Source organism: Comamonas sp. FG99 (genome assembly GCF_057808605.1).
Window position 1 is genome coordinate 1 of the sequence record NZ_JBMDII010000041.1, and the last position, 45,939, is coordinate 45,939.

Annotated in this window: 44 protein-coding genes; 36 read left to right on the forward strand and 8 right to left on the reverse strand. The window is 68.6% G+C overall.

Annotation, left to right across the window (positions count from 1 at the left end):
- Window positions 1-179 precede the first annotated feature (179 nt).
- The 23 genes from ACODRX_RS21560 to ACODRX_RS21670 all read left to right on the forward strand — a co-directional run bounded on the left by ACODRX_RS21560 (window position 180) and on the right by ACODRX_RS21670 (window position 24,156).
- Window positions 180-1,262: a CobW family GTP-binding protein gene (locus ACODRX_RS21560; protein ID WP_488873591.1), complete on the forward strand. Its 1,083-nt coding sequence runs from the start codon at window positions 180-182 to the stop codon at window positions 1,260-1,262.
- 354 nt (window positions 1,263-1,616) lie between these two features.
- Entirely contained in the window at window positions 1,617-2,099 is a 483-nt protein-coding gene (gene dksA / locus ACODRX_RS21565) for an RNA polymerase-binding protein DksA (protein ID WP_488873592.1), read from the forward strand.
- 32 nt (window positions 2,100-2,131) lie between these two features.
- The gene (locus tag ACODRX_RS21570) at window positions 2,132-2,488 is read left to right on the forward strand and encodes a hypothetical protein (protein ID WP_488873593.1); all 357 of its coding nucleotides are present in this window, start codon (window positions 2,132-2,134) and stop codon (window positions 2,486-2,488) included.
- 147 nt (window positions 2,489-2,635) lie between these two features.
- Window positions 2,636-3,181 carry an ATP-dependent protease subunit HslV gene (gene hslV / locus ACODRX_RS21575; protein ID WP_488873594.1) on the forward strand — a complete coding sequence of 182 codons (546 nt, stop codon included), beginning with the start codon at window positions 2,636-2,638 and terminating at the stop codon, window positions 3,179-3,181.
- A 20-nt stretch (window positions 3,182-3,201) separates the two neighbouring features.
- Window positions 3,202-4,518: an ATP-dependent protease ATPase subunit HslU gene (hslU, locus tag ACODRX_RS21580; protein WP_488873595.1), complete on the forward strand. Its 1,317-nt coding sequence runs from the start codon at window positions 3,202-3,204 to the stop codon at window positions 4,516-4,518.
- 402 nt (window positions 4,519-4,920) lie between these two features.
- The gene (gene mraZ / locus ACODRX_RS21585) at window positions 4,921-5,346 is read left to right on the forward strand and encodes a division/cell wall cluster transcriptional repressor MraZ (RefSeq protein ID WP_488873596.1); all 426 of its coding nucleotides are present in this window, start codon (window positions 4,921-4,923) and stop codon (window positions 5,344-5,346) included.
- A 7-nt stretch (window positions 5,347-5,353) separates the two neighbouring features.
- The gene (gene rsmH / locus ACODRX_RS21590) at window positions 5,354-6,283 is read left to right on the forward strand and encodes a 16S rRNA (cytosine(1402)-N(4))-methyltransferase RsmH (RefSeq protein ID WP_488873597.1); all 930 of its coding nucleotides are present in this window, start codon (window positions 5,354-5,356) and stop codon (window positions 6,281-6,283) included.
- Between the two features lie 40 nt (window positions 6,284-6,323).
- The gene (gene ftsL / locus ACODRX_RS21595) at window positions 6,324-6,611 is read left to right on the forward strand and encodes a cell division protein FtsL (protein ID WP_488873633.1); all 288 of its coding nucleotides are present in this window, start codon (window positions 6,324-6,326) and stop codon (window positions 6,609-6,611) included.
- On the forward strand, window positions 6,608-8,353 hold the full coding sequence (locus tag ACODRX_RS21600; RefSeq protein WP_488873598.1) for a peptidoglycan D,D-transpeptidase FtsI family protein: 1,746 nt from the start codon (window positions 6,608-6,610) through the stop codon (window positions 8,351-8,353). Before ftsL ends, ACODRX_RS21600 begins: the two co-directional genes overlap by 4 nt.
- The gene (locus ACODRX_RS21605; protein ID WP_488873599.1) at window positions 8,350-9,876 is read left to right on the forward strand and encodes a UDP-N-acetylmuramoyl-L-alanyl-D-glutamate--2,6-diaminopimelate ligase; all 1,527 of its coding nucleotides are present in this window, start codon (window positions 8,350-8,352) and stop codon (window positions 9,874-9,876) included. The genes ACODRX_RS21600 and ACODRX_RS21605 overlap by 4 nt, the downstream gene beginning before the upstream one ends.
- 5 nt (window positions 9,877-9,881) lie before the next feature.
- Window positions 9,882-11,276 (forward strand): UDP-N-acetylmuramoyl-tripeptide--D-alanyl-D-alanine ligase, encoded by a 1,395-nt coding sequence (locus ACODRX_RS21610; RefSeq protein WP_488873634.1) that lies wholly within the window; start codon window positions 9,882-9,884, stop codon window positions 11,274-11,276.
- Entirely contained in the window at window positions 11,270-12,448 is a 1,179-nt protein-coding gene (gene mraY, locus ACODRX_RS21615) for a phospho-N-acetylmuramoyl-pentapeptide-transferase (protein ID WP_488873600.1), read from the forward strand. Before ACODRX_RS21610 ends, mraY begins: the two co-directional genes overlap by 7 nt.
- Entirely contained in the window at window positions 12,445-13,968 is a 1,524-nt protein-coding gene (gene murD, locus ACODRX_RS21620; RefSeq protein WP_488873601.1) for a UDP-N-acetylmuramoyl-L-alanine--D-glutamate ligase, read from the forward strand. The genes mraY and murD overlap by 4 nt, the downstream gene beginning before the upstream one ends.
- Window positions 13,965-15,221: a putative lipid II flippase FtsW gene (gene ftsW / locus ACODRX_RS21625; protein ID WP_488873602.1), complete on the forward strand. Its 1,257-nt coding sequence runs from the start codon at window positions 13,965-13,967 to the stop codon at window positions 15,219-15,221. The genes murD and ftsW overlap by 4 nt, the downstream gene beginning before the upstream one ends.
- Window positions 15,218-16,279: an undecaprenyldiphospho-muramoylpentapeptide beta-N-acetylglucosaminyltransferase gene (gene murG, locus ACODRX_RS21630; protein ID WP_488873603.1), complete on the forward strand. Its 1,062-nt coding sequence runs from the start codon at window positions 15,218-15,220 to the stop codon at window positions 16,277-16,279. Before ftsW ends, murG begins: the two co-directional genes overlap by 4 nt.
- A complete protein-coding gene (gene murC, locus ACODRX_RS21635) occupies window positions 16,276-17,700 on the forward strand; it encodes a UDP-N-acetylmuramate--L-alanine ligase (protein ID WP_488873604.1) in 1,425 nt (474 codons plus the stop codon). Before murG ends, murC begins: the two co-directional genes overlap by 4 nt.
- Before the next feature lie 5 nt (window positions 17,701-17,705).
- Complete coding sequence (locus ACODRX_RS21640; protein WP_488873605.1) at window positions 17,706-18,680, forward strand: D-alanine--D-alanine ligase; 975 nt, start codon at window positions 17,706-17,708, stop codon at window positions 18,678-18,680.
- A 6-nt stretch (window positions 18,681-18,686) separates the two neighbouring features.
- Window positions 18,687-19,484, forward strand: coding sequence for a cell division protein FtsQ/DivIB (locus tag ACODRX_RS21645; RefSeq protein ID WP_488873606.1), 798 nt, complete (start codon window positions 18,687-18,689; stop codon window positions 19,482-19,484).
- A gap of 52 nt (window positions 19,485-19,536) precedes the next feature.
- A complete protein-coding gene (gene ftsA, locus ACODRX_RS21650) occupies window positions 19,537-20,766 on the forward strand; it encodes a cell division protein FtsA (protein WP_488873607.1) in 1,230 nt (409 codons plus the stop codon).
- Between the two features lie 175 nt (window positions 20,767-20,941).
- Window positions 20,942-22,189, forward strand: a complete 1,248-nt coding sequence (gene ftsZ / locus ACODRX_RS21655; RefSeq protein ID WP_488873608.1) for a cell division protein FtsZ — start codon at window positions 20,942-20,944, stop codon at window positions 22,187-22,189.
- A gap of 168 nt (window positions 22,190-22,357) precedes the next feature.
- On the forward strand, window positions 22,358-23,281 hold the full coding sequence (gene lpxC / locus ACODRX_RS21660; protein WP_488873609.1) for a UDP-3-O-acyl-N-acetylglucosamine deacetylase: 924 nt from the start codon (window positions 22,358-22,360) through the stop codon (window positions 23,279-23,281).
- Between the two features lie 10 nt (window positions 23,282-23,291).
- A complete protein-coding gene (locus tag ACODRX_RS21665) occupies window positions 23,292-23,468 on the forward strand; it encodes a hypothetical protein (protein WP_488873610.1) in 177 nt (58 codons plus the stop codon).
- Window positions 23,469-23,742: 274 nt separating this feature from the next.
- The gene (locus ACODRX_RS21670; protein ID WP_488873611.1) at window positions 23,743-24,156 is read left to right on the forward strand and encodes an RcnB family protein; all 414 of its coding nucleotides are present in this window, start codon (window positions 23,743-23,745) and stop codon (window positions 24,154-24,156) included.
- A 149-nt stretch (window positions 24,157-24,305) separates the two neighbouring features.
- On the opposite strand, the gene ACODRX_RS21675 is transcribed toward ACODRX_RS21670, so the two are convergent.
- Window positions 24,306-25,304 (reverse strand): LysR family transcriptional regulator, encoded by a 999-nt coding sequence (locus ACODRX_RS21675; RefSeq protein ID WP_488873612.1) that lies wholly within the window; start codon window positions 25,302-25,304, stop codon window positions 24,306-24,308.
- A 155-nt stretch (window positions 25,305-25,459) separates the two neighbouring features.
- On the opposite strand from ACODRX_RS21675, the gene ACODRX_RS21680 reads away from it, so the two are divergent.
- From ACODRX_RS21680 to ACODRX_RS21690, 3 genes are read left to right on the forward strand one after another with little or no spacing between them, the layout of a single operon-like run.
- Window positions 25,460-26,686: an acyl-CoA dehydrogenase family protein gene (locus tag ACODRX_RS21680; protein WP_488873613.1), complete on the forward strand. Its 1,227-nt coding sequence runs from the start codon at window positions 25,460-25,462 to the stop codon at window positions 26,684-26,686.
- Window positions 26,683-27,777: an NAD(P)H-dependent flavin oxidoreductase gene (locus ACODRX_RS21685; RefSeq protein ID WP_488873614.1), complete on the forward strand. Its 1,095-nt coding sequence runs from the start codon at window positions 26,683-26,685 to the stop codon at window positions 27,775-27,777. The genes ACODRX_RS21680 and ACODRX_RS21685 overlap by 4 nt, the downstream gene beginning before the upstream one ends.
- Window positions 27,778-27,800: 23 nt before the next feature.
- Window positions 27,801-28,799 carry a Bug family tripartite tricarboxylate transporter substrate binding protein gene (locus tag ACODRX_RS21690; RefSeq protein WP_488873615.1) on the forward strand — a complete coding sequence of 333 codons (999 nt, stop codon included), beginning with the start codon at window positions 27,801-27,803 and terminating at the stop codon, window positions 28,797-28,799.
- Window positions 28,800-29,065: 266 nt separating this feature from the next.
- Here ACODRX_RS21690 and ruvC read toward each other — a convergent pair whose 3' ends face one another.
- The 6 genes from ruvC to ACODRX_RS21720 form a co-directional block, all read right to left on the reverse strand.
- A complete protein-coding gene (ruvC, locus tag ACODRX_RS21695; protein WP_488873616.1) occupies window positions 29,066-29,614 on the reverse strand; it encodes a crossover junction endodeoxyribonuclease RuvC in 549 nt (182 codons plus the stop codon).
- Between the two features lie 174 nt (window positions 29,615-29,788).
- Window positions 29,789-30,580: a transglycosylase domain-containing protein gene (locus ACODRX_RS21700; protein ID WP_488873617.1), complete on the reverse strand. Its 792-nt coding sequence runs from the start codon at window positions 30,578-30,580 to the stop codon at window positions 29,789-29,791.
- A 3-nt stretch (window positions 30,581-30,583) separates the two neighbouring features.
- Window positions 30,584-31,432 (reverse strand): shikimate dehydrogenase, encoded by an 849-nt coding sequence (gene aroE, locus ACODRX_RS21705; protein WP_488873618.1) that lies wholly within the window; start codon window positions 31,430-31,432, stop codon window positions 30,584-30,586.
- 100 nt (window positions 31,433-31,532) lie between these two features.
- A complete protein-coding gene (locus ACODRX_RS21710; protein ID WP_488873619.1) occupies window positions 31,533-32,396 on the reverse strand; it encodes an energy transducer TonB in 864 nt (287 codons plus the stop codon).
- A gap of 8 nt (window positions 32,397-32,404) precedes the next feature.
- Entirely contained in the window at window positions 32,405-34,483 is a 2,079-nt protein-coding gene (locus tag ACODRX_RS21715) for a ribonuclease catalytic domain-containing protein (protein ID WP_488873620.1), read from the reverse strand.
- A gap of 39 nt (window positions 34,484-34,522) precedes the next feature.
- Window positions 34,523-35,113, reverse strand: a complete 591-nt coding sequence (locus tag ACODRX_RS21720) for a YqiA/YcfP family alpha/beta fold hydrolase (RefSeq protein WP_488873621.1) — start codon at window positions 35,111-35,113, stop codon at window positions 34,523-34,525.
- A gap of 37 nt (window positions 35,114-35,150) precedes the next feature.
- Here ACODRX_RS21720 and rodA point away from each other — a divergent pair, with 37 nt between their 5' ends.
- From rodA to ACODRX_RS21740, 4 genes are all read left to right on the forward strand, one after another.
- Window positions 35,151-36,323, forward strand: a complete 1,173-nt coding sequence (gene rodA / locus ACODRX_RS21725; protein ID WP_488873622.1) for a rod shape-determining protein RodA — start codon at window positions 35,151-35,153, stop codon at window positions 36,321-36,323.
- Between the two features lie 64 nt (window positions 36,324-36,387).
- Window positions 36,388-37,878 carry a metalloprotease TldD gene (gene tldD / locus ACODRX_RS21730; protein WP_488873623.1) on the forward strand — a complete coding sequence of 497 codons (1,491 nt, stop codon included), beginning with the start codon at window positions 36,388-36,390 and terminating at the stop codon, window positions 37,876-37,878.
- Window positions 37,879-38,229: 351 nt separating this feature from the next.
- Complete coding sequence (locus ACODRX_RS21735; protein WP_488873624.1) at window positions 38,230-39,384, forward strand: 3-deoxy-7-phosphoheptulonate synthase; 1,155 nt, start codon at window positions 38,230-38,232, stop codon at window positions 39,382-39,384.
- Window positions 39,385-39,419: 35 nt separating this feature from the next.
- Window positions 39,420-39,731 carry a hypothetical protein gene (locus ACODRX_RS21740; RefSeq protein WP_488873625.1) on the forward strand — a complete coding sequence of 104 codons (312 nt, stop codon included), beginning with the start codon at window positions 39,420-39,422 and terminating at the stop codon, window positions 39,729-39,731.
- Window positions 39,732-39,866: 135 nt separating this feature from the next.
- Here ACODRX_RS21740 and mpl read toward each other — a convergent pair whose 3' ends face one another.
- Window positions 39,867-41,264 carry a UDP-N-acetylmuramate:L-alanyl-gamma-D-glutamyl-meso-diaminopimelate ligase gene (gene mpl / locus ACODRX_RS21745; RefSeq protein WP_488873626.1) on the reverse strand — a complete coding sequence of 466 codons (1,398 nt, stop codon included), beginning with the start codon at window positions 41,262-41,264 and terminating at the stop codon, window positions 39,867-39,869.
- 53 nt (window positions 41,265-41,317) lie between these two features.
- On the opposite strand from mpl, the gene ACODRX_RS21750 reads away from it, so the two are divergent.
- The 6 genes from ACODRX_RS21750 to ACODRX_RS21775 form a co-directional block, all read left to right on the forward strand.
- Entirely contained in the window at window positions 41,318-41,920 is a 603-nt protein-coding gene (locus tag ACODRX_RS21750) for a hypothetical protein (RefSeq protein WP_488873627.1), read from the forward strand.
- Window positions 41,917-42,465 carry a TlpA disulfide reductase family protein gene (locus ACODRX_RS21755; RefSeq protein ID WP_488873628.1) on the forward strand — a complete coding sequence of 183 codons (549 nt, stop codon included), beginning with the start codon at window positions 41,917-41,919 and terminating at the stop codon, window positions 42,463-42,465. Before ACODRX_RS21750 ends, ACODRX_RS21755 begins: the two co-directional genes overlap by 4 nt.
- 114 nt (window positions 42,466-42,579) lie before the next feature.
- The gene (accB, locus tag ACODRX_RS21760) at window positions 42,580-43,041 is read left to right on the forward strand and encodes an acetyl-CoA carboxylase biotin carboxyl carrier protein (RefSeq protein WP_488873629.1); all 462 of its coding nucleotides are present in this window, start codon (window positions 42,580-42,582) and stop codon (window positions 43,039-43,041) included.
- Between the two features lie 10 nt (window positions 43,042-43,051).
- Window positions 43,052-44,407 (forward strand): acetyl-CoA carboxylase biotin carboxylase subunit, encoded by a 1,356-nt coding sequence (gene accC / locus ACODRX_RS21765; protein ID WP_488873630.1) that lies wholly within the window; start codon window positions 43,052-43,054, stop codon window positions 44,405-44,407.
- Between the two features lie 155 nt (window positions 44,408-44,562).
- Window positions 44,563-45,450, forward strand: a complete 888-nt coding sequence (prmA, locus tag ACODRX_RS21770) for a 50S ribosomal protein L11 methyltransferase (RefSeq protein ID WP_488873631.1) — start codon at window positions 44,563-44,565, stop codon at window positions 45,448-45,450.
- A gap of 30 nt (window positions 45,451-45,480) precedes the next feature.
- A partial coding sequence (locus ACODRX_RS21775; RefSeq protein WP_488873632.1) for an MJ0042-type zinc finger domain-containing protein occupies window positions 45,481-45,939 on the forward strand: 459 nt, incomplete at its 3' end.

The window sequence follows — 45,939 nt, forward strand, 5'->3', positions numbered from 1 at the left end:
TCCCGGCCTCTGCCTTCAAACCTGCGCACTGGCTGGCAGCAGTTTCGGCTTGCCTAAGTGAACGGCATTAGCGCAAGGGGGCCGCTTTTCCCCTTGCGTTCGCACAGGCGGCTACCATTTAGTACGATCATTGGTTGCTTCGGCGGGCTCCAGCCCGCATCATCCCTATCAGAGGTCGTATGTCGCTTATTCCTGTCACCATCCTTACCGGCTTCCTGGGCTCGGGCAAGACCACGCTGCTCAAGCGCGTGCTGCATGAAACCCACGGCATGAAGATCGCCGTGATCGAAAACGAGTTCGGCGAAGAGAACATCGATACCGACATCCTCAAGACCGAATCCCAGGAGCAGATCCTGCAGATGAGCAATGGCTGCATCTGCTGCACCATCCGCGAAGACCTGCGCGAGGCGCTGCAGCTGCTGGCCGCCAAGCGCCGCCAGGGCCTGGTGGAGTTCGACCGCATCGTGATCGAGACCACCGGCCTGGCCGATCCGGGGCCGGTGGCGCAGACCTTCTTCATGGACGACGAGATCGCCGAAACCTACCTGATCGACTCCATCCTCACCCTGGTCGACGCCAAGCATGCCAACCAGCAACTCGACACCCGCCAGGAGGCGCGCCGCCAGGTCGGCTTTGCCGACCAGATCTTCCTGTCCAAGACCGACCTGGTGAGCGAGGCCGAGAAGCACGAGCTGATCCACCGCCTCAAGCACATGAACCCGCGCGCGCCGATCACCGCGGTGCACTTCGGCGAGGTGCCGCTCAAGGACGTGTTCGACCTGCGCGGCTTCAACCTCAACGCCAAGCTGGACATCGACCCGGACTTCCTCAAGGAAGACGAGCACGACCACAGCCATTGCGACCACGACCATGGGCAGTGCGAGCACGAGCACGGCCAGGGCCACCATGACCACGAGCATGGCGAGCACTGCAGCCATCCGCACCACCACCATCACGACGACGATGTGAAGAGCTTCGTCTACCGCGCCGACAAGCCCTTCGATCCGGCCAAGCTCGAGGACTTCCTGGGCGCGGTGGTCAACATCTACGGCCCGCGCATGCTGCGCTACAAGGGCGTGCTCGACATGAAGGGCACCGACCGCAAGGTGATCTTCCAGGGCGTGCACCAGCTCATGGGCAGCGATTTGGGGCCGCAATGGTCGGCCGACGAGCCGCGCGCCAGCCGCATGGTCTTCATCGGCATCGACCTGCCACAGGACATCCTGCGCCAGGGCCTGGACCAGTGCGTGGTGGCGGCCTGACAGCGCCGCTCAGGGTAAATACGTGCCCCGGGGCCTGCGCGCCGCAAGGGTAATCGGTTGTCCTTGGCTCACAATGCCAATTACAATCGCCGCCCGATAGCCCGAGAGAATGATCGGGCGAGGCTGGCAGACGAAGGTGCCGCAAGCGATCACGCAGATCACGCAATGATTTGTTGCAAGCTCGGAAACGCCTTTTGGTCAAGGAGAGCCAATGGAGTGGCATACAGGATATAGTTCTTGATTGCCCGGGGAAGAATGCCGCCGCCCATCGGCAGCGATGGCACTGGCATTCTTGTGTTGTGGAGGCGGCCTGGCCGTCATTGAGAGTACTGCACCAGTCAGTCCATAAAAGCTATGCCTACGAATTTGCAAACTACGCCCAAACGGGACTCCAAGCTCGGCAGCGCCTGGAAGACCAAGCCTGCGGACGAGTTGACGGACGACGAAGTGCTCGCCATGCCCGAGAGCGAGTACATGAACGAAAAGCAGCTGGCGTTCTTCCGCCACAAGCTGGTGCAGCTCAAGCGCGACATGCATATGAATGCGGACGCAACCACCGAGAACCTGCGCGAAGACACGGTGATCGTGCCCGATCCGGCCGACCGCGCCACCATCGAGGAAGAGCACGCGCTGGTGCTGCGCACCCGCGACCGCGAGCGCAAGCTGCTCAAGAAGATCGACCAGTCGATCGCGCGCATCGACGCGGGCGACTACGGCTACTGCGACGAGACCGGCGAGCCCATCGGTGTCGGCCGCCTGCTGGCGCGCCCCACCGCCACGCTGTCGCTGGAAGCGCAGCAGCGCCGCGAGCTCAAGCAGAAAATGTTCGGGGACTGACCCGGCAGCCGCCGGCGCGGCAAGGGAGGCGGATGGGCATTGACCCCCAAGCCGGCGGCGGCATGCTGGCCAGGATGGCCGGCCTTCTTTTGCGCCGTGCCTCCCGCTTGCTCTCCCGGCCGCCAGCGCAGCCTGCCGGGCAGGGCAGCCAGCAGGCCGCAACGCGCAGGCGGCACAACGACCTGGTGCGCAGGCTGGAGTTCGAGCAGCTGCGCAAGATCCGCGCAGCGGGCGTGGCGGCCGCCGGGCACGGCGGCGCAGCCGGGGCGAGCGGCGGTGCGCAAACGGACCGCAGCGGCACGCTGCAAAAGATCAATGCCATCGAGCGGCAGATGGCGGGCCAATGGGCGCCGACCGTGCCCTCGGGGCAGGAATCCAGTAGTCACTAATTGATAGCTGTTAGCGCTGGCCAGTACTAATTTTCAGATACTTTCATATTGGAAAACAAGGCCTGAAGGGCGCTGGCAGCTATTCATCTTGAAGACGCCCGGCGCTCTCTTGCAATCGGCGCTTCAATCCCCATGTGCCGGGATACTATGGAACAGTACCACGGCACCACCATTCTCAGCGTGCGGCGCGAAACGCCGCAGGGCATCCAGGTCGCGATCGGCGGCGACGGGCAGGTCACCCTCGGCAACATTGTCGTCAAGGGCACCGCGCGCAAGGTGCGCAAGCTCTACCACGGCAAGGTGCTGGCCGGCTTTGCCGGCGCCACCGCCGATGCCTTCACGCTGTTCGAGCGCTTCGAGGCCAAGCTGGACAAGCACCAGGGCCACCTGAGCCGCGCCGCCATCGAGCTGACCAAGGACTGGCGCACCGACCGCGTGCTGCGCCGCCTGGAGGCCATGCTCGCGGTGGCCGACCACACCGCCTCGCTGATCATCACCGGCAACGGCGATGTGCTGGAGCCCGAGCAGGGCATCGTGGCCATCGGCTCGGGCGGCGCCTATGCGCATTCCGCGGCCAAGGCCCTGCTGAACAATACCGAACTGTCGGCCGAGGACGTCGTGCGCAAGTCGCTGGCCATCGCGGGCGAGCTGTGCATCTACACCAACATGCACCACACCGTCGAAGTGCTGTGACCTCTCAAGATTTGATACCCATGTCCTCCATGACCCCCCAGGAAATCGTCTCCGAACTCGACAACCACATCGTCGGGCAGGCCAAGGCCAAGCGCGCGGTGGCCATCGCGCTGCGCAACCGCTGGCGGCGCCAGCAGGTGGCCGAGGGGCTGCGCGCGGAGATCACGCCGAAGAACATCCTGATGATCGGCCCCACCGGCGTGGGCAAGACCGAGATCGCGCGCCGCCTGGCCAAGCTGGCCGATGCGCCCTTCATCAAGGTCGAGGCCACCAAGTTCACCGAGGTCGGCTACGTGGGCAAGGACGTGGACGCCATCATCCGCGACCTGGCCGAGATCGCGGTCAAGCAGACCCGGGCCGCGGACATGAAGAAGGTGCGCGCCCGCGCCGAGGATGCGGCCGAGGAGCGCATCCTCGACGTGCTGATCCCGCAGGCGCGCACCGGCGAAGTGGCGGCCGACAGCACCGCGCGCCAGGTGTTCCGCAAGAAGCTGCGCGAAGGCCAGCTCAACGACAAGGAAATCGAGATCGACCTGGCCGAGCCGCGCCCCAACATCGAGATCATGGGCCCGCAGGGCATGGAAGAGATGGCCGAGCAGCTGCGCGGCATGTTCAGCCAGATGGGCCAGGACAAGCGCAAGACCCGCAAGCTGCGGATCGCCGAGGCGCTGCAGCTGATCGCCGACGAAGAGGCGGCCAAGCTGGTCAACGAGGAAGAGATCAAGCAGCGCGCGGTCGAGAATGCCGAGCAGAACGGCATCGTCTTCATCGACGAGATCGACAAGGTGGCCGCGCGCCAGGAAACCAGCGGCGCCGACGTGTCGCGCCAGGGCGTGCAGCGCGACCTGCTGCCGCTGGTCGAGGGCACCACCGTCTCCACCAAGTACGGCATGGTCAAGACCGACCACATCCTGTTCATCGCCTCGGGCGCCTTCCACCTCTCGCGCCCGAGCGACCTGATCCCCGAGCTGCAGGGGCGCTTTCCGATCCGCGTGGAGCTGGAGTCGCTGTCGGTGCAGGACTTCGAGGCCATCCTCACCCAGACCCACGCCTCGCTGGTCAAGCAGTACCAGGCGCTGCTGGCGACCGAGGGCGTGCAGCTCGACTTCCGCGCCGACGGCATCACCCGCCTGGCGCAGATCGCCTTCGATGTGAACGAGCGCACCGAGAACATCGGCGCCCGGCGCCTCGCCACGGTGATGGAGCGGCTGCTGGAAGAGGTCAGCTTCGAGGCCACCAGGCTGGGCGGCCAGAGCGTGGTGGTCGATGCGGCCTATGTGGACTCGCGCCTGCAGATGCTCAGCCAGAACGAGGACCTGTCGCGCTACATTCTCTGACGCAAACCGGGCCGGAGCCGGGCTTCGGGCCCGGTATTCGGCCGTAGAATTCAGGGTTGCGAAGTAAGCGCCTGCCAACTAGTTGGCAGGCGCTTACTTATTATGCGGTGCTTGCATAGGCCCTGCGGCCAAGTGCAACCAAATGCATCTTGTTGGTCTGCGCGGATGGCATATTCAATCTAAGAAGTCGCATCCATAGAGACTCCTAAGTGCTTATCAAATAATGAAATTTTGCTTGAAAAAATCCATCGAAACCTGCCGGTAAGTTGTTGATTTCATTGCAAAAGATTGTGGTGCCGCTTGGTTGGCCTGGTATTTCCTGATACAGTGGGAAAAAGTGCACTTTTGTGGGAAAAAGTGCAATCGCCCCCGCCATCAACCATTACCTCAAGGGCCCGCTTCGTGTTCCAGGGAGCCTCTTCGATCAGCCTCGATGCGAAGGGTCGGTTATCCATACCGACCCGGCACCGCGACGCGCTGCTCAAGAATGGCGGCCAGCTCACGATCACCCGCCACCCCCATGGCTGCCTGATGGTCTTCCCGCGCGAGGAGTGGACCGTGTTCAGCGCCCGCGTGGCGCAGCTGCCCATCAGCGCCCAATGGCACAAGCGCCTGTTCCTGGGCAACGCCATGGACGTGGAGATGGATGCGACCGGGCGCATTCTGGTCTCGCCCGAGCTGCGGGCCGCGGCCCACATCACCAAGGACGCGATGCTCATGGGCATGGGCAGCCACTTCGAGCTGTGGGACAAGGCCACCTACGAGGAAAAAGAAGCCGAGGCTCTCCAGCAGGAGACGCCCGAGGCATTGAAAGACTTTGCATTCTGAGGCGGCCGTGCAAGTAGCGACATACGAACACACCACCGTCCTGCTCCAGGAGGCCGTGGAGGCCCTGGCGCTGGCGGCCATGCCTGCCGGCGCGCTGGTGGTGGACGGCACCTTCGGCCGCGGCGGCCATGCGCGCGCCATCCTGGCCGGGCTGCCGGCCGGCGGCCGCCTGGTGGCCTTCGACAAGGACGAGGAGGCGATCGCCGCCGCCGCGCAGATCGGCGATCCGCGCTTCGGCATCCGCCACCAGGGCTTCCAGCACCTGGGCGAGCTGGAGCCGGGCAGCGTCAGCGGCATCCTGCTCGACCTGGGCGTGAGTTCGCCGCAGATCGACAGCCCGGCACGCGGCTTCAGTTTCCGGTTCGACGGCCCGCTGGACATGCGCATGGATACCTCGGCCGGCCTCAGCGTGGCCGAATGGCTGCAGGAGGCGGATGTCCAGCAGATAGCGGAGGTGATTCGTGACTTTGGTGAAGAACGGTTTGCTGGGCCCATTGCAAAGGCGATTGTTGCTCGGCGCGAGGCGGGATCTGCGCTGTCAACCACCGCCCATCTGGCCGAGCTCGTGGCTGGCACGGTCAAGACACGAGAGGCGGGCCAGCATCCCGCCACGCGCACATTTCAGGCTTTTCGGATTTTCATCAACGCCGAGCTGGAGGAGCTCCAGCAGGCGCTGAAGGCCAGCCTGCGGGTGCTCGCGCCCGGCGCTCGCCTGGTGGTCATCAGCTTTCATTCGCTGGAGGACCGCATCGTCAAGCAGTTCATCGCACAGCATTCCAAGGACGTCTACGACCGCCGCGCGCCGTTTGCGCCGCCCAAGCCCATGCTGCTGAAGGCGCTGGCGCGCGTGCGCCCCGGCGAGCGCGAAGTGCAGGCCAACCCCCGCGCCCGCAGCGCGGTGATGCGGGTGGCCGAGCGTACGGAGACGCCGCTGTGAGCGCCGCCACCCCAACCCTGGCCCAGGAGGTGCGCGCATGCTGCTGCGCCTGAACATTCTCTTGCTGCTGCTGGTGATGCTCAGCGCCATGGCGCTGATCCAGTCGCAATACGACTCGCGCAAGCTGTTCACCGAGCTGGACCGCGCGGTGGCCGAGTCGCGCCAGCTGGAAACCGACCACCAGCGCCTGCAGGTTGAAAAGCGCGCCCAGGCCACGCCGCTGCGCCTGGAGCAGATGGCGCGCGACAAGCTGGGCATGCAATCGGCCACGCCGGCGGTGACGCTCTATGTGCCCGAGCCGGCCGGCACTGGCGGAGGTGCGCAATGAGCCGCGGCCTGCGCTACTCCTCCAGCCCGCTGCTGGCCAGCAAGACGCCGCTGTGGCGCAGCCGCTTCTTCATGATGGCGCTGGCGCTGGGCTTTTTCGCGCTGGTGTCGCGCGCCGCCTACGTGCAGGTGATCGACAACGATTTCTTCCAGCGCCAGGGCGCGGTGCGCTTTGCGCGCACGCTGGAGCTGCCCGCCAACCGCGGCCGCATCCTCGACCGCAACGGCCTCATCCTGGCCTCCAGCGTGCCGGCCGCCAGCATCTGGGCGATCCCCGAGGACGTGGAATCCGACGACCCCGCGGTGCAGGCCAAGCTCAAGGAGATGGCCAAGCTCATGGGCATGCCCTACCAGGCGCTCAGCGCCAAGCTGGCCGACGAGGACAAGAGCTTCGTCTGGGTCAAGCGCCAGCTCGACTGGGACCTGGGCCAGAAGATCAAGGCGCTCGACGTCAAGGGCGTCTACCTGCGCAAGGAATACAAGCGCCAGTACCCCGAGGGCGAGCCGGCCGCGCACGTGGTCGGCTTCACCAATGTGGAAGACCATGGCCAGGAAGGCATGGAGCTGGCGTTCGACAAGGACCTGGCCGGCAAGCCCGGCTCGCGCCGCGTGATCAAGGACCGCCTGGGCCGGGTGGTCGAAGGCGTGGGGGTCGAGGTCCCGCCGGCCGACGGCAAGGACATCCAGCTGTCCATCGACAGCAAGGTGCAGTTCTTCGCCTACCAGAAGCTGCGCGACCAGGTGGCCGCCTTCAAGGCCAAGGCCGGCAGCGTGGTGGTGCTCGACGCCCACACCGGCGAAGTGCTGGCGCTGGCCAACTACCCCAGCTACAACCCCAACAACCGCCTGCACCTGACCGGCGAGCAGCTGCGCAACCGCGCGATCACCGATACCTTCGAGCCCGGCTCGACGATGAAGCCCATCACCATCGGCACCGCACTGGAGCTCGGGCGCGTCAAGCCCGGCACGGTGATCGACACCTCGCCCGGGCGCTTCAACATCGGCGGCTTCACCATCACCGACACGCACAACTACGGCGCGCTCACGGTGGACGGCGTGATCCAGAAGTCCAGCAACATCGGCGCGCTCAAGGTCGCGCAGCGCATGTCGCCGCAGGAGATGTGGACCGTGCACACCGCGCTCGGCTACGGGCAAAAGCCGCAGATCGCATTCCCCGGCGCGGCCGGCGGGCGCCTGCGTCCCTGGAAGAGCTGGAAGCCGGTGGAGCAGGCGACCATCGCCTACGGCTACGGCCTGTCGGCCTCACTGTTCCAGATGGCGCGCTCCTACACCGTGTTCTCCAACAACGGCAAGGTCATCCCCGCCACCATGCTCAAGAGCAGCGAAACCCCGGTGGGCACGCAGATCTTCTCGCAAAAGACCGCCGAAGAGGTGCGCCACATGCTGTGGCTGGCCGCCGGCCCGGGCGGCACCGGCCAGAAGGCGCAGACCGTGGGCTACTCCGTCGGCGGCAAGTCCGGCACGGCGCGCAAGCAGGCCGGCCGGGGCTACGCGGCCGGCAAGTACCGCTCCTGGTTCACCGGCATGGCGCCGATCGAGAATCCGCGCGTCATCGTCGCGGTGATGATCGACGAGCCCACCGCCGGCAGCTACTACGGCGGCACCGTGGCCGGCCCGGTGTTCAGCGAAGTCGTGCAGCAGACGCTGCGCATCCTGGGCGTGCAGCCCGACATGACGGTCAAGCCGCAGATCGTGGCCACCACGGTGGAGGAGCCGCTGTGACCCAGGCGCTCGCTCCCCTCGCGCTGCAGTCGGCCGGCCAGGTGGTCGACTGGCTGCGCGCGCGCGTGCCGGCCGGCGGCAGCCTGCGCACCGACAGCCGGCAAGTGGCGCCGGGCGATGCCTTCATCGCCTGGCCCGGCGGCGTGAGCGACGGCCGGGCCTTCGTGGCCGACGCGGTGGCCCGCGGCGCGGTGGCCTGCGTGGTCGAGCGCGCGGGCGCCGAGGCATTCCAGTGGGACGGCCTGCCAGTGGCGGCGCTGCCCGCGCTCAAGGCCGCCTGCGGCCCCATCGCCGCGCAATGGTTTGCGCAGCCCAGCCGGCAGCTCGACGTGATCGCCATCACCGGCACCAACGGCAAGACCAGCACCAGCTGGTGGCTGGCGCAGGCCATCGGCCATTTGTGCCAGCGCGGCGTGCTGGCGCACCGCGGCAGCGCGCTGGTCGGCACGCTCGGCGTGGGCGTCGCGCCCGACCAGCTGGTGAGCACCGGCATGACCACGCCCGACCCGGTGCTGCTGCAGCAGCAGCTGCGGCAGTTCGCCGACCAGGGGCTGGGCGCCTGCGTGATGGAGGCCTCGTCGATCGGTATCGCGGAGCACCGGCTGGACGGCACGCAGATCCGCGTCGCGGTGTTCACCAATTTCACCCAGGACCACCTCGACTACCACGGCTCCATGCAGGCCTACTGGCAGGCCAAGCGCGCGCTGTTCGACTGGCCGGGGCTCAAGAGCGCCGTCGTCCATCTCGACGATCCCAAGGGCGTGGAGCTGGCCGGCGAGCTGGCCGCCTCGGCGCTTCAGCTGTGGACCACCTCGGCCGCCGGCGCGGCGGCGCGCATCGGCGCCCACCGCATCCGCATGGCCGAGCAGGGCCTGGCCTTCGAGGTGCGCGAGGGCGGGCAGCGGCTGGAGCTGCGCAGCCAGGTGATAGGCCAGTACAACGTGGGCAACCTGCTGCAGGTGATCGCCTCGCTGCGCGCGCTGGGCGTCGGCCTGGCGGACGCGGTCGCCGCCTGCCAGGCGCTGGCGCCGGTGCCGGGGCGCATGGAGCAGGTGGCGGCGCCCGGCGCGCCGCTGGTGGCCATCGACTATTCGCACACTCCCGATGCGCTGGAGAAGGCGCTGGCCGCGCTGCGCCCCATGGCCGGGCAGCGTGGCGGGCAGCTGTGGTGCGTGTTCGGCTGCGGCGGCAACCGCGACGCGGCCAAGCGCCCGCTGATGGGCGGCATCGCGCAGCGGCTGGCCGACCGCGTGATCGTCACCAGCGACAACCCGCGCAACGAAGAGCCGCTGGCCATCATCGCGCAGATCGAGGCCGGCATGTCGGCCAGCAGCGCCTGGCACACGCAGCCGGACCGGGCCGCGGCGATTGCCGAGGCCGTCGCCCAGGCGCAGCCGCAGGACGTGATCCTGCTGGCCGGCAAGGGGCATGAGGACTACCAGGAGATCCGCGGTGCCCGGCACCCGTTTCTCGACAAGGCGCAGGCGCAGGCCGCGCTGCAACGCAGAAAGACCAAGGCATGACGACGATGATGACGCTGCAGCAGGCGCTGGGCTTCATCCAGCCGCGCATACCAGAAGCCAGCTTGGTTGGCGATGGTGCCACGCCGCTGGCGCGGGTGCACAGCGACACGCGCACGCTCGCGGCCGGCGACCTGTTCGTGGCGCTGCGCGGCGAGCGCTTCGACGGCAACCGTTTCCTGGCCGAGGCCAAGGCGGCCGGCGCCACGGCCGCGCTGGCCGAGATCGACCCCGCGGCCGCTGGCCTGCCCGGCATCGTGGTGCCCGATGCGCTGAAGGCCCTGGGTGCGCTGGCCACCGGCTGGCGCGCGCAGTGGAGCCTGCCGCTGATCGCGGTCACCGGCAGCAACGGCAAGACCACGGTGACGCAGATGATCGCCGCCATCCTGCGCGCCGAGGCCGGCGCGGCCGCGCTGGCCACGCAGGGCAACCTGAACAACGAGATCGGCGTGCCGCTGACGCTGCTGCGCCTGGCCGCCGGGCACCGGCTGGCGGTGGTGGAGCTGGGCATGAACCATCCCGGCGAGATCGCGGTGCTGGCGCGCATGGCGCAGCCCACGGTGGCGCTGGTCAACAACGCCCAGCGCGAGCACCAGGAATTCATGCACACGGTGCAAGCCGTGGCGCGCGAGAACGGCGCGGTGATCGAGGCGCTGCCGGCCGGCGGCGTGGCCGTGTTCCCCGCCGGCGATGCCTATATCGCGCTGTGGCAGGACATGGCCGCCGGGCGCCGCGTGTGCACCTTCGGCGACGGCGGCGCGGCCGATGTGCAATGCCGCGATGCCCGCTGGCTGGGCGATGCCTGGCAGTTCACGCTGCGCACGCCGCAGGGCGAGGCCGGCATCCGGCTGCACATCGCCGGGCGGCACAACCTGCGCAATGCCGCCGCCGCGGCGGCCTGCGCGCTGGCCGCGGGCGTGCCGCTGGCATCGGTGGCGCGCGGCCTGTCCGAGTTCGCGCCGGTGCAGGGGCGCTCGCGGGCGCTGAGCGTATCGCTGGGCGGGCGCACCATCACCGTGGTGGACGACAGCTACAACGCCAACCCGGACTCGGTGCAGGCGGCGATCGACGTGCTGTGCGAGCTGCCCGGGCCGCAGCTGCTGGTGCTGGGCGACATGGGCGAGGTGGGCGACCAGGGGCCGCAGTTCCATGCCGAGGCCGGGCGCTATGCGCGCGACAAGCGCATACCGGCGGTGTTCGCGCTGGGCGAGCTGTCGCGCCACGCGGTCGCGGCCTTTGGCGAAGGCGCCCGGGTTTTCGAATCCATGGAGCTGCTGCAGGCAGCGGTTTTGCAAGCGCTGCCGCAGGTGGGCAGCGTGCTGGTGAAGGGGTCGAGGTTCATGAAGATGGAGCGGGTGGTGCAAGGCGTGCTGGCGGCCAGGACGGAGGGCGCGGCATGCTGATGTGGCTCGCCCAATGGCTGCAGGGATTGACGCCCGAGCTGGGTTTTTTGCGCGTCTTCCAGTACCTGACCTTCCGGGCGGTGATGGGCGCGCTGACCGCGCTGGTGATCGGCCTGGTGGCCGGCCCGCGCGTGATCCGCACGCTGTCCGCGCTCAAGATCGGCCAGCCGATCCGCGGCTACGGCATGCAGACGCACTTGTCCAAGAGCGGCACGCCCACCATGGGCGGCGTGCTGATCCTGATGTCGATCGCGATCGCCACGCTGCTGTGGGCCGATCCGTCGAACCGCTTCGTGTGGGTGGTGTTGGCGGTGACGCTGGGCATGGGCGCGATCGGCTGGGTGGACGACTGGCGCAAGGTGGTGCGCAAGGACCCGGAGGGCATGCGCTCGCGCGAGAAGTATTTCTGGCAGTCGGTGATCGGCCTGGGCGCCGCGCTGTACCTGGTGTTCTGCATCTCCGAGAACACCAATGCCGAAGTCTGGGACCTGTTCGTCTCCTGGGCCAAGTCGGGCTTCGCGCTGGACCTGCCGCCCAAGGCCGGGCTGCTGGTGCCCTTCTTCAAGGAGGTGAGCTATCCGCTGGGCGTGCTGGGCTTCGTGATCCTGACCTACCTGGTGATCGTGGGCACCAGCAACGCGGTCAACCTGACCGACGGCCTCGACGGCCTGGCCATCATGCCGGTGGTGATGGTGGGCTCGGTGCTGGGCGTGTTCGCCTACGTGAGCGGCAGCGTCACCTTCTCCAAGTACCTGCTGTTCCCGCACATCGGCGGCGCGGGCGAGCTGATGATCTTCTGCTCGGCCATGGCCGGCGCGGGGCTGGCCTTCCTGTGGTTCAACACCCATCCGGCGCAGGTGTTCATGGGCGACGTGGGCGCGCTGGCGCTGGGCGGCGCGCTGGGCACCATCGCGGTGATCGTGCGCCAGGAGATCGTGCTGGCCATCATGGGCGGCATCTTCGTGGCCGAGGCGGTATCGGTGATGGTGCAGGTGGTCTGGTTCAAGTACACCAAGAAGCGCTATGGCGAAGGCCGGCGCCTGCTGAAGATGGCGCCGCTGCACCATCACTTCGAAAAGAGCGGATGGAAGGAGACGCAGGTGGTCGTGCGTTTCTGGATCATCACCATGCTGCTGTGCCTCATCGGCCTGTCCACCTTGAAGCTGCGATGAACACCATGCACAACCAACCCGTACTGATCCTGGGCCTGGGCGATTCCGGCCTGGCAATGGCGCGCTGGTGCACGCGCCAGGGCGCGCGGGTCTTGGTGGCCGATACCCGCGAGGCACCGCCGCAGCTGGAGCGCCTGCGGGCCGACTGCCCGCAGGCGGTGTTCGTGCCCGGCGCGTTCAGCGCGCAGCTGCTGTGGCGCGACGACGCCGCGATGGCGGCGGTCTACCGCTCGCCGGGCCTGAGCCCGGCCGCGATCGCTCCCGTGCTGCAGGCCGCCGGCGCGGGCGGCATCCGAGTCTCCGGCGAGCTGGACCTGTTTTCGCAGGCCCTGGCCGAACTGGCGGCCGGGCAGCAGTACCAGCCCAAGGTGCTGGCCGTCACCGGCACCAACGGCAAGACCACCGTCACCGCGCTGACCGGGCTGCTGGTGGAGCGCGCCGACAAGACGGTGGCCGTGGCCGGCAACATCGGCCCGACCCTGCTCGACACGTTGGCCGCGCGCCTGGACGCGGGCACGCTGCCCGAGGTCTGGGTGCTGGAGCTGTCGAGCTTCCAGCTCGATGCGGCGAGCGGCTTCGAGCCCACGGCCGCGGTGGTGCTGAACATCACCCAGGACCACCTGGACTGGCACGGCTCCATGCAGGCCTATGCGCAGGCCAAGGCCCGGATTTTCGGCCGCGAGGCCCTGATGGTGCTCAACCGCGACGACGCCGAGGTGATGGCCATGCTGCCGCCGCCGGTGCGCGTCAAGCTGCAGCGGCCGCAGCAGCGCCGGCATGTGACTTTTGGCGCCGGCCTGCCCACGCAGCCCGGCGACTATGGCCTGGAATCGGTGGGTGGCATGACTTGGCTGGTGCGCGCCCAGGACGACGAGGGCGAGCGCCGCCGCCCCGGCGCCGCGGTGGACGATGTGTTCGTGCAGCGCCTGATGCCCGCCGATGCGCTGCGCATCCGCGGCCGCCACAACGCGCTGAACGCGCTCGCCGCGCTGGCGCTGGCCAGCGCCGCGGGCTGCGCGCTCGCGCCCATGCTCTACGGCCTGCGCGAATACCGCGGCGAGCCGCACCGCGTCGAACCCATCGGCGTGGTGGCCGAGGTCGAATACTTCGACGACAGCAAGGGCACCAATGTGGGCGCCACCGTGGCCGCGCTCGAAGGCCTGGGGCCGGAGCGCCGCCTGGTAGTGATCCTGGGCGGCGACGGCAAGGGCCAGGACTTCGCGCCGCTGGCCGCGCCCGTGGCCCGCTATGCGCGGGCCGTGGTGCTGATCGGGCGCGATGCGCCGCAGATCGCCGCAGCCCTGCACGACGTGGCCGTGCCGCAACTGCAGGCGGCATCCATGGAAGAGGCCGTGGCGCTGGCCAGCGAGAAGGCCCATGCGGGCGACGCGGTGCTGATGTCGCCGGCCTGCGCCAGCCTCGACATGTTCCGCAACTACGCGCACCGCTCCGAAGTGTTCTGCGCGGCGGTGGCGGAGCTGGCGGCCGACAAGGGGCAAAGCCTGGAGGTGCTGTCATGAGTTCCACCCAGCGCGCGGGCGTCTTCGGCTGGTTCCGGTCCGGCGGCGAGAAGCCGGTGGACATCCTGCCGGTGCGCGTCGGCGGCAACGAATACCGCCAGGGCCCGGCCAACACCGCCAACATCTTCGGCGCCGACCAGACGCTGATCTGGCTGGTGGTGGGCATTCTGTCCTGGGGCGTGGTGATGGTGTTCTCGGCCTCGATCGCGATGTCGGACAACCCGCGCTTCGGCAACATCTCGCACTACTACTTCTTCCAGCGCCATCTGCTCAGCCTGCTGCTGGGCACGGTGGCCGCGGTGCTGGCCTTTCAGGTGCCGATGGCCGTGTGGGAGCGCTGGGCGCCGTGGATGTTCATCGTCTCCATCGTGCTACTGATCGCGGTGTTGGTGCCGCATGTGGGCACGGTGGTGAACGGCGCGCGGCGCTGGCTGTCGCTGGGCATCATGAACTTCCAGCCCTCCGAGCTGGCCAAGCTGGCGGTGCTGATGTATGCCTGCGACTACATGGTGCGCAAGATGGAGGTCAAGGAGCGCTTCTTTCGCGCGGTGCTGCCGATGGGGCTGGCGGTGGGCATCGTCGGCGCGCTGCTGCTGGCCGAGCCCGACATGGGCGCCTTCATGGTGATCGCTGTGATCGCCATGGGCATCCTGTTCCTCGGCGGCGTGAATGCCCGCATGTTCTTCCTGATCGCCGCGGTGCTGGTGGTGGCGTTCGCCGCGATCGTGATGACCTCGGAATGGCGCCGCGAGCGGATCTTCGCCTACCTCGACCCCTGGAGCGAACAGCATGCGCTGGGCAAGGGCTACCAGCTCTCGCATTCGCTGATCGCCATCGGCCGCGGCGAGATCTTCGGCGTGGGCCTGGGGGGCAGCGTCGAGAAACTGCACTGGCTGCCCGAGGCGCACACCGACTTTCTGCTGGCCGTGATCGGTGAGGAGCTGGGCCTGGTCGGCATCGCGGTGCTGCTGGGCATGTTCTTCTTCATGATCCGGCGCATCGTCGAGATCGGCCGCCACGCGATCCGGCTCGACCGGCTGTTCTCGGGCCTGGTGGCGCAGGGCGTGGCGATCTGGATTGGTTTCCAGACCTTCATCAACGTCGGCGTGAATCTGGGCGCGCTGCCCACCAAGGGGCTGACGCTGCCGCTGATGAGCTTCGGCGGCTCGGCCGTGCTGATGAACCTGGTGGCGATAGCCATCGTGCTGCGCATCGATTGCGAGAACAAGGCGCTGGGAGGGCCGCGGGTATGAGCGGCAAGACGGCACTCATCATGGCGGGCGGCACCGGAGGGCATATCTTCCCGGGGCTGGCGGTCGCGCATGAGCTGCGCCAGCGCGGCTGGCGGGTGCATTGGCTGGGCGCGCCCGGCAGCATGGAAGAGCGCCTGGTGCCGCCGCAGGGCTTCGCGTTCGAGCCGGTGGAATTCTCCGGCGTGCGCGGCAAGGGGCTGGCCTCGCTGGCGGGCCTGCCGGCGCGCCTGTTCAAGGCGCTGCGCCAGGCGCGCGCGGCCATCCGGCGCGTGCGCCCCGACGTGGTCGTGGGCCTGGGCGGCTACATCACCGTGCCCGGCGGCGTGATGGCGCGCCTGAGCGGCACGCCGCTGGTGCTGCACGAGCAGAACTCGGTGGCCGGCATGGCCAACAAGCTGCTGGCGCGCTGGGCGCGCCGGGTGTTCACCGCATTCCCGGATGTGCTGGCCGGCGCCGAATGGGTGGGCAACCCGCTGCGCCCCGAATTCACGCGCCAGGCCGCGCCGGCCGAGCGCTTTGCCGGCCGCAGCGGGCCTTTGAGGCTGCTGGTGGTGGGCGGCAGCCTGGGGGCGAAGGCGCTCAACAGCGTGGTGCCGCAGGCGCTGGCGCTGCTGCCCGAGGGCGCGCGGCCCCAGGTCACGCACCAAAGCGGTGCCAAGCAGATCGACGAGCTGACGCGCAACTACGCCCAGGCCGGCGTGCAGGCGCAGCTCACCCCCTTCATCGACGATGCGGCCCGGGCCTATGCCGATGCCGATGTGATCGTCTGCCGCGCGGGCGCCAGCACGGTGACCGAGCTGGCCGCCGTGGGCGCGGCCGCGGTGTTCGTGCCTTTTCCCTCGGCGGTGGACGACCACCAGACCACGAACGCGCGCTTCCTCGTCGATGCCGGCGCGGGCTGGCTGGTGCAGCAGGCGGATCTGTCGGCGCAGAAACTCGCCGAAATGCTAGAAGAAATGCAGCGTCCAGCACTGATGGACTGCGCGCAAAAGGCCAAGAAGATGCAAAAACTGGACGCCGCCCAACGGGTGGCCGACGCCTGCGAGGTACTGGCATGAAACACGCCATCCAGCGCATCCATTTCGTGGGCATAGGCGGTGCCGGCATGAGTGGCATCGCCGAGGTGCTGCACAACCTGGGCTACCGCGTCTCGGGCTCCGACCTGGCCGACAGCGCCACGCTGCAGCGCCTGCAGGGCCTGGGCATCCGCACCTTCGTGGGCCATGACGGCGCCCACATCGAGGGCGCGCAGGCGGTGGTCACCTCCACCGCGGTGCAGGCCGACAACCCCGAGGTGCTGGCCGCGCGCGCGCTGCACATCCCGGTGGTGCCGCGCGCGCTGATGCTGGCCGAGCTGATGCGGCTGCGCAAGGGCATCGCGATTGCCGGCACGCACGGCAAGACCACCACCACCAGCCTGGTCACCAGCGTGCTGGCCGAGGCCGGGCTGGACCCGACCTTCGTGATCGGCGGCAAGCTCAACAGCGCCGGCGCCAATGCGCGCCTGGGGCAGGGCGAGTACATCGTGGTCGAGGCCGACGAGTCCGACGCCTCGTTCCTGAACCTGCTGCCGGTGATGGCGGTGGTGACCAACATCGACGCCGACCACATGGAGACCTACGGCCACGACTTCGGCCGGCTGCAGACGGCGTTCGTCGACTTCCTCAACCGCATGCCGTTCTACGGCCGCGCGGTGCTGTGCGTGGACAGCCCGGCGGTGGCCGAGATCGTCGAGCGCGTGGCCTGCGGCGTCACCACCTACGGCCTGCACGAGTCGGCCCAGGTGCGCGCGGTCGACGTGCGGGCCCAGGCGGGGCAGATGCGCTTTGCGGTGCGGCGCGCCGGCCGGCCCGATCTGGACGTGGTGCTGAACCTGGCCGGCGAGCACAACGTGCTCAATGCGCTGTCGGCGATCGCGATCGCGATGGAGCTAGGCATAGACGATGCGGCGCTGCTCAAGGCGCTGCAGGGCTTCACCGGCGTGGGGCGGCGCTTCCAGCGCTACGGCGAGGCGCCGACCGCAGGCGGCGGCGCCTGCACCGTGATCGACGACTACGGCCACCATCCGGTGGAGATGGCCGCGACCATCGCCGCCGCGCGTGGCGCCTTCCCCGGGCGCCGGCTGTTGCTGGCCTTCCAGCCGCACCGCTATACCCGCACCCGCGACTGCTTCGAGGATTTCGTCAAGGTCATCGGCGCGGCCGACGTGGCGGTGCTCACCGAGGTCTATGCCGCGGGCGAGGCGCCCATCGTCGCCGCCGATGGCCGCGCGCTGACCCGCGCGCTGCGCGTGGGCGGCCAGGTGGAGCCGGTGTTCGTCGAGCGGGTGGCCGAGCTGCCCCAGGCCCTGGCCGGCATCGCCAGGGATGGCGACGTGGTGCTGTGCATGGGCGCGGGCTCCATCGGCCAGGTGGCCGGCCAGCTCGTTGAATTGCTATCGAACCAAGAGCGTGTTGCGCAGGAAGGGCGCGCACTATGAGTGAAATGAACCAAAACAAAAATATCGATGTGCGCAGCTTCGGCAAGGTGGCGGTGCTGCTGGGCGGCAGCTCGGCCGAGCGCGAGGTGTCGCTGATGTCGGGCAACGGCGTGCTGCAGGCCCTGCGCTCGCAGGGCGTGGATGCGCATGCGTTCGACCCGGCGCTGCAGGAGCTGGGCGAGCTGCGCCAGCAGGGCTTTGCGCGCTGCTTCATCGCGCTGCACGGGCGCCACGGCGAGGACGGCACGGTGCAGGGCGCGCTGGAGCTGCTGGGCATTCCGTACACCGGCCCGGGCGTGATGGCGTCGAGCATCGCGATGGACAAGATCATGACCAAGCGCATCTGGCGCTTCGAGGGCCTGGCCACGCCCGAATGGCGCATGGCGCAAAGCGCGCAGCAGACGCGCGCTGCGCTGGCCGCGCTGGGCGCGCCGATGATCGTCAAGCCCGCGCGCGAGGGCTCGACCATTGGCCTCACCAAGGTCGCCAGCGCCGAGGAATGCGAGCAGGCCTACCTGCTCGCATCGCGCTACGACCCCGAGGTGCTGTGCGAGCAGTTCATCGATGGCATCGAGACCACTTGCGCAGTGCTGGGCCATGGCCAGGGCGCAGGTGCGCTGCCGGTCATCCGCATCGAGGCCGAGAACGGCAACTACGACTTCCAGAACAAGTACTACACCGACACCACCCAATACCACTGCCCGAGCGGCCTGCCCGAGGCGCTGGAGCGCCAGATCCGCGAGCTGTCCGAGGCGGCGTTCCGCACGCTGGGCTGCCGCGGCTGGGCGCGCGCCGACGTGATGGTGCGCGCCGGCGACGACAAGCCCTTCCTGCTGGAGATCAACACCTCGCCGGGCATGACCGGGCATTCGCTGGTGCCGATGGCCGCGCGCGCCACCGGCCTGTCCTACGAGGCGCTGTGCGTGCGCATCCTGTCCATGGCCAGCCTCGACGCCTGGCAAGGCACCGCGAAGGAGTAGCACGACATGGAGCAGACCATGCCTATGCCCCTGGACGTGAAGCTGATGAACGTGCTGGCTTCGGCGCTGTTCCTCGGCTGCGCGGCCCTGGTGCTGGCCGCTGGTGTGCGCTGGGTCGCCAATCTTCCCGCGCTGGGCATCGCGCGCATCATCGTGCAGGGCGAGCTGGAGCACAACAACGCGGTGTCGCTGCAGGCCAATGTGATGCCCATGCTCAAGGGCAACTTCTTCACCATCGACCTGGCCGCCACCAAGCATGCCTTCGAGCAGGCGCCGTGGGTGCGCGAGGCCCGGGTGAAGCGCGAGTTCCCGAACACCTTGTCGGTGGTGCTGCAGGAGCAGGACGCCGCCGCCATCTGGGGCAGCGCCGGCGAGGCGCGGCTGCTCAACAGCGACGGCCAGATCTTCGAGGGCGATTCGAGCGACCCCGATCTGCAGCCGCTGCCGCACCTGCAGGGGCCGGAGGGCCGCTCCAGCGAGGTGCTGGCCATGTACCGCCTGCTGTCGCCCGTGTTCGCCACGCTGAACAGCCCGCTGGTGGCGCTGCGCGAATCCGACAGCGGCAGCTGGCGCGCCAGCTTGCAAAGCGGCGCCACGATCGAGCTGGGGCAGGGCACGCAGGCGGAGATCCGCACCCGCGTGGCCAAGTTCGTGGAGTCGCTGCCCCAGGTCACCAGCAGCTACCGGCGCGGCGTGGCGGCCCTGGAGTCGGCCGACCTGCGCCACACCAGCGGCTATGCGGTGCGTATGCAGGGCGTGACCACCGGCACCGCGCCACCGGCCAAACCAGCAGCAAAAAAATGAGAGAGACCGCAACCATGAACCACATTCACCGACAGAGCGAGGGCAACTGACGATGGCACGAGATTACAAAGACGTAGTGGTGGGCCTCGACATCGGCACGGCCAAGGTCATGGCGGTCGTGGCCGAGGTGCAGGGCAATGGCGAGCTCAAGCTCGCCGGCCTGGGCGTGGCGCCGAGCAGCGGGCTCAAGCGTGGCGTGGTGGTGAACATCGATGCCACGGTGCAGAGCATCCAGCAGGCGCTCAAGGAAGCCGAGCTGATGGCCGACTGCAAGATCCAGCGGGTCTACACCGGCATCACCGGCAGCCACATCCGCGGCATCAATTCGAGCGGCATGGTGGCGGTCAAGGACAAGGAGGTCTCGGCCGCCGACGTGGCCCGCGTGCTGGAGACCGCCAAGGCCATCAGCATCCCGTCGGACCAGCGCCTGCTGCTGGTGGAGCCGCAGGAGTTCGCGATCGACGGGCAGGACGTGCGCGAGCCCATAGGCATGAGCGGCCTGCGCCTGGAGGCCAAGATCCATATCGTCACCGGCGCGCAGAGCGCGGCCGAGAACATCATCAAGTGCGTGCGCCGCTGCGGCCTGGAGGTCGAGCAGCTGCTGCTGAACCCACTGGTGTCGAGCCAGGCGGTGCTCACCGACGACGAGCGCGAGCTGGGCGTGGCGGTGGTCGATATCGGCGCGGGCACGACCGATGTGTCCATCTTCACCGGCGGCGCGATCCGCCACACCGCGGTGATCCCGATCGCCGGCGACCTGATCACCAGCGACATCGCGATGGCGCTGCGCACCCCCACCAAGGACGCCGAGGACATCAAGGTCGACAGCGGCTGCGCCAAGCAGCTGCTGGCCGACCCGGACAGCCAGGTCGATGTGCCGGGCCTGGGCGACCGCGGTCCGCGCCTGCTGTCCAAGCAGGCGCTGGCCGGCGTGATCGAGCCGCGCGTGGAAGAGATCTTTTCGCTGGTGCAGCAGGTCATCCGCGAATCGGGATACGAAGAGGTTCTGTCGTCCGGCATCGTGCTGACCGGCGGCAGCGCAGTGATGCCCGGCATGGTCGAGCTGGGGGAAGACATCTTCCTCAAGCCGGTGCGCCGTGGCATTCCCAAGTACTCCGGCACCCTGGCCGAGATGGTGGCGCAGCCGCGCGCCGCCACGGTGATGGGCCTGCTGGAGGAAGCCCGCGTGGCACGGATGCGCGGCTACAAGGTGGCCCAGAAGAGCGGATCTGTGAAATCCGCCTTCGGGCGTTTGAAAGACTTCATCGTGGGGAACTTCTGACCATGCACAGCAACCCTCTCTGGCTGGCCAAGAGCAGCCCCCCGCCACCGCACCGCACCCGTGACCAGTGGCGTTCCACGGGGCCGCCACGATGTCCAGGTTCATCAACAAGGTTCGCAGACATCCACCCATATCCATTCACCCCTATTCAAGCGAGAGCGACAGGAGCAGGCAAATGACCATCGAAATGTACGAAGACAACCAGTTCAATCAAGGCACCCTGATCAAGGTGATCGGCGTTGGCGGCGGCGGCGGCAATGCGGTGGAGCACATGATCGAGCGCAAGGTGCAGGGCGTGGAGTTCATCTCCGCCAACACCGATGCGCAGGCCCTGCAGCGCAGCCATGCGCACCGCGTGATCCAGCTGGGCGACAGCGGCCTGGGCGCGGGCAGCAAGCCCGACAACGGCCGCGAGGCCGCCGAGTCCGCGATCGAGGACATCCGCGCTTCGCTGGCCGGCTCGCACATGCTCTTCATCACCGCGGGCATGGGCGGCGGCACCGGCACCGGCGCCGCTCCGGTGATCGCCCGCGTGGCCAAGGAGATGGGCATCCTCACCGTCGGCGTGGTGACCAAGCCCTTCGAATGGGAAGGCCGCCGCCGCATGAACAACGCCGAGGGCGGCCTGGCCGAGCTCGAGGCCAACGTGGACTCGCTGATCGTGGTGCTCAACGAGAAGCTGCTCGACGTGCTGGGCGACGACATCACCCAGGACCAGGCCTTCGCCCATGCCAACGACGTGCTGAAGAACGCGGTGGGCGGCATCGCCGAGATCATCAACGACTACGGCGAGGTGAACGTCGACTTTGCCGACGTGCGCACCGTGATGAGCGAGCCCGGCAAGGCCATGATGGGCACCGCCACCGCCAGCGGCCCCGACCGCGCCCGCATCGCCGCCGAGCAGGCCATGGCCTGCCCGCTGCTGGAGGGCATCGACCTGTCGGGCGCCAAGGGTGTGCTGGTGCTGGTGACCGCATCGCGCGAGACCTTTAAGCTGTCCGAGTCGCGCCAGGCCATGGGCACCATCAATGCCTATGCCTCGGAAGACGCGCACGTCATCTACGGCGCCGCCTACGACGACTCGCTGGGCGAGGAGATCCGCGTGACCGTGATGGCCACCGGCCTGGCCCGCCAGCAGGCCAAGCGCCAGCCGATCTCGGTGATCCAGGGCAGCCTGGGCCTGCGCACCGGCACCGACGACATGCCGTTCGCGGCCCAGCCGGTGACCAACACGGTCGGCGGCCTGGGCGGCCAGGCCAGTGTCGCCAGCGGCGGCGTGCAGGCGCCCGACTACTCCAACATGAGCGTGCCCAAGGTGTGGCGTACCGGCCGCAACAGCGCCGCCGCCCGCGTGGACGCGATGTCCTCCGGCGGCATGGACGACCTGGAGATCCCCGCCTTCCTGCGCAAGCAGGCCGACTGATGGCGTGATGCAGCCGCGCGGATGCGGCTCTGCCCAAGGGCCACATTCCGCAACACTGCGTTGACAACGCGCTGTTAACCTGAAGAGGTGCAGCGCGTTGTTTCATCTATGGCGATGATTGATATTTTCAGCCCCTTCCAGGAACCTCCCCGGGTAAAATACACAGCTATGCTTCAGCAACGCACGATCAAGACATTGACCCACGCCGTCGGCGTCGGGCTGCACAGTGGCCAGCGTGTGGAGCTCACGCTGCGCCCGGCGCAGCCGGACACGGGCATCGTCTTTCGCCGCGTCGACCTGCCCGAGCCGGTGGACATGCCGGTATCGGCCGGCGCGGTGGTCGATACGCGCATGGCGTCGACGCTGGGCAGCGGCGATGCCCGCATCCACACGGTGGAGCATGTGATGTCGGCCTGTGCCGGCCTGGGGCTGGACAACCTCTACATCGACGTCACCGCGGAGGAGATCCCCATCCTCGACGGCTCCTCCGCCTCGTTCGTGTTCCTGCTGCAAAGCGCCGGCATCGTGCTGCAGAACGCGCCCAAGCGCTTCCTGAAGGTGCTCAAGCCGGTGGAAGTGCGCCAGGGCGAGGGCGACAACCTCAAGTGGGCGCGGCTCGATCCCTACCACGGCTTCAAGCTGCGCTTCGAGATCGATTTCTCGCACCCGGCGGTCGACTCCACCGGCCAGGTCTACGAGTTCGACCTGGGCTCGGGCAACTACACGCGCGACATTGCGCGCGCCCGCACCTTCGGCTTCACCAAGGACGTGGAGATGCTGCGCGCCAATGGCCTGGCGCTGGGCGGCGGGCTCGACAACGCCATCGTGATGGATGACTACAAGGTGCTCAACAGCGACGGCCTGCGCTACGACGACGAGTTCGTCAAGCACAAGATCCTCGACGCGATGGGCGACCTGTACATCGTCGGCCACCCGCTGCTCGCGGCCTACAGCGCCTTTCGCTCCGGCCACGGGCTGAACAACCTGCTGCTGCGCGCGCTGATGGAGCAGCAGGATGCGTGGGAGCTGGTGACCTTCGAACACGAGCGCCAGGCGCCGCAGGGCTTCGCACAGCCCTCGCTGGCCTGGTGACGCCGGCGCGATGCTGATCTTCCGCTGGCTGGTCGCCCTGCTGATCCTGATGTCGGCGCTCGGCTTCGTCTTCTACCTGGGCACCGGCCAGGTGCGTTACCGCAACTGGGCGCTGCTGCTGTTCAAGTGGACCATCATCGCGGCCCTGGCTTTCTTTGCCGTGCTGTTCGTGGGCCGCATCGTCTGATGCGCTCAGGCTTTGCTGGCAACACCGCGCAAGCCGTTCTGCATTTGGTAACGCCGGCAAAAGTGGCGTAAACGCGACGTGGCGCCGGGATACAAATTTTCCCTCCGCGATATCCGTTTCCAGGCGCCCGCATGCTTTACATTGTGAGCAGAGCAACCGGGCGCAGCCCACCGGGGTAAACCATGCCGGGCCATCGGGCGTTTAATGGAGGCATGCAGCCTCTGTCCGACACTCCGCATGGCCAGGGCTGCAGGACCCGGAAAGGAGCAAAACAATGAAACGCTGGCAATTTTCGACGGTGCTTGCAGGCGTGATGCTTGCGATGGGCGCTGCTTCGGTGCAGGCCCAGCCCTATCCCGGCCGCGGGCCGGATGGCTATGGCCCGCCCGGCCATCGCCAGGAGCGCGAGCGGCGTGATCAACGGCCTGACTGGCGCCGTGGCCCGCCTCCGCCTGCGCCACACATGGCGCCGCCCATGCGCCATCCGGGTGCCGGCCCGAGCCACAACTGGGTGCGTGGCGGCTATGTGCCCCGGCCGTACCGCGGCTACAGCTATGTGGTGGGCGACTGGCGCATGCACCGCCTCTATGCGCCGCCGCGCGGCTACCAATGGATCCAGTATGGCGGCGACTACCTGCTGATCGCGATCGGCACCGGCCTGATCGCCAACATCGTGTTCGCGAACTGAGACCCGAGACCGTTTGTTGGTGGCCGTGCTTCATACCAGTTATTGACTCAACGGAATAGCTGGATCCACGTGTGAAGACTTGCTCGGCCGGCCAGACCTGTGCGTGATACGCACAGGTTTTTTTCTGTCTTCTTTCTGCCGTTGTCCGCCTATTTCCCGGCCTGGGATGCGCCCGCCGCTTGGCCCGGCATGCCGTGCAGCGCCATCTGCGCACCGGCCACCTGCGAGACCAGGCCCGCCACCGCCTTGCCGGCCAGCGTGAAGGGCCGCTGGCTGCTGGTGGCCAGCACCACATGCTGGCGGAAGACCCGCTCCGCCAGCGGCACGGCCGCCAGGCTGCCGCTGGCCAGCTCGGCGGCGACCGCATGGCGCGGCAGCAGCGTGGCGCAGTCGTGCTGCGCCAGCATGCTCTTGAGGATCACCGAGGAGCTGCCCTCCAGGATCACATGCAGGCGCAGGCCGAGCCGGTGGGTCTGCTCGTCGAGCAGGTTGCGGATGGCATTGGGCGGCACCGGCAGCACCAGCGGCAGCCGCTCCAGCGCGGGCAGCGCGATGCTGGGCGGCAGGGCGCCGCGCCCTTGCCCCAGCGCCTGCTGCAGCAGCCGGCGCCGGCCCACCACGCACACCTGCGCGTCGGCGAGCTTGCGGTAGCTGTTGCTGCCCCGGGCGCGGTAGCGGTTGAGGATAGCCATGTCGATGCGCCCCTGGCTCAGCGCCACCTCCATGTCGCCGCTGTAGCCCTCGACCACCCGCAGCCGGATCTCCGGATAGCGGCTCGCCACCTCGCCATACAGCGCCGCGGCCATGAAGCCGGCCACGCCGGGCACCAGGCCCAGGGTGACCATGCCGCTGGGCACGCCGGTCAGCTCCTTGCCCAGGTGCAGCAGCGCATCCGCCTCTGACAGCAGCGCCTCGATCCGCGGCAGCACCTGCTCGGCCAGGGCCGTGGGCTTGACGCCGCGCCCGGTGCGGTGAAACAGCGCGCCGCCCAGCGCGCGCTCCAGCTCGGCGATCTGCCGGCTCACGGCCGACTGCGCCAGGCCCCGCTCCACCGCGGCGCGCGTCAGGCTGCCGCCCTGGGCGGCGGCGGCCAGCGTGCGCAGCGACTTCAGCGTCAGCAGTTCCAGGGCTTCGGGCGAATGGGTCATGGCAGGCCTTCTTCTATCTCTAAACGAGATAGCTGATTCTCACATTTCCGGTTGGCTCGCGGGTGCCGGCTTTCTACAGTGAAGTCCAGGAGACCCGCACGCCTGGAACGGCTTCCCCCACGGCGGCGGGCACCTGAAGCAAAGGAAAAGAATCCATGTCCATTCCAGAACCCCGGCATCCGCTCGTGCGCCTGCCGTCCGACGAAGCCGCGCTGCTCGGGCGCGTGAAAGCCCTGGTGGCCGAACGCATCGGCCCGGACGCCGAGCGCGTGGCGCAGCAGGATGTCTTCGCCTGGGACACCTTCCGCCTGCTGTGCCGCGAGGGTATCGTCGCCACCGCCTTTCCACGGGCCCATGGCGGCACCGAGGCATCGATGCTGCTGCGTGTGCGCATCATCGAGGAAGTGGCGTCCGTGTGTTCGACGGCCGCTTCGCTGATCACGGGCACCGACCTGTCCTCGCGCCCCATCGTGGCCGGCGCCAGCGAAGAGCTGAAGCGCGCACTGCTGCCCGAGCTGGCCAGCGGCGCGCGCCAGTGCGCCTTCGCGCTCACCGAGCCCGGCGCCGGCAGCGACGTGGCGCGCCTGGCGGCGCGGTACACGGCGGCGCCGGACGGCGGCTGGGTGCTGAACGGGTGCAAGAAATTCATCACCCGCGCCAACGTGGCCGACATGTTCGTCGTGGTGGCGCGCCAGGCCGATGGAGCGGAAGGCGCCCGCGGGCTCAGCGGCTTCGTCGTGCCGCGCGATACGCCGGGCATCACGGTCTCGGCGGAGATACCCAAGCTCGGCTGGTATGGCGTGCCGATCGCCATGCTCGGTTTCGAGCAGGTGCGCATCCCGCCGGGCCATATGCTCGGCCAGGAGGGCGAGGGCATGGCGGTGGCGCAGGACACGCTGCTGCGCGCCCGCATCGGCCACGCGGCCATCGCGCTGGGCCGGGCCGCCGGCGCACTGCAGATCGCCGCGCAGTACGCCAACCAGCGCCAGGTCTTCGGGCAGGCCATCGGCGGGCACCAGGGCGTGCAGTGGATGCTGGCCGAGATGGCGGCCCAGATCGAGGCTGCGCGCTGCCTGGTCTACAGCACCGCGCTGCGCTACGACACGGGCGATGCCGATGTGGCGATCCATGCCTCGATCGCCAAGATGCATGCCACCGACCTGTGCATGCGCGTGGTGGTCGACTGCCTGCAGCTGCTGGGCGGCAACGGCTACCTCAAGGCCTTTCCGCTGGAGCGCTTTTTGCGCGACGCCAAGATGAACCAGATCGGCGAGGGGGCGAGCGAGGTGCACAAGAACCTGATTGGCCGCCACGTGCTGCGGCGCGCCGCGGCGCTGCCGCAGCACCCCTGCCTGGACATGGAGCCGCAGCTGTGGACATGAGCGCTGCACTGACGAACGAGCTCTGCCGCCGGCTGGGCATCCGCCTGCCGATCTTTGGCCTGGCCCACCGCATCGAGGTCGCCGCGGCGATCTCGCGCGCCGGCGGGCTCGGCGTCTATGCCGCCGCGCGCGACGGCCCGCACGAGCTGCAGCAAAAGCTGCGCCAGCTGCGCGAGCTGTGCCCCGAGCACCCGGTGGGCGTGGACCTGCTGCTGCCCAGCGGCCTGCCCGGGCACGACGAGCGCGCCGCCGTCACCGCGGCGCTGCCGCAGGCGCACCGGGATTTCGTGCAGGGCCTGTTCAGGCAGTACGCGGTGCCGCCGGCCACCGAGGGCAATTTCTTCTCGCAGTACGTGCGCTCGCAAAGCCTGTTCGAGGAGCAGGTGGACGCCGTGGCGGCCAGCGATATCGATGTTTTCGCCGCTGGCGTCGGCACGCCGGTGGCGGCGCTGGCCCGCATCAAGGCGCGCGGGCTGCACACCATCGCGCTGGTCGGCAGCGTGCGCCATGCGCACAAGGCGATCGCGGCCGGCGCCGACATCCTGGTGGCCCAGGGCTACGATGCGGGCGGCCACACCGGGCCGATCGGCACCTTCACGCTGGTGCCGCAGATCGTGGCCGCGGCCCAGGGTCGGCCGGTGATCGCGGCCGGCGGCATAGGCACTGGCGCGCAGGTGGCGGCCTCGCTGGCGCTGGGCGCGCAGGGCGCCTGGCTGGGTACGCTGTGGCTGGGCACGCGCGAGCACGAGCTGCCGGCGGCGCTGGCCGACAAGCTGATCGCCGCCGGCAGCGAGGACACGGTGATCACCCGGGCCCACAGCGGCAAGCCCTGCCGTGTGGTGCGCAGCGCATTCAGCGACGCCTGGGCCCAGCCGGATGCGCCCGAGCCGCTGGCCATGCCGTACCAGCAGGCCCTCACCGGCGAGCTGCTGGCGGCGGTGGAAGAGCACCGGATCGCGCCGCTGATGTACGAGGCCGCTGGCCAGAGCGTGCACTGGCTGCGCCAGATCGAGCCGGTGCAGGCCGTGATGCAGCGCCTGGTGGGCGAGACGCGCCAGGCGCTGCAAGCCATGGCGGGCTATATCGACTAGCAAAGAATCAGCAGGAGACAAGCATGGACCGTCGAGCATTCAACCTCCACGCGCTGCTCGCCAGCGCATCGGCCGGCCTCGGCCTGTTGCCGCTGCCGGCCGGCGCCGGCGCGCCGCCAGGGCCGGACGGCTTTCCCGAGCGGCCGTTGCGCCTGGTCGTGCCCTATCCGGCGGGCGGCGTTGTCGACGTGGTGCTGCGCGCGGTGTGCGACCCGCTGTCCGAGGCGCTGCCGCAGCGCATCGTGGTCGACAACCGCCCCGGCGCCGACGGGCGCATCGGCCTGGACAACGTGGCCAGGGCGCCGGCCGACGGCTACACGCTGCTGAGCGCCACGCCGCTGCTGGCGACCGGCGAGCATCTGTTCGCGGACGCGAGAACGCGCAGCCAGGACTTCGTCGGCATCTGCGGCATTGCCGCGGCGCCCACGGTGTTCGTGGTGCACAGCGCGGTGCCGGCGCAGACGCTGCAGGAGTTCGTCACGCTGGCGGCCGCCCGGCCGGGCGCGCTCAACGCCGCCAACCCCGGCACCGGCAGCTCCATCCACCTGGCGCAGGAGCTTTTCTTCGAGCGCACCGGCATCAAGCTGAGCAATGTGAGCTACAAGGGCCAGCCGCCGGCGCTGCTGGACCTGGGCTCCGGGCTGCTGCAGTTCGCGCTGGTGTCGCAGAACCTGGTGCTGCCGCTGATTCGCGCGGGCAAGGTGCGGCCGCTGGCGGTCAATGCCGCCACGCGCACCCGTTCGCTGCCCGATGTGCCTACCGTTGCCGAGGCCGGCTTCAGCGATACCCTGGTCCAGTCCTGGTACGGCGTGGCCGCGCTGGCGAAGACGCCGGCGCCGGTGCTTGCCTGGCTGGGCGGGCAGTTCCAGCGCGCCATGGCCTCGGCCGAAGTGCGGGCCCGGCTGGCGGCGCTGGACACCGAGCTGCTCGCGCTCGACGGCCCGGGCTTCAGCGCGCTGATTGCCGCGGAGACCCGGCGCTGGGGGGCGCTGATCCGCAAGCGCGGCATCCGCCTGCAGTAGCTAGGGTGTGTCATCAATTGCTTGCCTGCGCGAAAGCTCTGCGGGCGGTGCAGTGCAAGGCGCCCTGAGCGCGGTGTAGCCCTGCTACATGAGCGAGGGGCAACGCCGCAATGCGCCGCCCGCAGGGCTTTCCCTTCGGGCTGGGCGGCCGTGCGGCGTCTGCTTTGTCGCGCGGCTTGCCCATAGATGACTATGGGCTGCGCCACGCTTCGCGCATCCATCCGCATGGCCGCGCCAGCGCGCGGGTAAGCAATTGATGACACACCCTAGTAGCTGCGCCCGGCCTTGTACATGGCGTGCTGGCGGCGCTGCAGCGGGCTGACCTCGGCCATGCGCGCCATCGCCATGCCGGCATGGGCGTGGGTGATGGCCATGCCCAGCGCGTCGGCCGCGTCGGTGCCGGGCAGGCCGGGCAGCTGCAGCAGGCGCCGCACCATCTCCTGCACCTGCGACTTGGCGGCGCGGCCATGGCCGACCACGGCCTTTTTCATCTGCAGCGCGGTGTACTCGGCCACCTTCAGGTCGTTGGCGACCAGCGCGGTGAGCGCCGAGCCGCGCGCCTGGCCCAGCAGCAGCGTGGACTGCGGGTTGACGTTGACGAAGACGATCTCGACCGAGGCGGCATCGGGCTGGTAGCGGGCGCAGACCTCGTTGATGCCGTCGAACAGGATCTTGAGCCGGCCCGGCAGGTCGCCCAGCTCCAGCCTGGTGGTGCGGATGGTGCCGCTGGCCACATAGGACAGGCGCTGGCCGTGCGCGTCGATGACGCCAAAGCCGGTGGTCTGCAGGCCGGGGTCGATGCCGAGGATTCTCATTTGGAGTATGGAGCGTTGGATGCGGTATTTTCACCCAGTCCAACGATCCCATCTTCTATGGCGCAGCGTAGGAAACTGACACGACCCATCGGTGGACACCAAGCAAGGGCCGCCCCGCAGCGAGGGTGTCGTCCCCCTCCCGCGTAGCGAGAGAGGGGGAAGGCGCGCAGCGACTCAGGGGGTGGGCAGTTCTGCATACCGCATGCGGGCCAGGATGGTGCTGGTGCGGCGGTTCATGTAGGCCGACTGGGGGTTCTTCTCGGCCTCCTTGGGGCGGGGCAGCATCACCGCCAGGCGCGCGGCCTCGGCGGGCGCGAGCTGCGCGGCGCTCTTGTGGAAGTAGTGCTGCGCGGCCGCCTCGGCGCCGAAGATGCCGTCGCCCCATTCGGCATGGTTCAGGTACAGCTCCAGGATGCGCTGCTTGTCGAGCAGCAGCTCCAGCGCATAGGTCAGCACCAGCTCCTGCCCCTTGCGCAGCATGTGCCGCTCGGAGGACAGCAGCAGGTTCTTGGCCAGCTGCTGGGTGATGGTGGAGCCACCCATGAGCTTGACCGGCTTGATCGGCACCGCGGCCGGATCGAACTCCTCGCCGCGCTTTTTGGCCAGCGCCTCGGCCCGGGCGATGGCCTGCTCCTGCAGCTGCTCCGCGCGCGCCAGGGCCTTTTCGTTGCGCGCGCGGGCCTTCTGGATCGCCTCCCACATCACGCCGTCGTGGGTGGCGAAGCTGTCGTCCTCCGAGGCGATGACCGCGCGCTTGAGCGAGTCGGCGATGCGCTCGTAGTCCGCCCATTGCTGGCGCCAGCGCAGGCGGCCGTCGTCGCGGATCTGGCGCCAGGCCTCGGAGCGCTCGAAGGCGGTGGAGGCCGGGTCGACCTGCGCCAGCAGCGCGATGCGGCCGATGAAGAACAGCTCCAGGCCCAGCGCCAGCAGCACCAGCCAGCCCAGCCACCGCAGCAGCGCCTTCATGGCTCAGGCCCCGGGTTCCAGGTCCAGCCGCAGCTGGGCCAGCACCGGCTGCGACGGCGGCCGCAGGCCGCGCCACAGCGCGAAGGATTCGGCCGCCTGCTCCACCAGCATGCCCAGGCCGTCGCGGGCCTGCGCGCCCTGCTGCGCGGCCCAGGCCAGGAAGGGCTGGGCCGCGGGGCCGTACATCATGTCGTAGACCAGGCAGCCGGGGCGCAGCACGCTGGCGGCGATGGGGATCTGCGCGCCCGCCAGGCTGCTGGCGGTGGCGTTGATGACGAGGTCGAAACTGCCTTGCAGCGCTTGCAGCCCCTGCGCCTGCAAGGCGCTGCGGTGCCGCGCCGCCAGGTCGGCGTGCTGCGCGGCCAGGGCCTCGGCCTTGCTGGCGGTGCGGTTGCAGACCACCAGCTGCTCGGGCGCCTGTTCGAGCAGCGGCGCCAGCGCGCCGGCGGCGGCGCCGCCCGCGCCCAGCAGCAGCACGCGCCGCCCGGCGATGGGCACGCCGGCGTTGCCCACGATGTCGGCCACCAGGCCCAGGCCGTCGGTGTTGTCGGCATGGATGCCGCCGCCCTCTTGCAGCACCAGGGTGTTGGCCGCGCCGGCGCGGCGCACGCGCTCGCTGTGGCTGCTGGCGATGGCCGCGGCTTCGAGCTTGAAGGGCACGGTCACGTTCAGGCCCTTGCCGCCGCCGGCCGCGAAGGCGCGCACCGCGCCGGCAAAGCCGTCGAGCGGCACGAGCTGCCGCTCGTAGCTCAGGGCCTGGCCGCTGAGCGCGGCGAACAGGCTGTGGATGCGGGGCGAGCGGCTGTGGGCAATCGGGTTGCCCATCACGCAGTAGCGGTCGATGGCTGGCATGGTGTTCTCAAAAATAGGAGCTGTTAGCGCTTGTATTGTCTATGTTTTAATGTGTTTTATATTTGAAAACGTTTATGCATAAGTGCCAATAGCTATGGTTTTATTCAAGGCTGGCGGTTTCCAGTACCTGCTCGCGGGTGAAGCGGAACCTGGAGACTACCGCGATCTGGTCGGCCCGGGCGCGCAGCTGCGCGCCGAAGTGGCCAAAAGGCCCGGCGCTGGCGGCGATGGCCTCGGCGCGCCGGTCGAGCTGGCGGTTGCCCGAGCTCTGGTAGACCTCGGTGCCGAGCACGCGGCCGTCGTGGTTCACCGTGATGGCCATGACCAGCTCGCCATAGAGCTTTTGGCCGCCGGCCTCGGGAAAATTCTCGGTGCCGCGGGCCTCCACCTTGCGGCGCAGCGCATCGTAGTACAGCGCATAGACCGCCTCGCGGGTGGCGGGGCTGATGTAGCGCTTCTTGGGCCGGGCGTTTTCCTCGTGGATGCGCTTTTCGATCTCGGCCAGCAGCTGCAGCAGCTGCTGGCGCCTTTCCTGCTGCTCGGTGCCGGTGGCGCCGGCCTGGCTGTCGCCCGGCAGCGGGTAGCTGGCGAGCTGGCGGCGCAGGCTGGCCAGCAGCTGCATCTGCTGCGCCTGCATGGCGTCGATGCGGCGCTGGCGCTCCTCGAAGTCGTCGCCCATCCGGCTCAGGGCCGAGGTGGGCAGCGGGCTGCTGGCGCGCTCGCCGGCCTGGGCCGATTCGCCGCCGCCCGCGAGCCGGGCCTGCGCCAGCGCCTGGGGCCGCTCGGGCGCCTCGGCGGAGCTGGCGTTGACCAGGATGACTTCGAGCGGCGTGTCCTCGAACAGGCGCTGCAAGGCATCGGGCCGGGTGAAGCGCAGGCCGAGCAGCGCGGCATGCACGGCCAGCGAAAACAGCAGCGCCGCCTGGAGCGTGCTGGGTCTGCGCAGCCTGGCCAGCCCGGTCACGGTGCCTGCTACTGGCTGCCTGCCGCCGCGGGGCCGCCCTCGCTGTCGCCCACGTCCACCGCGATCGCGATGGGGCCGGCGGCGTCCTCGTCGTCGTCCTCGTCGCCCTGCTGCACGGCATCCGCGCCGGCGGGCGCGGCGGCATCGTCCAGCCGCTCGATCACCGTGCCGCTCACGTCGAGCGTGATCTCGTCGATCTCGCCGAGCTTGACCCGCACCTGCGCGCCGCGCGGCAGGTTCTGCGCGCCCAGCACTGGAAACACCAGCGGCAGCGTGTCCGCGCGCACCATGAAGCTGCCGTTCGCGCCCTCCTTGATGACGCTGGCGGTCAGCTCGGTGAGCTGGTTCTGCTCCAGGTACTTCAGCGTCCAGTAGCGCTCCATGCCGGCCTGGTAGCCGTTGTAGGCGCCGTAGGCGGCGTCGAAGCCGCTGATGATGGAGAACAGCTCCGCATCCTTGGGCTTGAATGGCGCGGCCAGCGCGGCGGTGGCGCCATGGCGCGCGCAGGCGATGATCTGCCACTGGTTCACCAGGTCGGTGTAGCGGCGCAGCGGCGAGGTGGCCCAGACATAGCTCTTGACGCCGATGCCCGCATGCGGCAGCGCCTTGGTGGACATGCGCACCTTGACGCCCGGCGCCAGGCTGGCCTGGCTGCGGTAGATGCCGGGCACGCCCAGCTCGGCCAGCCATTCGCCCCAGCTGCTGTTGGCCACGATCGCGGCCTCGGCCACGATCAGGTCCAGCGGCGCGCCGCGCTTGCGCACGCTGATCTGCACCGTCTCGCTGCCGTCGGGCACCTCGCCATCGTTGCCGACGAGGCGGAAGTTGTAGTCCGGCCGGTTGAAGTTCTCGGGTTTGCCGCGCACCACCTCGCGCTGGGCCTTGAGGTGCCTGGACAGGCGGTACAGAAAGCTGAGCTCGCTGCGCTTGTCCAGCAGCGGCTGGGGCGTGCCCTCGACCGAGACCGAGGCATCGCTGAGCCATTCCTCGGTGGCGATGTGGTCGAGCTTGTCGTAGCGGAAATTGACCGCCACTGGCACGCGCTCGAGCCGGGTCACCTTGGAGATGACCGCCAGCGTGGCCTCGTCGTAGGTCACGTACAGCGACACCGCCGGGTTGGCGCGGCCCTCGTCCAGCGTGTAGATCTGCACCACCTCGTCGGGCAGCATGGTGATCTTGTAGCCGGGCATGTAGACGGTGGAATAGCGGCTGCGGCCCACCTGGTCCAGCGCCGAGCCGGGCGTGATCGCCAGGCCCGGCGCGGCGATGTGCACGCCCACCGTCACCTGGCCGCTGCCCAGGCCCTGCACCGACAGCGCATCGTCGATCTCGGTGGTGGCCGAGTCGTCGATCGAATAGGCCTGCACCTCGGCCAGCGGCAGCTCGGCCGGCGGCTGCGGCGCCGCCAGCGGCGCAAAGCCGGTGCCCTTGGGAAAGTTGTCGAACAGGAAGCGCTGCCAGTGGAACTGGTACGAGGAGCGGATCGCGCCGGCCTCCTGCAGCAGCTGCAGCGGCGCCTGGTGCGCGCTGCGGCTGGCTTCGACCACCGCCTTGTATTCGGCGGCGTTCTTGTCGGGCCGAAACAGGATCTTGTACAGCTGCTGCTGCACCGGCTCGGGGCAGCGGCCCGCCACCAGCTCGGCGGCCCAGGCATCGATCTGCGCCTGGACCTGCTTTTTCTTCTCGATCGCGGCCAGCGCCTGCTGCACGATCTCGGCCGGCGCCTTCTTGAAGCGGCCCTTGCCGGCGCGGCGGAAGTAGTGCGGCGCCTCGAACAGCGCGAACAGCGCCGCCGCCTGCTCGACGGTGCCGGCGCTGGCGGAGAAATAGTCGCGCGCCAGGTCGGCAAAGCCGAACTCCTCGCCGGGCGCGAATTCCCAGGCCAGCTGCGGATCGATGTCGGCAGCCAGGGCCTGCGCCTGGGCCATCAGCTCGGCGGGCGCGGGCTTGTCGAACTTGAGCAGGATATTGGCGGCCTTGGCCTTGACCCGCTTGCCGGAGTCCAGCTCGATCTGCGCGGAGCTATCCGCCTCGGAGAGAATGCGGCCGGCCAGGAATTTGCCGGCATCGTCGAACAATGCGTACATAGCCGGCTATTTTCCCATGGCGCGGGGGGCTGCCCGGTTTTACCACTCCATGAAGACCGCGATTTCCGGCAGGTAGTCGGCAAAATTGGACAGCGCATGGTCGCCGCCGGGCTGCAGCCGCAGCCTGGCCTGGGGGTAGCGCGCCACCATCTCGCGCCAGTCCAGCACCTCGTCGCCCTGGGCCGCCAGCAGCAATTCGGGGCCCGCGGGCGGCAGCTGGCGCACGTCCAGGGCCTGCAGCTCGGCGATGAATTCGGGGCGGAAGAAAAAACGCTCCCCCGGGTCGTGCCAGGCGCTGAGCTCGCCGATGTACTTCTCCAGGTCGCGCGCCGGGTTCACCGCGGGATTGATCAGCACGCTCTTGCAGCCCAGCCGCTGCGCGGCCCAGCTGGCATAGAAGCCGCCGAGCGACGAGCCGACCACCGCCAGCCGGCCGGGCTCGGCCAGCGGCCAGCCGGCCGTCAGCCGCGCCACCAGCGCCATCGCCGCGCGCGGCGATGGCGGCAGCTGCGGGCAGCACCAGGCGAGCCCGGGCACATGGGCCTGCACATAGGCATGCATCTGCCGCGCCTTGGCGGAGCGGGGCGAGGAGCGAAAGCCGTGCAGGTACAGCAGGTGGGTGGTGGGCATGCCCGCCATCATAGGGCGCGCGGCGATAATGGCGCCCATGCAGGATGTTCTCGACAAACCCAGTGTGCTGCAGCGCGTGCTGCCGATGCTGCGCGGCTACGACTGGCCGCTGATCTTCATCATCGCGGTGCTGGCGGCGATCGGGCTGACCGCGATGTACTCGTCGGGCTACGACCATGGCACGCGCTTCGTCGACCATGGCCGCAACATGCTGCTGGCCTGCGGCATCATGCTGGTGGTGTCGCAGATCCCGCCGCAGCGGCTGATGCTGCTGGCGGTGCCGCTGTACACGCTGGGCGTGGCCCTGCTGGTGGCGGTGGCGCTGTTCGGCATCACCAAGAAGGGGGCGCAGCGCTGGGTGAACCTGGGCATCGTGATCCAGCCCAGCGAGCTGCTCAAGATCGCGATGCCGCTGATGCTGGCCTGGTGGTTCCAGCGGCGCGAGGGCGCGCTGCGGCCCGTGGATTTCGCGGTGGCGCTGGGCCTGCTGGCGGTGCCGGTGGGCCTGATCATGAAGCAGCCCGACCTGGGCACCTCGCTGCTGGTGCTGGCCGCCGGCCTGTCGGTGATCTATTTCGCGGGCCTGCCCTGGAAGCTGGTGCTGCCGCCGGTGCTGCTGGGCGTGGTCGGCATTTTGCTGGTGGCGCTGTACGGCCACCACATCTGCGAGGACGGCATGGACCTGAAGGTGCTGCACGAATACCAGCGCCAGCGCATCTGCACCCTGCTCGATCCCACGCGCGATCCGCTCGGCAAGGGCTTTCACATCATCCAGGGCATGATCGCCATCGGCTCGGGGGGCTTCCTGGGCAAGGGCTTCATGGCGGGCACGCAGACGCACCTGGAGTTCATCCCCGAGCGCACCACCGACTTCATCTTCGCGGCCTATTCCGAGGAGTTCGGGCTCGCCGGCAACCTGCTGCTGATCTTTTTCTTCCTACTGCTGGTGTGGCGCGGCCTGGCGATCGCGATGCGCGCCAGCTCGCTGTTCGGGCGGCTGATGGCCGGCGCGGTGGCGATGATCTTCTTCACCTATGCCTTCGTGAACATGGGCATGGTCAGCGGCATCCTGCCAGTGGTGGGCGTGCCGCTGCCGTTCGTGAGCTACGGCGGCACCGCCATGGTCACGCTGGGGCTGGCGCTGGGCATCCTGATGTCGGTGGCGCGGGCGCAGCGGCAGCTGGTGGACGAGCGCAGCCCCTTGCTCTGAGCTTGCGCGCCGGGGTTTCGCCCTTACATGCGATACCCATGGTGCCAAGCCCTAAAATCCCTGCATGACAACCGCTGCCTTCCCCACTTCCGCGCTGCCCCAGATCGAGTCCACCGCGCAACGCCTGGCCATCGCCCGCGACCTGCTGCTGACGCCCTTCGGGCTGGATGAGTCGCACCTGAGCCGCGCGCTGGCCGACATCCGCGCCCACAAGGTGCATGATGCGGACCTGTACTTCCAGTACACCCGCGCCGAGGGCTGGAGCCTGGAGGAGGGCATCGTCAAGACCGGCTCCTTCTCCATCGACCAGGGCGTGGGCGTGCGCGCGGTGGTGGGCGAGAAGACCGCGTTCGCGTATTCGGACGACATCTCCGAGGCTTCGCTGCTGGATGCCGCGCACACGGTGCGCGCCATCGGCGCGCAGAGCCAGTCGGCGCGGGTCTCGGTGCCCAAGCGGGTGATCGCCCCGAGCCGCTCGCTCTATCCCGAGCTGGATCCGATCGCCACGCTGGACAGCACGGCCAAGGTGCAGCTGCTCGAAAAGGTCGAGCGGCTGGCGCGCGCCAAGGACCCGCGCGTCAAGCAGGTGATGGCCGGCCTGGCCAGCGAGCACGACGTGGTGCTGGTCGCCCGCGCCGACGGCACGCTGGCGGCCGATGTGCGCCCGCTGGTGCGCCTGTCGGTGACGGTGATCGCCGAGTACAAGGGGCGCCGCGAGGTCGGCTCGGCCGGCGGCGGCGGCCGCTTCGGCCTGGCGTATTTCGACGATGCGCTGGTGCAGCAGTATGTGGACGAGGCGGTGAAAGCGGCGATGACCAACCTCGAGTCGCGCCCCGCGCCCGCCGGCGAGATGACCGTGGTGCTCGGCCCCGGCTGGCCCGGCGTGCTGCTGCACGAGGCGGTGGGCCACGGGCTGGAGGGCGACTTCAACCGCAAGGGCTCCAGCGCCTTCAGCGGCATGATCGGCCAGCGCGTGGCCGCCAAGGGCGTGACGGTGCTGGACGACGGCACCATCGCCGACCGCCGCGGCTCGCTGAACGTGGACGACGAGGGCCACCCCACGCAGCGCAATGTGCTGATCGAGGACGGCATCCTCAAGGGCTACATCCAGGACGCGATGAACGCCCGGCTGATGAAGGTCAAGCCCACCGGCAACGGCCGCCGCGAGAGCTATGCGCACATTCCGATGCCGCGCATGACCAACACCTACATGCTCGGCGGCGACAAGGACCCGCAGGAGATCATCGCCTCGATCAAGAAGGGCCTGTACGCCAGCAACTTCGGCGGCGGCCAGGTGGACATCACCAGCGGCAAGTTCGTGTTCTCGGCCAGCGAGGCCTACTGGGTGGAGGACGGCAAGATCCTCTATCCGGTCAAGGGCGCGACCATCGTCGGCAGCGGGCCGGAATGCCTCAAGCGCGTGAGCATGATCGGCAACGACATGCGCCTGGACAGCGGCGTGGGCACCTGCGGCAAAGAGGGGCAAAGCGTGCCGGTCGGCGTGGGCCAGCCCACGATGCGCATCGACGGCCTCACGGTGGGCGGTACCGCCTGAGCCAGCGCGGCGATTGCCGGTTTCTTGCAAGGCCCATCGATGGATGGGCTTTTTTATTGCATGGATTTACAAGTGGTGCAGTTTTTCTGCGTTTTTTGGTCTTGATATGGCCTGGTCGCAGTTTTCTTGCGTTTCTGGAAAAAATAATTGCTGCACCTGCACAGACTGTGGTACATTGGCGAAATGCAAATTCGCAGCGCTTCCTACTTTTACTTTTGGTTCTCGGTCCAAGGCGGACGAGAGGCCTGAGCGCGCGAGCACCCAAACCTCCCACTGAACCGCCGCAGCTGCAAAGCCCGGCGGTTTTTTGTTACCCCTTCCACATTCCCACGACTTTCAAAGGAACGACAGATGAACCCGACAGCGCACCCTGCAGGCGATGCCTGGTATCGCGGCGGCGAAAAAACCAGCCAGACCGACGACCAACGCATCCAGGACATCACCGTGTTACCGCCTCCCGAGCATCTGATCCGCTTCTTCCCCATCCAGGGCACTCCCGTTGAATCGCTGGTGACCAACACCCGCAAGAGCATCAACAACATCATGTCCGGCGACGACGACCGCCTGCTGGTCATCATCGGCCCGTGCTCCATCCACGATCCGCAGGCCGCGATCGAATACGCCCGCCGCCTGCAGGCGGTGCGCAAGGAGTACGAGGACACGCTGGAGATCGTGATGCGCGTGTACTTCGAGAAGCCCCGCACCACGGTGGGCTGGAAGGGCCTGATCAACGACCCCTACCTCGACGAGAGCTACCGCATCGACGAGGGCCTGCGCATCGCGCGCCAGCTGCTCATCGACATCAACCGCCTGGGCGTGCCGGCGGGCAGCGAATTCCTCGACGTGATCTCGCCCCAGTACATCGCCGACCTGATCTCCTGGGGCGCGATCGGCGCGCGCACCACCGAAAGCCAGGTGCACCGCGAGCTGGCCTCGGGCATCTCGGCGCCCATCGGCTTCAAGAACGGCACCGACGGCAACATCCGCATCGCCACCGATGCGATCCAGTCGGCCAGCCGCCCACACCACTTCCTGTCGGTGCACAAGAACGGCCAGGTCGCCATCGTGCAGACCAAGGGCAATGGCAACTGCCATGTGATCCTGCGCGGCGGCAAGACCCCGAACTACAGCGCCGAGCATGTGGCCGCGGCCTGCAAGGACCTGGAGGCCGCGCACCTGCCGGCCACGCTGATGGTCGACTGCAGCCATGCCAACAGCTCCAAGCAGCACGAGAAGCAGCGCGACGTGGCGCGCGACATCGGCCAGCAGCTGGCCGGCGGCTCGCGCCAGGTCTTCGGCGTGATGATCGAAAGCCATCTGCAGGCCGGCGCGCAGAAGTTCACGCCCGGCAAGAACGATCCGGCCGCGCTGGCCTACGGCCAGAGCATCACCGATGCCTGCCTGGGCTGGGACGATTCGGTGGCCACGCTGCGCGAGCTGTCCGAATCGGTGAAGGCGCGGCGCATGCGCGCAAACACCGAAGAGGCAGAAGCCGCGGTCGTGTAAGCTGGAGCCCTTGCCGCAATCAAGAGGAGGGCTGGATGCGCAATGCGATGAAGGTGGTGCTGGACGACGGGCAGGAGTTCCTGCACGACTTCGACGGCGCCGAGGCCATGGGCCACGAGGACGGCCGGCGCTGGCTGGATCAGGAATTCGTGCGCATGGATTGCGAGCCCCTGCGCGCCAGCGGCAAGGTGCTGATCGTGGACAAGGTGGTGTCGGTGGCCAAGGCCGCGGGCGCCGCCCGGTTCGCCGATGCCGACTGGTTCGCCCAGTATGCGGCGGCCAGCATCGGCGCGCTGGCCAGGCCCAGCGTGGTGGTCGACACCCGCAAGATGACGGTGGATTTCTAGGCCCGGATTTGCAGCCGGGACACCAGCCGGTGCAGACGCCATCTGTGCTGGCTGTTATTTTTTGGGGGGCAGGGCATAGCCGCCCATGGCGCTGGCGTTGAGCGTGAACGCCGCACAACGCTCAACGCAAAACGCTCAACGCCCCTTCAGTGCCGCCAGCAGCTTGCCGTGGATGCCGCCGAAGCCGCCGTTGCTCATGCACACGAGCACATCGCCCGGCCGCGCCGCAGCCTGCACCTGGCGCACCAGCGTGTCCACGTCGGCGGCGGTCTGGGCGCGTGCGCCCATCGGCGCCAGGGCCTGCGCGGCATCCCAGTCCAGGCCGGCGGTGTGGCAGAAGGCCAGGTCGGCGGCTTCCAGCGACCAGGGCAGCTGCGATTTCATCGTGCCCAGCTTCATGGTGTTGCTGCGCGGCTCGAACACCGCGAGGATGCGCGGGCCGGCCCCGAGCTGGCGGCGCAGCCCGTCGAGCGTGGTGCGGATGGCGGTGGGGTGGTGCGCGAAATCGTCGTAGACCGCGATCCCGCCCACCGTGCCGCGCAGCTCCATGCGCCGCTTGACGTTGCGAAACCGCCCCAGCGCGGCGGCGGCGGTGGCGGGCGCCACGCCCACATGCTCGGCCGCGGCAATCGCGGCCAGCGCATTGAGCTGGTTGTGCACGCCGCTCAGGCCCCATTCCAGCCGCGCCACCGGCCGGCCGGCGCGCAGCACCTCGAAGGCATGCGGCTCGCCCGTGGCGCTGAATTCGTCCACCGCGCTGCCAAAGCGCACCACCTCGCTCCACACGCCCTGGTGCAGTACGCGCGCCAGGCTCTCCTCCAGCCCGTTGGCCACGATGCGGCCCGAGGCCGGCACGGTGCGCACCAGGTGGTGGAACTGGCGCTCGATGGCGGCCAGGTCGTCGAAGATGTCGGCGTGGTCGAACTCCAGGTTGTTCAGCACCGCGGTGCGCGGGCGGTAGTGCACGAACTTGCTGCGCTTGTCGAAGAAGGCGGTGTCGTATTCGTCGGCCTCGATCACGAACAGCGGGCGTTCGCCGCGACTATTGCCGCCGCTGCCGCCCAGGCGGGCGGAGACGCCGAAGTCCAGCGGCACGCCGCCGACCAGGAAGCCGGGCGCAAGGCCGGCCGACTCCAGCACCCAAGTCAGCATCGAGGTGGTGGTGGTCTTGCCGTGGGTGCCGGCCACGGCCAGCACGTGCCGGCCCTGCAGCACGTTCTCGGCCAGCCACTGCGGGCCGCTGGTGTAGCGGGCGCCGGATTCCAGGATGGCCTCCATCAGCGCAAACTTCGGGCTGCCGTCGGCCAGCCGGGCGCGGCTGACCACGTTGCCGACCACGTACACATCGGGCTTGAGCGCCAGCTGCTCGGCCCCGTAGCCCTCGATCAGCTCGATGCCCAGCGCGCGCAGCTGGTCGCTCATCGGCGGATAGACGCCCGCATCGCAGCCGGTGACCTTGTGCCCCGCTTCTCTTGCCAACGCGGCCACCCCGCCCATGAAGGTGCCGCAAATACCCAGGATATGAATGTGCATGCGGCATTCTATGAGGACTGCGGCAGGGCTTGGCAGATGGGTCACAATGGGCCATGGACAATGACCTGACCCTGGAAATCGCCCACACCGCCGCCCGCATGGTGGTGGAGGACGGCATGGAGTGGGGCCCCGCGAAGAAGCGCGCAGTCAAGCTGCTGGGCGCGCCGGCGCGCAGCGCGCTGCCCGACAACGACCTGCTGGAGGTGGCGGTGCGCGAGTACATCGCGCTGTTTTGCGCCGACACCCAGCCGCAGGAGCTGCAGGCGCTGCGCGCGCTGGCCCTGGTGTGGATGGAGCGCATGCAGGAGTTCCGCCCGCACCTGGGCGGCGCGGTATGGAGCGGCGTGGCCACGCGGCATTCCGACATCCACATCCAGCTGTTCTGCGACGATCCCAAGTCGGCCGAGATCGCGCTGATCAACCAGGGCGCGAGCTACGAGGTGTCGTCCACCTCGGGCATGCGCGGCGACAGCGTGGACGTGCTCACCGTGGGCAGCCCGTGCCGGCCGCTGGCGCAGATGGTGGGCGTGCATTTCATCATCCACGACCGCGACGACCTGCGCGGCGCGCTCAGGCCCGATGCGCGCGGCCGCGTGGCGCGGGGCAGCACCGAGGCGCTGCGCCGTTTGCTGGCAGAATCCGAGGCCACGCCATGACTGCCCTCACACCTTCTCCATCCCCGAGCCGGCGCTGGCTGCTGGGCGGCGTTGCCGTGGCCGCCGGCCTGGCCGGCGCGGGCCTGGCCTGGTGGCGGCTGCGGCCTGCCGAGGTGGCCGCGGGTGCCGAGGCCGGCCTGTGGTCGCAGCAGTTCGCCGGCCTGCCCGGGCAGCCTGCGGTGGCGATGCGCCAGTACCTGGGCAAGCCGCTGCTGCTCAATTTCTGGGCCACCTGGTGCCCGCCCTGCGTCGATGAGCTGCCGCTGCTCGACCGCTTCTACCAGGAGCGGCGCGCCGCGGGCTGGACGGTGCTGGCGCTGGCCGTGGACCAGGAGGCGGCGGTGGCCCGCTTCCTGCAGCAGATGCCGCTGTCGCTGCCGGTGGCCATCGCCGGCATGCAGGGCGCGGCGCTGGGCAAGGAGCTTGGCAATACCGCCGGCGGTTTGCCCTACAGCGTGCTGTTCGATGCGAAGGGAATGGCCCGAGAACGTAAAATGGGGCAACTGCACGAGTCCGACCTGCAAGCCTGGAGCGGGCTCGTGTAAATCTTTACATGGCCAATCTATGTGCAGATGGCTGGAAATAGAATATTTTGAATCGAATAGGCCGGATTTCGAGTAAATTTGCGCCCTGTTCGATTTTTTGCGGTGGGAACTGCCATGGATTTACGCAAACTGAAAACCTTGATCGACCTGGTGTCGGAGTCCAATGTATCCGAGCTGGAAATCACCGAAGCCGAAGGCAAGGTGCGCATCGTCAAGGGCGGTGGCGCGGTAGCCCAGCAATACATACCGGCGGTGCCGGTGCAGGCGCAGCCGGTGGCTGCCGTGCCGGTGGCCGCTGCGGCGCCCGCTGCCGCCGAGCCCGCAGCCGCCGCGGCGGCCGAGGGCCATACCGTCAAGTCGCCGATGGTCGGCACCTTCTACCGTGCCTCGAGCCCCGGCGCCAAGCCTTTCATCGAGATCGGCAGCGAGGTCAAGGAGGGCGAGACCCTGTGCATCGTCGAGGCGATGAAGATCCTCAACGAAATCGAGTCCGACAAGTCGGGCATCGTCAAGCGCATCCTGGCGGAAAACGGCCAGGCGGTCGAGTTTGGCCAGCCGTTGTTCGTGATTGAATAAGGCTGTGCCTATGTTCAAGAAAATACTGGTTGCCAACCGAGGCGAGATCGCCTTGCGGGTACAGCGCGCCTGCCGCGAGCTGGGCATCAAGGCGGTGATGGTCTATTCCGAGGCCGACCGCGATGCCAAGTACGTGAAGCTGGCGGACGAGGCCGTGTGCATCGGCCCGCCGCCGTCCGCGCACAGCTACCTGAACATGCCCGCGATCATTTCCGCCGCCGAGGTGACGGATGCCGAGGCCATACACCCCGGCTACGGTTTCCTGAGCGAGAACGCCGACTTCGCCGAGCGCGTGGAAAAGAGTGGCTTCCAGTTCATCGGCCCCACGCCCGAGTCGATCCGCATCATGGGCGACAAGGTCTCGGCCAAGCAGGCGATGATCAAGGCCGGCGTGCCCTGCGTGCCGGGCTCCGACGGCGAGCTGCCCGATGATCCGGTGCAGATCCGCCGCATCGCCAAGGCCATCGGCTACCCCGTCATCATCAAGGCGGCGGGCGGCGGCGGCGGGCGCGGCATGCGCGTGGTGCACACCGAGGCGGCGCTGGTCAACGCGGTGCAGATGACCAAGGCCGAGGCCGGCGCGGCCTTTGGCAATCCCGCGGTGTACATGGAAAAGTACCTGCAGAACCCGCGCCACGTCGAGATCCAGATCCTGGCGGACAAGCACCGCAATGCCGTCTACCTGGGCGAGCGCGACTGCTCCATGCAGCGCCGCCACCAGAAGGTGATCGAGGAGGCGCCCGCGCCCGGCATTCCGCGCAAGCTGATCGAGCGCATCGGCGAGCGCTGCGTCAGCGCCTGCAAGCGCATCGGCTACCGCGGCGCCGGTACCTTCGAATTCCTGTACGAGGATGGCGAGTTCTACTTCATCGAGATGAACACCCGGGTGCAGGTCGAGCATCCGGTGACCGAGCTGATCACCGGCATCGACATCGTCAAGACCCAGATCATGGTGGCGGCCGGCGAGAAGCTGCCGTTCACGCAGCGCCAGATCAACGCGCAGCTGCGCGGCCATGCGATCGAGTGCCGGGTGAACGCGGAGGATCCGTACAAGTTCACGCCGTCGCCGGGCCGGGTCACCACCTGGCACATGCCGGGCGGGCCGGGCGTGCGCGTGGACTCGCATGTCTATGCCAACTACTTTGTGCCGCCGAACTACGACTCGATGATCGGCAAGATCATCGTGCACGGCGACACCCGCGAAGAGGCCATCGCCCGCATGCGCACCGCGCTGCTGGAGACCGCGGTCGAAGGCATCACCACCAACCTGCCGCTGCACCGCGAGCTGATGGTGGATGCGCAGTTCAACGCGGGCGGCACCAACATCCACTACCTGGAAGAGTGGCTGGCGGCCCGCAAGCGCTAAAAAACATAGCTGCTGGCGCTTGTTTGGTAAGGTTTTCAATGTTCTGTAGCATTGAAAACCTTATCCAGTAAGTGCAAGCAGCTCTGAATTTCATAGTCATGCATGCTGGCATTTCACGGGGAATGCCAGCTTTTTATTTTTAAGGATGGCCCGCCATGTTTGAACTCTGCCTGCTGTGCCCGGAAGACCGGGTGGAGGGTATCGGCGATGCGCTCGATGCCCTGGATGCGCTGAGCGTGTCGGTGGAGGATGCGGATGCGCACACCGAGGCCGAGCAGGCGCTGTTCGGCGAGCCGGGCATGCCGCCGCCCAAGGAGGGCTGGAGCCGCAGCCGCGTGGTGGCGCTGTTCGCCAGCCGCGAGGCCGCCACCGAGGCGCAGCAGCTGCTGCAGGTGCAGGACTTCTTTGCCGGCTGCAGCGTGCTGGCGCTGCGCGAGGTGGCGCAGCAGGACTGGGTGCGACTGACGCAATCGCAGTTCGCGCCGGTGGACATCACGCCCGACTTCTGGATCGTGCCCAGCTGGCACGAGCTGCCGCCCGAGGCCCGGCGCAGCATACGGCTCGATCCGGGGCTGGCCTTCGGCACCGGCACCCACCCGACCACGCGCATGTGCCTGCGCTGGATCGCGCGCCAGCCCGAGGGCAGCCTCGGCCGCACGCTGGACTATGGCTGTGGCTCGGGCATCCTAGCGATCGGCGCCGCCAAGTTCGGCGCCAGCGATATCGACGCGGTCGACATCGACCCGGCGGCGGTGGAATCCACCGGCTACAACGCCCAGGCCAATGGCGTGCAACTCACGGCCGGCCTGCCGGAGCGCGCGCAAGGCGCTTACCACACGGTGCTGGCCAACATCCTGGCCACGCCGCTGAAGGTGCTGGCGCCGCTGTTGTGCGGCCATGTGGCGCCGGGCGGCAGCCTGGTGCTGGCGGGCATCCTGGAGCGCCAGGCCGACGAGCTCAAGGAGGCCTATGCGTCTTACCTGCAGCTCGAGGTGGCCGATGCGGAAGACGGCTGGATCTTGATGACCGCGCGCCGCGGCTGACGGCGACCCGGCTTCTACAATGCGCAGACCATGAGCCAGATCACCTGTTGCCCTGAGTGCCACACCCGCTTCAAGGTGGTGGACGACCAGCTGCGCATCGCTGGCGGCTGGGTGCGCTGCGGCAAATGCAAGGCGGTGTTCGATGCGCCGGCGCATATGTGGCGCAGGGCGGCGCAGGCCGCAGATCCTGCCGCCTCCGTCGCCACCGACCCCGAGGCGCCGATGCCCGAGCTGTCGGTGCTGGTGTTTCCGCGGCGCTCGGGCCATGGCGAGCCCGCCTATGTGGACCCGAGCTGGCAGGAGCCCTACCTCGAATCCCGGCCCGTGCCGGAGAGTGAGTTGGAGCCTGGATGGGAGGGCGAATGGGACGCCGCGCATGCCGCGCCCGGCCCACGCATCAGCCCCGCGCCGTTTTCCGCGCCCGACGACATGCAGGAGCTGCAGGCGCGCGCGGAAAAGCTGCTGTCGGCATCGGCGCGGGGGGGGGCG

What these genes read in the sequence shown, in the direction of transcription:
- ACODRX_RS21560 (WP_488873591.1), top strand. Translation starts at nt 180, where the DNA reads ATGTCGCTTATTCCTGTCACCATCCTTACCGGCTTCCTGGGCTCGGGC.
- dksA (WP_488873592.1), top strand. Translation starts at nt 1,617, where the DNA reads ATGCCTACGAATTTGCAAACTACGCCCAAACGGGACTCCAAGCTCGGC.
- ACODRX_RS21570 (WP_488873593.1), top strand. Translation starts at nt 2,132, where the DNA reads ATGGGCATTGACCCCCAAGCCGGCGGCGGCATGCTGGCCAGGATGGCC.
- hslV (WP_488873594.1), top strand. Translation starts at nt 2,636, where the DNA reads ATGGAACAGTACCACGGCACCACCATTCTCAGCGTGCGGCGCGAAACG.
- hslU (WP_488873595.1), top strand. Translation starts at nt 3,202, where the DNA reads ATGTCCTCCATGACCCCCCAGGAAATCGTCTCCGAACTCGACAACCAC.
- ACODRX_RS21600 (WP_488873598.1), top strand. Translation starts at nt 6,608, where the DNA reads ATGAGCCGCGGCCTGCGCTACTCCTCCAGCCCGCTGCTGGCCAGCAAG.
- ACODRX_RS21610 (WP_488873634.1), top strand. Translation starts at nt 9,882, where the DNA reads ATGATGACGCTGCAGCAGGCGCTGGGCTTCATCCAGCCGCGCATACCA.
- mraY (WP_488873600.1), top strand. Translation starts at nt 11,270, where the DNA reads ATGCTGATGTGGCTCGCCCAATGGCTGCAGGGATTGACGCCCGAGCTG.
- murD (WP_488873601.1), top strand. Translation starts at nt 12,445, where the DNA reads ATGAACACCATGCACAACCAACCCGTACTGATCCTGGGCCTGGGCGAT.
- ftsW (WP_488873602.1), top strand. Translation starts at nt 13,965, where the DNA reads ATGAGTTCCACCCAGCGCGCGGGCGTCTTCGGCTGGTTCCGGTCCGGC.
- murG (WP_488873603.1), top strand. Translation starts at nt 15,218, where the DNA reads ATGAGCGGCAAGACGGCACTCATCATGGCGGGCGGCACCGGAGGGCAT.
- murC (WP_488873604.1), top strand. Translation starts at nt 16,276, where the DNA reads ATGAAACACGCCATCCAGCGCATCCATTTCGTGGGCATAGGCGGTGCC.
- ACODRX_RS21640 (WP_488873605.1), top strand. Translation starts at nt 17,706, where the DNA reads ATGAACCAAAACAAAAATATCGATGTGCGCAGCTTCGGCAAGGTGGCG.
- ACODRX_RS21645 (WP_488873606.1), top strand. Translation starts at nt 18,687, where the DNA reads ATGGAGCAGACCATGCCTATGCCCCTGGACGTGAAGCTGATGAACGTG.
- ftsA (WP_488873607.1), top strand. Translation starts at nt 19,537, where the DNA reads ATGGCACGAGATTACAAAGACGTAGTGGTGGGCCTCGACATCGGCACG.
- ftsZ (WP_488873608.1), top strand. Translation starts at nt 20,942, where the DNA reads ATGACCATCGAAATGTACGAAGACAACCAGTTCAATCAAGGCACCCTG.
- lpxC (WP_488873609.1), top strand. Translation starts at nt 22,358, where the DNA reads ATGCTTCAGCAACGCACGATCAAGACATTGACCCACGCCGTCGGCGTC.
- ACODRX_RS21665 (WP_488873610.1), top strand. Translation starts at nt 23,292, where the DNA reads ATGCTGATCTTCCGCTGGCTGGTCGCCCTGCTGATCCTGATGTCGGCG.
- ACODRX_RS21670 (WP_488873611.1), top strand. Translation starts at nt 23,743, where the DNA reads ATGAAACGCTGGCAATTTTCGACGGTGCTTGCAGGCGTGATGCTTGCG.
- ACODRX_RS21675 (WP_488873612.1), bottom strand. Translation starts at nt 25,304, where the DNA reads ATGACCCATTCGCCCGAAGCCCTGGAACTGCTGACGCTGAAGTCGCTG.
- ACODRX_RS21680 (WP_488873613.1), top strand. Translation starts at nt 25,460, where the DNA reads ATGTCCATTCCAGAACCCCGGCATCCGCTCGTGCGCCTGCCGTCCGAC.
- ACODRX_RS21685 (WP_488873614.1), top strand. Translation starts at nt 26,683, where the DNA reads ATGAGCGCTGCACTGACGAACGAGCTCTGCCGCCGGCTGGGCATCCGC.
- ACODRX_RS21690 (WP_488873615.1), top strand. Translation starts at nt 27,801, where the DNA reads ATGGACCGTCGAGCATTCAACCTCCACGCGCTGCTCGCCAGCGCATCG.
- ruvC (WP_488873616.1), bottom strand. Translation starts at nt 29,614, where the DNA reads ATGAGAATCCTCGGCATCGACCCCGGCCTGCAGACCACCGGCTTTGGC.
- ACODRX_RS21700 (WP_488873617.1), bottom strand. Translation starts at nt 30,580, where the DNA reads ATGAAGGCGCTGCTGCGGTGGCTGGGCTGGCTGGTGCTGCTGGCGCTG.
- aroE (WP_488873618.1), bottom strand. Translation starts at nt 31,432, where the DNA reads ATGCCAGCCATCGACCGCTACTGCGTGATGGGCAACCCGATTGCCCAC.
- ACODRX_RS21715 (WP_488873620.1), bottom strand. Translation starts at nt 34,483, where the DNA reads ATGTACGCATTGTTCGACGATGCCGGCAAATTCCTGGCCGGCCGCATT.
- ACODRX_RS21720 (WP_488873621.1), bottom strand. Translation starts at nt 35,113, where the DNA reads ATGCCCACCACCCACCTGCTGTACCTGCACGGCTTTCGCTCCTCGCCC.
- rodA (WP_488873622.1), top strand. Translation starts at nt 35,151, where the DNA reads ATGCAGGATGTTCTCGACAAACCCAGTGTGCTGCAGCGCGTGCTGCCG.
- tldD (WP_488873623.1), top strand. Translation starts at nt 36,388, where the DNA reads ATGACAACCGCTGCCTTCCCCACTTCCGCGCTGCCCCAGATCGAGTCC.
- ACODRX_RS21735 (WP_488873624.1), top strand. Translation starts at nt 38,230, where the DNA reads ATGAACCCGACAGCGCACCCTGCAGGCGATGCCTGGTATCGCGGCGGC.
- ACODRX_RS21740 (WP_488873625.1), top strand. Translation starts at nt 39,420, where the DNA reads ATGCGCAATGCGATGAAGGTGGTGCTGGACGACGGGCAGGAGTTCCTG.
- mpl (WP_488873626.1), bottom strand. Translation starts at nt 41,264, where the DNA reads ATGCACATTCATATCCTGGGTATTTGCGGCACCTTCATGGGCGGGGTG.
- ACODRX_RS21750 (WP_488873627.1), top strand. Translation starts at nt 41,318, where the DNA reads ATGGACAATGACCTGACCCTGGAAATCGCCCACACCGCCGCCCGCATG.
- ACODRX_RS21755 (WP_488873628.1), top strand. Translation starts at nt 41,917, where the DNA reads ATGACTGCCCTCACACCTTCTCCATCCCCGAGCCGGCGCTGGCTGCTG.
- accB (WP_488873629.1), top strand. Translation starts at nt 42,580, where the DNA reads ATGGATTTACGCAAACTGAAAACCTTGATCGACCTGGTGTCGGAGTCC.
- accC (WP_488873630.1), top strand. Translation starts at nt 43,052, where the DNA reads ATGTTCAAGAAAATACTGGTTGCCAACCGAGGCGAGATCGCCTTGCGG.
- prmA (WP_488873631.1), top strand. Translation starts at nt 44,563, where the DNA reads ATGTTTGAACTCTGCCTGCTGTGCCCGGAAGACCGGGTGGAGGGTATC.